General features: G+C 60.5%; 49 protein-coding genes and 1 tRNA gene (2 of these 50 cut by a window edge). 29 read left to right on the top strand and 21 right to left on the bottom strand.

Features of this window, described 5'->3' with window-relative positions; translation table 11 throughout:
• A protein-coding gene (locus tag B7O88_RS08475) for a ComEA family DNA-binding protein (RefSeq protein WP_088275167.1) crosses the window boundary here: on the top strand, positions 1-253 show its 3' portion. Its footprint begins 26 nt before the window's first position; 253 of the gene's 279 nt are visible here — the last part of the coding sequence; its start codon lies beyond the left edge, outside the window; it ends in the stop codon at positions 251-253.
• Positions 254-315: 62 nt separating this feature from the next.
• On the opposite strand, the gene B7O88_RS08470 is transcribed toward B7O88_RS08475, so the two are convergent.
• Positions 316-1,734 carry a methyl-accepting chemotaxis protein gene (locus B7O88_RS08470; protein ID WP_088275165.1) on the bottom strand — a complete coding sequence of 473 codons (1,419 nt, stop codon included), beginning with the start codon at positions 1,732-1,734 and terminating at the stop codon, positions 316-318.
• Positions 1,735-2,214: 480 nt separating this feature from the next.
• Between B7O88_RS08470 and rnd the strand changes: the two genes are divergently transcribed.
• From rnd to B7O88_RS08445, 5 genes are all read left to right on the top strand, one after another.
• A complete protein-coding gene (gene rnd / locus B7O88_RS08465) occupies positions 2,215-3,336 on the top strand; it encodes a ribonuclease D (protein ID WP_328587509.1) in 1,122 nt (373 codons plus the stop codon).
• Positions 3,333-3,626, top strand: coding sequence for a YcgL domain-containing protein (locus B7O88_RS08460; RefSeq protein ID WP_088275161.1), 294 nt, complete (start codon positions 3,333-3,335; stop codon positions 3,624-3,626). Before rnd ends, B7O88_RS08460 begins: the two co-directional genes overlap by 4 nt.
• Before the next feature lie 147 nt (positions 3,627-3,773).
• On the top strand, positions 3,774-4,196 hold the full coding sequence (locus B7O88_RS08455; protein ID WP_088275159.1) for a MarR family winged helix-turn-helix transcriptional regulator: 423 nt from the start codon (positions 3,774-3,776) through the stop codon (positions 4,194-4,196).
• Positions 4,197-4,230: 34 nt separating this feature from the next.
• On the top strand, positions 4,231-5,298 hold the full coding sequence (locus B7O88_RS08450) for an HlyD family secretion protein (protein ID WP_088275157.1): 1,068 nt from the start codon (positions 4,231-4,233) through the stop codon (positions 5,296-5,298).
• Between the two features lie 10 nt (positions 5,299-5,308).
• Positions 5,309-6,856 carry a DHA2 family efflux MFS transporter permease subunit gene (locus B7O88_RS08445; protein WP_088275155.1) on the top strand — a complete coding sequence of 516 codons (1,548 nt, stop codon included), beginning with the start codon at positions 5,309-5,311 and terminating at the stop codon, positions 6,854-6,856.
• A gap of 15 nt (positions 6,857-6,871) precedes the next feature.
• Here B7O88_RS08445 and B7O88_RS08440 read toward each other — a convergent pair whose 3' ends face one another.
• Complete coding sequence (locus tag B7O88_RS08440) at positions 6,872-7,273, bottom strand: NINE protein (RefSeq protein ID WP_088275153.1); 402 nt, start codon at positions 7,271-7,273, stop codon at positions 6,872-6,874.
• Positions 7,274-7,349: 76 nt separating this feature from the next.
• On the opposite strand from B7O88_RS08440, the gene B7O88_RS08435 reads away from it, so the two are divergent.
• The 4 genes from B7O88_RS08435 to B7O88_RS08420 are packed head-to-tail and all read left to right on the top strand — an operon-like array spanning position 7,350 to position 11,274.
• Entirely contained in the window at positions 7,350-8,711 is a 1,362-nt protein-coding gene (locus tag B7O88_RS08435) for a YcjX family protein (protein WP_160003154.1), read from the top strand.
• Positions 8,708-9,736, top strand: a complete 1,029-nt coding sequence (locus B7O88_RS08430; protein WP_088275149.1) for a TIGR01620 family protein — start codon at positions 8,708-8,710, stop codon at positions 9,734-9,736. Before B7O88_RS08435 ends, B7O88_RS08430 begins: the two co-directional genes overlap by 4 nt.
• Entirely contained in the window at positions 9,723-10,427 is a 705-nt protein-coding gene (locus B7O88_RS08425; protein WP_088275148.1) for a hypothetical protein, read from the top strand. The genes B7O88_RS08430 and B7O88_RS08425 overlap by 14 nt, the downstream gene beginning before the upstream one ends.
• Positions 10,428-10,479: 52 nt before the next feature.
• The gene (locus B7O88_RS08420) at positions 10,480-11,274 is read left to right on the top strand and encodes an acyl-CoA thioesterase (RefSeq protein WP_088275146.1); all 795 of its coding nucleotides are present in this window, start codon (positions 10,480-10,482) and stop codon (positions 11,272-11,274) included.
• A gap of 4 nt (positions 11,275-11,278) precedes the next feature.
• Here B7O88_RS08420 and cmoB read toward each other — a convergent pair whose 3' ends face one another.
• Complete coding sequence (cmoB, locus tag B7O88_RS08415) at positions 11,279-12,250, bottom strand: tRNA 5-methoxyuridine(34)/uridine 5-oxyacetic acid(34) synthase CmoB (RefSeq protein ID WP_088275144.1); 972 nt, start codon at positions 12,248-12,250, stop codon at positions 11,279-11,281.
• Positions 12,247-12,987, bottom strand: a complete 741-nt coding sequence (gene cmoA, locus B7O88_RS08410) for a carboxy-S-adenosyl-L-methionine synthase CmoA (protein ID WP_088275142.1) — start codon at positions 12,985-12,987, stop codon at positions 12,247-12,249. The genes cmoB and cmoA overlap by 4 nt, the downstream gene beginning before the upstream one ends.
• 339 nt (positions 12,988-13,326) lie before the next feature.
• Between cmoA and B7O88_RS08405 the strand changes: the two genes are divergently transcribed.
• Positions 13,327-15,303 (top strand): type IV pilus assembly protein FimV, encoded by a 1,977-nt coding sequence (locus tag B7O88_RS08405; protein WP_088275140.1) that lies wholly within the window; start codon positions 13,327-13,329, stop codon positions 15,301-15,303.
• 230 nt (positions 15,304-15,533) lie between these two features.
• Here the strand turns inward: B7O88_RS08405 and lon are convergent, their stop codons facing one another.
• Positions 15,534-17,936: an endopeptidase La gene (gene lon, locus B7O88_RS08400; RefSeq protein WP_088275138.1), complete on the bottom strand. Its 2,403-nt coding sequence runs from the start codon at positions 17,934-17,936 to the stop codon at positions 15,534-15,536.
• A 126-nt stretch (positions 17,937-18,062) separates the two neighbouring features.
• On the opposite strand from lon, the gene B7O88_RS08395 reads away from it, so the two are divergent.
• The 3 genes from B7O88_RS08395 (at position 18,063) to putP (ending at position 23,980) form a co-directional block, all read left to right on the top strand.
• Positions 18,063-18,830 carry an AraC family transcriptional regulator gene (locus B7O88_RS08395; protein ID WP_412779067.1) on the top strand — a complete coding sequence of 256 codons (768 nt, stop codon included), beginning with the start codon at positions 18,063-18,065 and terminating at the stop codon, positions 18,828-18,830.
• 347 nt (positions 18,831-19,177) lie between these two features.
• Positions 19,178-22,333, top strand: a complete 3,156-nt coding sequence (putA, locus tag B7O88_RS08390; protein WP_088275136.1) for a bifunctional proline dehydrogenase/L-glutamate gamma-semialdehyde dehydrogenase PutA — start codon at positions 19,178-19,180, stop codon at positions 22,331-22,333.
• Between the two features lie 171 nt (positions 22,334-22,504).
• Entirely contained in the window at positions 22,505-23,980 is a 1,476-nt protein-coding gene (gene putP / locus B7O88_RS08385; RefSeq protein WP_088275134.1) for a sodium/proline symporter PutP, read from the top strand.
• A gap of 68 nt (positions 23,981-24,048) precedes the next feature.
• Here the strand turns inward: putP and B7O88_RS08380 are convergent, their stop codons facing one another.
• Positions 24,049-26,070 carry a S9 family peptidase gene (locus B7O88_RS08380; protein ID WP_088275132.1) on the bottom strand — a complete coding sequence of 674 codons (2,022 nt, stop codon included), beginning with the start codon at positions 26,068-26,070 and terminating at the stop codon, positions 24,049-24,051.
• A 54-nt stretch (positions 26,071-26,124) separates the two neighbouring features.
• Between B7O88_RS08380 and B7O88_RS08375 the strand changes: the two genes are divergently transcribed.
• A complete protein-coding gene (locus B7O88_RS08375; RefSeq protein WP_088275130.1) occupies positions 26,125-26,511 on the top strand; it encodes an MFS transporter in 387 nt (128 codons plus the stop codon).
• A gap of 4 nt (positions 26,512-26,515) precedes the next feature.
• Here B7O88_RS08375 and B7O88_RS08370 read toward each other — a convergent pair whose 3' ends face one another.
• The 4 genes from B7O88_RS08370 to cysK all read right to left on the bottom strand — a co-directional run bounded on the left by B7O88_RS08370 (position 26,516) and on the right by cysK (position 30,627).
• The gene (locus B7O88_RS08370; RefSeq protein WP_088275128.1) at positions 26,516-27,097 is read right to left on the bottom strand and encodes a TetR/AcrR family transcriptional regulator; all 582 of its coding nucleotides are present in this window, start codon (positions 27,095-27,097) and stop codon (positions 26,516-26,518) included.
• A 235-nt stretch (positions 27,098-27,332) separates the two neighbouring features.
• The gene (locus B7O88_RS08365) at positions 27,333-27,539 is read right to left on the bottom strand and encodes a cold-shock protein (RefSeq protein ID WP_083727464.1); all 207 of its coding nucleotides are present in this window, start codon (positions 27,537-27,539) and stop codon (positions 27,333-27,335) included.
• 283 nt (positions 27,540-27,822) lie between these two features.
• On the bottom strand, positions 27,823-29,538 hold the full coding sequence (gene aceK, locus B7O88_RS08360) for a bifunctional isocitrate dehydrogenase kinase/phosphatase (protein WP_088275126.1): 1,716 nt from the start codon (positions 29,536-29,538) through the stop codon (positions 27,823-27,825).
• 114 nt (positions 29,539-29,652) lie between these two features.
• Positions 29,653-30,627 (bottom strand): cysteine synthase A, encoded by a 975-nt coding sequence (gene cysK / locus B7O88_RS08355; protein ID WP_088275124.1) that lies wholly within the window; start codon positions 30,625-30,627, stop codon positions 29,653-29,655.
• Between the two features lie 272 nt (positions 30,628-30,899).
• Here cysK and B7O88_RS08350 point away from each other — a divergent pair, with 272 nt between their 5' ends.
• Both B7O88_RS08350 and B7O88_RS08345 read left to right on the top strand, forming a co-directional pair.
• A complete protein-coding gene (locus B7O88_RS08350; RefSeq protein ID WP_088275122.1) occupies positions 30,900-31,745 on the top strand; it encodes an AAA family ATPase in 846 nt (281 codons plus the stop codon).
• Positions 31,746-31,759: 14 nt separating this feature from the next.
• Positions 31,760-32,938, top strand: a complete 1,179-nt coding sequence (locus B7O88_RS08345) for a vWA domain-containing protein (protein WP_088275120.1) — start codon at positions 31,760-31,762, stop codon at positions 32,936-32,938.
• Between the two features lie 511 nt (positions 32,939-33,449).
• Here the strand turns inward: B7O88_RS08345 and B7O88_RS08340 are convergent.
• Positions 33,450-33,920 carry a MaoC/PaaZ C-terminal domain-containing protein gene (locus B7O88_RS08340; protein ID WP_088275118.1) on the bottom strand — a complete coding sequence of 157 codons (471 nt, stop codon included), beginning with the start codon at positions 33,918-33,920 and terminating at the stop codon, positions 33,450-33,452.
• Entirely contained in the window at positions 33,907-34,863 is a 957-nt protein-coding gene (locus tag B7O88_RS08335) for an alpha/beta fold hydrolase (RefSeq protein WP_088275116.1), read from the bottom strand. Before B7O88_RS08335 ends, B7O88_RS08340 begins: the two co-directional genes overlap by 14 nt.
• A gap of 245 nt (positions 34,864-35,108) precedes the next feature.
• Here B7O88_RS08335 and B7O88_RS08330 point away from each other — a divergent pair, with 245 nt between their 5' ends.
• The 9 genes from B7O88_RS08330 (at position 35,109) to B7O88_RS08290 (ending at position 47,911) form a co-directional block, all read left to right on the top strand.
• Complete coding sequence (locus B7O88_RS08330) at positions 35,109-36,794, top strand: long-chain-fatty-acid--CoA ligase (RefSeq protein WP_088275114.1); 1,686 nt, start codon at positions 35,109-35,111, stop codon at positions 36,792-36,794.
• A gap of 259 nt (positions 36,795-37,053) precedes the next feature.
• Positions 37,054-38,742, top strand: a complete 1,689-nt coding sequence (gene fadD1 / locus B7O88_RS08325; RefSeq protein ID WP_088275112.1) for a long-chain-fatty-acid--CoA ligase FadD1 — start codon at positions 37,054-37,056, stop codon at positions 38,740-38,742.
• An 83-nt stretch (positions 38,743-38,825) separates the two neighbouring features.
• Positions 38,826-42,725 (top strand): ATP-dependent RNA helicase HrpA, encoded by a 3,900-nt coding sequence (gene hrpA, locus B7O88_RS08320; protein ID WP_088275110.1) that lies wholly within the window; start codon positions 38,826-38,828, stop codon positions 42,723-42,725.
• Between the two features lie 40 nt (positions 42,726-42,765).
• Positions 42,766-43,725, top strand: coding sequence for an alpha/beta fold hydrolase (locus B7O88_RS08315; RefSeq protein WP_103904629.1), 960 nt, complete (start codon positions 42,766-42,768; stop codon positions 43,723-43,725).
• Between the two features lie 14 nt (positions 43,726-43,739).
• Positions 43,740-44,861 carry a beta-ketoacyl-ACP synthase III gene (locus tag B7O88_RS08310; protein WP_088275107.1) on the top strand — a complete coding sequence of 374 codons (1,122 nt, stop codon included), beginning with the start codon at positions 43,740-43,742 and terminating at the stop codon, positions 44,859-44,861.
• Positions 44,861-45,472 carry an RNA polymerase sigma factor gene (locus B7O88_RS08305; protein WP_088275105.1) on the top strand — a complete coding sequence of 204 codons (612 nt, stop codon included), beginning with the start codon at positions 44,861-44,863 and terminating at the stop codon, positions 45,470-45,472. The genes B7O88_RS08310 and B7O88_RS08305 overlap by 1 nt, the downstream gene beginning before the upstream one ends.
• A complete protein-coding gene (locus B7O88_RS08300) occupies positions 45,466-45,699 on the top strand; it encodes an anti-sigma factor family protein (RefSeq protein WP_088275103.1) in 234 nt (77 codons plus the stop codon). Before B7O88_RS08305 ends, B7O88_RS08300 begins: the two co-directional genes overlap by 7 nt.
• A 284-nt stretch (positions 45,700-45,983) precedes the next feature.
• Positions 45,984-47,033, top strand: a complete 1,050-nt coding sequence (locus tag B7O88_RS08295; protein ID WP_088275101.1) for a porin — start codon at positions 45,984-45,986, stop codon at positions 47,031-47,033.
• A 167-nt stretch (positions 47,034-47,200) separates the two neighbouring features.
• Entirely contained in the window at positions 47,201-47,911 is a 711-nt protein-coding gene (locus B7O88_RS08290; RefSeq protein WP_088275099.1) for a DUF2057 family protein, read from the top strand.
• Positions 47,912-48,099: 188 nt separating this feature from the next.
• On the opposite strand, the gene B7O88_RS08285 is transcribed toward B7O88_RS08290, so the two are convergent.
• From B7O88_RS08285 to ada, 4 genes are all read right to left on the bottom strand, one after another.
• A complete protein-coding gene (locus tag B7O88_RS08285) occupies positions 48,100-49,296 on the bottom strand; it encodes a serine hydrolase domain-containing protein (RefSeq protein ID WP_088275097.1) in 1,197 nt (398 codons plus the stop codon).
• A gap of 149 nt (positions 49,297-49,445) precedes the next feature.
• Positions 49,446-50,351, bottom strand: a complete 906-nt coding sequence (locus B7O88_RS08280) for a YihY/virulence factor BrkB family protein (protein WP_088275095.1) — start codon at positions 50,349-50,351, stop codon at positions 49,446-49,448.
• Between the two features lie 154 nt (positions 50,352-50,505).
• Entirely contained in the window at positions 50,506-51,417 is a 912-nt protein-coding gene (locus tag B7O88_RS08275; protein ID WP_088275093.1) for a DNA-3-methyladenine glycosylase 2, read from the bottom strand.
• The gene (gene ada / locus B7O88_RS08270) at positions 51,410-52,477 is read right to left on the bottom strand and encodes a bifunctional DNA-binding transcriptional regulator/O6-methylguanine-DNA methyltransferase Ada (RefSeq protein WP_088275091.1); all 1,068 of its coding nucleotides are present in this window, start codon (positions 52,475-52,477) and stop codon (positions 51,410-51,412) included. Before ada ends, B7O88_RS08275 begins: the two co-directional genes overlap by 8 nt.
• Positions 52,478-52,609: 132 nt before the next feature.
• On the opposite strand from ada, the gene B7O88_RS08265 reads away from it, so the two are divergent.
• Positions 52,610-53,734 carry a GNAT family N-acetyltransferase gene (locus B7O88_RS08265; protein ID WP_088275089.1) on the top strand — a complete coding sequence of 375 codons (1,125 nt, stop codon included), beginning with the start codon at positions 52,610-52,612 and terminating at the stop codon, positions 53,732-53,734.
• Between the two features lie 5 nt (positions 53,735-53,739).
• Here the strand turns inward: B7O88_RS08265 and B7O88_RS08260 are convergent, their stop codons facing one another.
• The 3 genes from B7O88_RS08260 to B7O88_RS08250 all read right to left on the bottom strand — a co-directional run bounded on the left by B7O88_RS08260 (position 53,740) and on the right by B7O88_RS08250 (position 56,119).
• Complete coding sequence (locus tag B7O88_RS08260) at positions 53,740-54,306, bottom strand: peptidylprolyl isomerase (protein ID WP_088275087.1); 567 nt, start codon at positions 54,304-54,306, stop codon at positions 53,740-53,742.
• Between the two features lie 15 nt (positions 54,307-54,321).
• Positions 54,322-55,161 carry an alpha/beta fold hydrolase gene (locus B7O88_RS08255; RefSeq protein ID WP_088275085.1) on the bottom strand — a complete coding sequence of 280 codons (840 nt, stop codon included), beginning with the start codon at positions 55,159-55,161 and terminating at the stop codon, positions 54,322-54,324.
• A 67-nt stretch (positions 55,162-55,228) separates the two neighbouring features.
• Positions 55,229-56,119 (bottom strand): LysR family transcriptional regulator, encoded by an 891-nt coding sequence (locus B7O88_RS08250; RefSeq protein ID WP_088275083.1) that lies wholly within the window; start codon positions 56,117-56,119, stop codon positions 55,229-55,231.
• Between the two features lie 99 nt (positions 56,120-56,218).
• On the opposite strand from B7O88_RS08250, the gene B7O88_RS08245 reads away from it, so the two are divergent.
• Entirely contained in the window at positions 56,219-56,539 is a 321-nt protein-coding gene (locus B7O88_RS08245) for a 3-phosphoglycerate kinase (protein WP_088275081.1), read from the top strand.
• 103 nt (positions 56,540-56,642) lie between these two features.
• A complete protein-coding gene (locus tag B7O88_RS08240) occupies positions 56,643-57,242 on the top strand; it encodes an FMN-dependent NADH-azoreductase (RefSeq protein ID WP_088275079.1) in 600 nt (199 codons plus the stop codon).
• Positions 57,243-57,290: 48 nt separating this feature from the next.
• On the opposite strand, the gene B7O88_RS08235 is transcribed toward B7O88_RS08240, so the two are convergent.
• A tRNA-Asn gene (locus B7O88_RS08235) sits at positions 57,291-57,366 on the bottom strand.
• 76 nt (positions 57,367-57,442) lie between these two features.
• Positions 57,443-57,671: the 3' portion of an amino acid aminotransferase gene (locus tag B7O88_RS08230; RefSeq protein WP_088275077.1), read on the bottom strand. 974 nt of this gene lie beyond the right edge of the window; only the last 229 of its 1,203 coding nucleotides appear in the window; the start codon falls outside the window, past its right edge; its stop codon occupies positions 57,443-57,445.

Here is a 57,671-nt window from a genome sequence, read left to right as displayed (position 1 = left end):
TGTTGTTCTCAGTCTCTGGCTGGTATCTCCCGCCTGGGCCCAGGAAGTGTCTGTACCAACGGTCAATATCAATACCGCCGGCGCGGCAGAGATCGCCGAGGTGCTGCAGGGGGTAGGGCAGGCCAAGGCTGACGCTATCGTTGCCTACCGCGAGGAGCATGGTGCTTTCGGGTCGGTAGCTTCGCTGGCCGAAGTGAAGGGGATTGGCGCCAGCACGCTGGCGAATAACGAGGGGCGGATTGTGCTTGAGTAAATAGGCCCGGGTTGGTGTTTCCGGGCAATGGCAGAGCGGCGCCGCAAGGCGCCGCCTCTGTTTCAGGTGCGGAGCTTGCTGACCGCTTCGGTCAGCTGATGGGCCAGTCGAGCCAGCTGGTCGCTGGTGTCGGCACTGTGTGCGGTCTGTTCTACGGTACGTTCGGTCACGTCCCTGATTTCGACCACGCTCTGGGTAATGGCATCCGCCGCCAGGCTCTGCTGCTCGACCGCCGATGCGATTTCGCTGTTGCCCTCGCTGATCTGACTGACGGCCGCAGCGATATCCTGCAGAGACTCACCGGCATCTTCAACCTGCTGGACCGAGTCATGGGTCAGCCCGGCGCTGGCCTGCATATCCTCGACAGCTACCTCGGTGCCGGTCTGCAGGGCTTCGATCATGCGCTGAATGTCATCGGTAGAGTGCTGAACGCGCTGGGCCAGGGCGCGCACCTCGTCTGCGACGACGGCAAATCCGCGACCAGACTCACCCGCACGTGCTGCCTCGATTGCCGCGTTCAGGGCCAGCAGGTTGGTCTGTTCGGCAATCTCTCGAATTACCCGCACTACGCCGCTGATTTCCTGACTGTGAGTTGACAGCTGGTGCATGTGCTCGGTGCAGCGGTCGATGCTGGTGACCAGGCCTGCGATGGTCTTGCGAACCTGCTGTACCTTGTCCCGGCCCTGAATGGCGAGAGCATTGGCCTGACTGGACTGATCACGGGAAATCGAGGTGCTGCCGGCAATATCCTGTACCGTCGCACTCATTTCGTTGACGGCTGCGGCGACCTGATCGGTCTCTCCCTGCTGCACTATCATGCCGTCGCGCATACGGGTCATGGTCTCGGCCAGTCCGCGGGCACGCTGATCCAGTTCCAGTGCCGCCTGGCGTACCGAGCCGACGACGGCCTGCTGGGACTCCTGCATGGCATTGAAGGCTCGGGCCATCGAGCCGACTTCATCGCGCGCACTGCCAGGCGCACGCAGTGTCAGGTCACCGGTGCTTTCCACTGCCAGCATGACGTCGCGCAGGGTGATGATATGGCGGGTGATGAACAGAATCAGCAGTTGCGAGAAGAACAGCACCATCAGCATCAGCGCTGCCACCACGATCGCATAGAGTGGCGCGCGTTCAAGTAACAGCTCGGTGAAGCCCTGCCGTTCCACGGCCAGAGCGCGGCCCTCTACGGCTGACCAGGCGCCAATGTAGCGATCTTCGGTAATGCCGAGTCTGGAGGCCTCCAGCCAGCGCCCTGGTTGTGTCTGTGCGGCAGTCGGTGCTGTGATCCAGCTCAGGCCGTGCACCTTGCCGTCGGAGGGCTGTTCGCTGGCAAGCACGCTGGCCAGTTCCTGTCGGGTCTGTTCGATGCTGCGTTGCTCGACCCAGATGGCAACCAGTACGAGCATCAGCGTTGCTGCGAAAGCAACACCGTTGACTGCCCAGAACTTGTATTTCAGTGGCAGGTTCTTGAAGGCTTGCATGCATACTCCAGAGCATGTTGAAACAGGTGATCCTGACTGGCAGGCGGCACAGGGCCGTCAGTATGTGCCGTCACTCTGATATATCGGTTGATCCCGGTCAAACTTGAAGGGTTGTATGTAACACAGGCTTCGGCAGGGCGCTGGCGCTTCGGTTATACTGCGCGCAACTTCAGGGTCTGTTCCCGTGCGCCATGACCATGATGAAGCCGCTTTTGCGTCAAGCTCTGTTCGGCAGTGACGGCTGGTCCGCCAGTATAACCGCCGGAGGGTGACGCAAGCGCCGGTTCATCCTTCGGGCTGGCATCATAGTCAGCTGCGCGGCGCTGCGGGACCTGCCAAGGGAATAATCCATTGCCTGCGTCCTGGACTGCAGATCGCTACCCGACCGGGAGCATGTTCCGATGCTGCAAGGCGAGCGAACCAGACGGGAAAAGGCCCCAGAAAAGACAGCTTATGACCCCTGCGCTAACGCAACCCGTAATGATTGATGATGACGCCGAGTTGGCACGCTGCTGCGACCAGTGGCGTCGCCTGCCCTTCGTTGCCGTTGATACCGAATTTGTTCGCACCGAGACATTTTACCCGATTGCCGGTCTGATCCAGATTGGCGATGGCGAGCGCGCCACGCTCATTGATCCGCTGGGTATTGGCGACTGGACGCCCTTTGTCGCGCTGCTTGAGGATGCTTCTGTAGTCAAGGTCCTGCATGCATGCAGTGAGGATCTTGAAGTCTTTTCCAGGCTGTGTGGCGCGCTGCCCGCGCCGCTGTTCGATACCCAGCTTGCGGCAGCCTTTCTCGGCATGGACTTTTCCATGGGGTACTCCCGGCTGGTCAGTGCGCTGCTGGATATCGATCTGCCCAAGGATGAGACCCGCTCCGACTGGCTGCAGCGGCCCCTGAGCCCGGCCCAGATTGAGTATGCCGCCCGTGACGCCCAGCACCTGGCAGAGCTCTATCAGATTCTGGCTCCACGTATCGCCCAGGCCGGCGTGGCCGAGTGGCTGTTTGCCGACACCGCTGAGCAGGTCGCAGCCTCTGGCCAGATGATCGAACCAGAGCAGGCTTATCTGCAAGTCAAGCAGGCATGGCGGCTGAAGCCGGCCGAGCTGGCGATCTTGCGCCCGCTGGCGGCCTGGCGCGAACGCGAGTCCAGGGCTCGCGACATCGCCCGTAACCGCTTACTGCGTGAACGCACGCTGGTACCGCTGGCGCAGCGCCAGCCCGATACCCTGCAGGCGCTGTCGCGCATTGAGGACATGCATCCTCGGACCGTGCGCCACGAGGGTGAAACCATCTTGCAGCTGATTCGCGAGGGCCGCGCAGTGGCTCCCTCAGACTATCCCGAGGTTCTGCCGGAGCCATTGCCATCGGCTGCCAATCGGCTACTCAAGGCGTTGCGCAAGGTTGGGCAGGATGAAGCCGAGAAACGGGGTATCGCAGTCGAGATCATGCTGCGCAAGAAAGTACTTGAAGCCATGGTGCGCACTGGTTATCCCTCTGGCCCTTATCGACTGCCGGATGAGTTGACCGGCTGGCGTCGGGAACTGATGGGTGAAGCATTGTTGAAAGCCGCCAACGGTGCGGTGGAGGTAGCTGAATGAAAGTGTTGTGTTCGATCTTTCGGAGCACGAAAAAGCAGGGCATGTATCTGTATGTGCCCCGGGAAAAGGGCTTGAGCGAACTGCCCGAGGCGTTGCTGCAGTTGTTCGGGCGGGGTGAGCATGCGATGGATCTGGTGTTGCATGAGGAGCGTAAGCTGGCTCAGGAAGACATCCTTACTGTGTTGCAAAACCTGAAGGAGCAGGGCTTTCACCTGCAAATGCCGCCGCAGGAAGATGACTATATTCAGCATCTGCCGCCGGAGTTGCTGAATCGGAATGACCCGATCTGATTGAGCTCTGATTTAACCCGGCTCTGCAGGTTGCTCCCCAAGCCGTCGCTAACGCGACGGCTTTTTTATTTGCCCGGGTAACACCGTTGACACATTTTGTTACCTGCCTATATTGTACGTATTGCTTACTATAAGTGGTGCATGACTATGCTTCCCAAGCTTCGACTCGGGTTTCTGGTGGCCGATGTTTATCGCTTGTTGCGGCGGCAGTTTCAGGCCGAGCGCGGTGATCATGCTCTGACTCAGGCGCAGTCCCGGGTGCTGGTGTATATCGCGCGGTCGGAAGGAGTACGTCAGGTCGAGCTGGCCGACGTGCTGGAAATCAAGCCGATCACGCTGACCCGCCTGCTGGATCAGCTGGAGTCGCTGGGGTTGATCGAGCGGCGTAAATCACCTGCTGATCGGCGAGCGTTTCAGCTGTATTTACGGCCGGCCGCGCAACCTTATATGGAGATGTTTGAGCAACTCAGCGATGTGATAACCGCTCGATTACTCGATGGCCTGACTGAAGAAGAGGTGGCGGTGCTGATGAAGGCACTGGCCCATATTCGCGAACGCCTGCTTGCCTGAGCAGCCAGTTGACTGTGACTTACGGACGTACCGCATGACCGACCATACCGATAATTTCAACACCTCCGGCCCGGCGCCGGGAAATGGGCGCCGCCGTTTCTTTTTCATGCTCGTGCTGCCTGGCTTGCTGCTGGCGGCAGGGGCGATGATGTACCTCAATGGGGGGCGCTATATCGAAACCGACAACGCCTATGTGCGTGCCGACAAGGTGCCCGTCAGCGCTCAGGTATCGGGTACGGTGGTAGAGGTGCTGGTGCGGGAAAACCAGATGGTCGACGCCGGACAACCCCTGTTTCGCATTGACCCGGCGCCCTTCGAGATCGCAGTGAGCAAGGCGAAGGCTCAGTTGGCCCAGGTCCGTGCCGACCTTGCTGCACTCAAGGCGAATTATCACGAAACCGAGGCGCAGCTTGCGCTTCAGCGCACCCGCGTCAGCTTTGCCGGACGCGAGGAGCAGCGTCAATCCAGTCTGCGAGACAAGCAGTACATCTCGGCTGCGGCGTTCGACAGTGCGCAGCAGGCCAATGCGCTTGCCCGTCAGGAGGTAAGCGTTCTGCAGCAGGAGTTGGAGCGACTGGCACAGATGCTGGGGGGAAGCATTGATACTCCGCTGGAGGAGCATCCCCGCTATCGGGCTGCCCAGGCCGAGCTGGACGAGGCGCAGCTGGATTTGAGGCGCACCACGGTAGGGGCTTCTCTGACGGGTAGCGTCAGCAACTTGCCCAAGCCGGGTCAGTATCTGCGGGCCGGTAGCATGGCCGCCGCGCTGGTCGGTTCGGAGAGGCCTTGGATCGAAGCCAATTTTCCTGAAACCGACCTTACCTACGTCCGTCCGGGGCAACCGGTCGAGGTGCGGATTGATGTCTATCCGGATGTGGTCTGGCACGGCGTGGTCGAGAGCTTGAGTCCAGCTACCGGGTCGGAATTTTCGGTGATCCCGGCGCAGAACGCGACCGGCAACTGGGTCAAGATTGTTCAGCGGGTGCCGGTCCGCATTCGCCTGGAGCGCACGGCGGACAGCCCGGTATTGCTGGCAGGGCTGAGTAGCCTGGTCGAGGTTGATACCGGCCATCGGCGCAGTCTGCTTGGGCTGACGCTCTGAGGCATAACGGATGAGTGCAGCGGCAATGCAAGGTGCTGGAGCGGGAGTCAGGCGAGGCCTGATTACGCTCTCTGTGATGCTGGCGACCATTATGCAGGCGCTCGATACCACTATCGCCAACGTGGCGCTGCCGCACATGCAGGGCGCCATGGGGGCGACCCAGGACCAGATATCCTGGGTGCTTACGTCCTACATCGTTGCCGCAGCCATCTGCATGCCGCTGACCGGCATACTCAGCAGCCGTTTCGGTCGCAAGCGTGTGCTGCTCACCTCTGTGGTCGGTTTTACATTGGCCTCGATGCTTTGCGGGGCGGCCCAGAGCCTTGAGCAGATAGTCCTGTTTCGCCTGTTGCAAGGGGTGTTTGGTGCAGCATTGGTGCCGTTGTCGCAGTCGGTCATGCTGGACACCTACCCACCGGAGAAACACGGCTCGGCGATGGCGATCTGGGGTGTCGGCGTCATGGTGGGACCGATCCTGGGGCCGTCGCTCGGTGGCTGGTTGACCGAGTATTACAACTGGCGCTGGGTGTTTTACATCAACGTGCCGTTTGGCATTCTGGCCTGGCTGGGGTTGGTTGCCTTTCTGCCGGAAACCGAGACAAACCGTGGTCGGCGTTTTGATTTGACGGGCTTCCTGCTCCTGGCCCTGGGGATCGGTGCGCTGCAAATGATGCTGGACCGTGGAGAGACTCTGGACTGGTTTGCCAGCCCTGAAGTCTGGATTGAGGCGGTTCTGGCCGTACTCGGTATGTATTTGTTTGTAGTGCATATCCTGACCCGCCGCGAGCATCCCTTTCTTGAGCCGCAGATGTTCAGGGACCGAAATCTCTCGGTCGGACTGATGATGATTTTTGTCATTGGCATCATCCTGCTTGCGACCATGGCGCTGTTGCCGCCTTTTCTGCAGAACCTGAAGCACTATCCGGTGATCGATGTGGGTCTGGTACTGGCTCCCCGTGGCGTCGGCACCATGGTTGCGATGATGATCGTCGGCCGGTTGTCGGGACGGGTGGATGCGCGCTGGCTGATTGGGTTGGGCTTGGGGTTGACCTGTTTTTCGCTGTGGGAAATGACGCTGTTCAATCTGAATGTCAGTCGCTTCGATATTATTCGAACCGGCATTACCCAGGGATTCGGTCTGGGGTTTGTATTCGTGCCACTGTCGACGCTGGCGTTCAGTACCTTGATACCACGTTATCGAAACGATGCCACGGCCCTGTTCAGCCTTGTGCGCAATATTGGCAGCAGCATCGGTATTTCGGTTGTGGTGACATTTCTCGCCCAGCGTACGCAGATCAACCATGCGGCGTTCAGTGATTACATCAACCCGTTCAGCCCGGCGTTGCAGCAGGCCGTGGAGCAGGGGGCTTACAGTCTGGATTCGGCAGCAGGGTTGGCAAGGGTAAATGGTGAAGTAACCAGACAGGCCGCGACACTCGCATACCTGCAGGATTTTCGCCTGATGATGTGGATCACACTCAGTGCGTTTCCGTTGCTGCTGCTTTTGAAGCCGACTCGGCACCAAAGTACGGCGAGCGCCGAGCCCGTCGATCTATGAGTGATCGTGCGCCGCTTACCACTCGCGGCGCATGTTTTCGACGGAAATCTGCTCGTTCAGCGTCCAGTAGTCATAGAGCACACCAATCAGAAACAGGCCGCCGGTGAAAAAGTAGATGATCGCCGTAACCCACTTGCCCATATACAGCCTGTGCGCGCCGAAGATGCCGAGGAACGTCAGCAGAATCCAGGTCAGGTTGAAGTTGATGGGGCCGGTGCGGAACCGTCGATCAGCCTCACGGTCCATGCCAGGGATCAGGAACAGGTCAATGATCCAGCCGATGAAGAACAGCCCCAGGGTGAAAAACCACAGGGTGCCGGTCCAGGGTTTTCCGTAGTAGAAGCGGTGAGCCCCCATGAATCCGAATATCCATAGCAGGTAGCCGATTGCCTTGCTGTGAGTATCCGAATACGCCATGCGGGGGTGCCTCTCTGCAAAAGTGGGTGTGTAATACTGGTCATAGACCATAAACGATTTGTGGAGTGCCTGCAGCGTGCAAAATAAAAGTGCGAACTGGTTCAAGCAAGTGGCCCAGCGCGCAGAGACACTTGGCCAGCAGCGGCTGCGTGTTGGTGTGACCGGCCTCAGTGGTGCGGGTAAAACCACCTTTATTACCAGTTTGATCAATCAGCTGGAGAATCATGGCAAGGGCCTGCTGGCCAGGCGGGCACCCTTTGACCGGCTGGAGTCGGTGCGCTGGCAGCGCGAGAACGTCGAGCAGCCTTTCCCTTATCTCGATGCGCTGGCCGCCCTGTCTTCCGTGCCTGCGCGCTGGCCGGACTCGACCAGTGACCTGTCACGGGTGGTGATTGACCTTCGCTTTCGCCCCCAGGGGCTGTTGCGCAAGGTGCAGCCTGTACGCCAGGTCCGCATCGACATTCTCGACTATCCGGGCGAGTGGCTGCTGGACCTGCCGTTGCTGCAACTCGATTACGGGCAATGGTGCGAGCAGATGGCGCAGTGGCTGGAGCAGGAGCCGCGACGTTCGCTGGCCGGCGAATTGCGCCAGACCCTGCTGAACATCGATCCGGCGGCGCCGGCGGACGCCGCTCAGCTGGCCGCGCTGAAGGACGCCTGGACCGAGTTTCTGCTGCGTTGCCGTCGCGACGCCGGGCTGTCGCGCAACCAGCCTGCCCGTTTCCTGCAGCCGGGAAGCGGGGTAGCCGAACAGATGCTGCAGTTTATTCCGCTGCTGAGGGCCAATCGGCACAGCAGCGAGAGCGATAGCAGCTGGTTTAGCGTCTGTGCGGCGCGTTTCAACTACTACCGCGATTATCTGGTACGTGGTTTCTATGACGAGCATTTCCGCCACCTGGATCAGCAGGTGTTGCTGGTCGATATGCTCGGTCCGATGGATGCCGGCGAAGCGGCGCTGGCTGATCTTCGCGATGCAATGGAAGCGGTGCTGTCGAGCTTCGATTATGGCCGCAGTGGCCTGCTGGCACGGTTGCTGCGGTTCCGTCCGCGTATTCGCCGGCTGGCCTTCTGCGCAACCAAGGTCGACAAGGTCAGCCCCGAGCAGCAGCGCTCGGTGCAGCAGTGCCTGGAGGACCTGATGCTGGATCGCCTGGCTGATGTGCGTCATGGCGGTGTGGAGGTTCTCGGTCTGCCGTTATCGGCTATCCGGGCAACCCGTCAGGAAGGTGAGAATCTGGTTGCCGGGCTGGAAGGGCAGGAAGGCTGGGTTCGCTACCGGCCGGGCAGCATTCCTGCACACCTGCCGCAGTCGCTGCAGCTGAACAGTCCCGAGCTGTTGCCGCTCAGACCGCCGCCGGGCCTGCATCGCAGTGAGCCGTTTCCCCATTACCGTATGGACGACCTGGTGGCCTGGCTGATTGAGGGGGCGCAACTGTGAGTACCGAACAGAAAACCCGCATCATTGATACCTGGCAGGGCGAGCAGCAGGGCGATACCGAGCGTGCTACCGAGGTAGTAGGCAGCGCCGATACCATGCCAGATGCCTTTTCCGAGTCCGCGCAAGCGGCGCTGCCGTCAACCCTGAATGCGCCGCCTGCCAGTCGCTGGCCTGGCAGGCTTGTTCGCCTTGCCCTGGCTGCCGGGCTTGGCGGCGCCGTTCTGCAGTGGGGGCAGTGGAGCTGGGCGGCGTGGCAATGGCAGCCGCTGTGGGGGGCGTTGGTAGGTGGCATTGGGCTGGCGCTGGCCGGCTCCGGGGTGCTGGCCTGGCGCGATTTGCGCCGACAGCGGCACCGTCTGAGCTCACTGGAGCAACTGCGCGCCGAAATGCAGCAGGCCATGGCTGAACACGATCAGCGGCTGGCAGTCGACTGGCTGGACCGCCTGCAGCGTGTCTACGCCGATACACCGCTGGCCGGTAACTTGCGCCAGGCGTGTGCGGGGCTGGACGGCTCCCACAGCGCGGAGGAAGTGGTCAGGCGGTTGAACCTGCAGTTCTACCAGCCGATCGACCAGCAGGCGCGGCAGATTATCCGTCAGGAGTCGGTTGCTACCGGCGTGCTGGTGGCGTCCAGTCCGTGGGTCGCCATCGATCTGTTGCTGGTAGTCTGGCGAAATATTCGGCTGATGCAACGGGTGGCCGTCTGCTACGGACTGCCTATCGGTCGCTTCAGTCGCTGGCGCCTGGCGCGCCATGTGCTGCGTAATATAGCCCTGGCAGGTGGCACCGAGGTAGCCATGGGGGCGTTGAGTGATTCGTTACTGTCGGGCCTGCTGGAAAAGGTCGCGGCGCGGATCGGGCAGGGTGTCGGGGTCGGGCTTTACAGTGCCCGGCTGGGGCATTTCACGCTGGATCTCAGTCGTGCGGCACCGTTGGCAGAAAAGCAGCAACTGGTCGAAGACAATCGGGGCATTATCAGGATGATGAAGGAGCGCCTGGGGCGCGGTATCGATGGCGGGTTATAAATCACGCCGCCGCTGGCTGGCAGAGCGCTGGCTGGCGCGGCAGCAGGACAGATTGGGGGAGCACCTCGGCAGGCTGCGTGATCAGTTGTTGCCGCTCGGCTGGCCCGAACGCATGGCCAGAGTGGCTTCTATCGGCGACGGTGAAACCGTGCACTGGCGACCCCGTGACGGTTCCAGCAGTGCCGAGCTGCTGGTCTGGCTGGAGCGTCTGGAGCCCCGCCAGCGGCGCTGGCTGGCGAGCCTGCTGGATGCGCCAAGCGCCGGCCCAGTGACCCTGCTGGAGGCGCTGGAGCGTTTGCAGCTTGACTGGCGCAGCCAGCTCAATCCCCTGACACCCCATCGTGAATACGCCACTCAATTGCGGATTCTGGCCAGTTTGCTTGAGGTCGCTGCAGCGGCGGAATCAGCCTATCTGGATAACGAGCAGCGTATTTACCGGGCAGTCGACGAGCGTCTGTTTGGCTCGCTGCCCCTGCGGCTGCGGGCCGAGCTGGCAAATCGATATCCGGTCGGGGAGGGACACTATGTTCGCTGGTGGTATGAGCGATTGATGGCGCGCGCCGGGGAGCCAGACTATGACCTGGCCGGTGCCGGCCCGCAGGACTGGCCGGATATTCCGGCAGCCTGGATGGCGCTTGGCTGGTTGTGCGGTTTGCGGGTGAGTGAATCGGACGGCAATGCTGGTCAGTAACGGGCGGCTGGCCTAACATAGCCGGCTTTGTCACGGCTAGGGATCTTGTTTGATGAACTTCACCGCTCTGCTTCAGGCCTTTGATCAGTCCGCCAATGCATCCGTCACCATCCCGCCAGAGTGGGCTCAGGGCCGCGCCGGGTATGGTGGCCTTGTGGCTGCGCTGGTGCTGCGCGGTATGCGGGCCACTCTGTCCGACGCCCGGCCGGTACGATCTCTGGCAATCACCTTTGTGGGGCCGGTGCAGCCGGGCGAGCCGGTGCAGGTGCAGACCGAAACCCTGCGCGAGGGCCGAGCCGTCACTCAGGTGCTGGGCCGGGCGGTGCAGAATGGGCAGACCATGTGCATTGTGCAGGGCAGCTTTGGCGCGGGCCGTGAGTCCAGCGTCAACGTTGCGGCAGAGCCGGCACCCAGCGCGCCGCCGGCGAGCGAATGTCAGCGTACCCCGTATGTCGAAGGCGTCATGCCCAACTTCCTGCGCTATTTTGATACGCGCTGGACCTTTGGTGATTACCCCTGCACCAATAGCCGCAAGCGGGAGATGGGCGGCTGGATGCGCTTTGATGAAACCTTTGAGCAGTTTGACGAAGTGCACCTGGTTGGACTGGTCGACGTTTGGCCGCCTGCGGTGCTGCCGCACCTCAAGGAGCGTGCTCCCGCCAGTTCACTGACCTGGACCATCGAATTCGTCCAGCCGCAGCCAGTGATTGGCGGTGATGAGTGGCTGTTGTACAAGGCGACCATCGAGCATGCCCGTGATGGCTACGGTCACTGCGCGGCGATGGTCTGGAATGCGGCGGGCGAGCTGGTTGCCATCAGTCGCCAGACCGTCACGGTTTTCGGTTGACGGCTCAGGCGGGGCGCTCTGCGATCAGCGTGGCCCGCAATGGTGCCGGGTAGCCTTCGATGGTCTTGCTGCTGTCGTTCGGGTCGAGGAACGATGGCAGCGAGTTGAAGCGCATCCACTCGGTACTGCGTTGCTCTTCCATGCTGGTCTGATTCAGATCAACGCAGCGCACGTTTCTGAAACCGGCGCGTCGCAACATGCGTTCGAGCATCGGGACTGACGGCAGGAACCAGACGTTGCGCATCTGCGCGTAGCGGTCTTCCGGCAGCAGGCAGTGGTTCTCATCGCCCTCTACCACCAGCGTTTCAAGCACCAGTTCGCCTCCCGGTCGCAGACAGGCCTTGAGTTGCAGCAGGTGGTCGATGGGAGAGCGGCGATGGTAGAACACGCCCATCGAGAACACGGTGTCGAAGGCGCTGGTCGGCTCCGGGAGCTCTTCCAGGGTGAAGGGTAGCTGCCAGACCGGCGCTGTCGGCAAATAGTGCTTTACCGCCTCGAACTGATTGAGGAACAGCAGGTTGGGATCGACTCCGACCACCATGGCGGCGCCGGCGTGCCACATGCGCCACATGTAGTAGCCATTGCCACAGCCGATATCCAGTACCCGACGTCCACGCAGGTCGACGTGCGGCGCAACGCGCTCCCACTTCCAGTCCGAGCGCCACTCGGTGTCGATATGCACCCCGAACAGGTCGAACGGCCCCTTGCGCCAGGGGTGCAACCCCTGCAGGGCATCGTACAGTTGCTGTCGGGTGGCTTCCGGCAGCGCAGCGGCGCCGGTCAGCTTCACGCCCCGGCTGAAATCATGCTGCACGCCGTCCAGGGGCGGCAGGTTGCGCAGACTTTGCTGCCAGCGCTCCAGATCGCCGTGCTGCAGTTCGGCCAGGCGGGCTTGCAGACCCTCTGCCAGCGTCGTGTGCCAGCTGGCGAGCGGCGTGGATTTCAGGGTGTCGAGTAGCGGGGTGTAATCAATCACGTGTGGGCAATCATCGAGCAGAAGTTGAGGCACTGGAACCAAAGGTGGCTGTGGCTGAAGCCCGCGTCGCGCAGCCTCTGTTGGTGAACTTCCAGGGGGTCGGGGCGCATCACGTTCTCGATTGCGGTGCGCTTCTGGGCAATCTCCAGCTCGCTGTAGCCATTGGCGCGCTTGAACGCGTAATGCAGCGATTCCAGCGCGTTCTGGGTCTGGCTGTCGGTGAAGTTGAGCTTTTCTGACAGTACCAGAACGCCGCCTGGCAGCAGGGCCTTGCGGATGCGCTGCAGTAGCGCCAGACGCTGGTGGGGGGGGATGAACTGAAGGGTGAAGTTCAGCACCACCATGGAACAGGGTTGCAGCGTCAGCGTGTTGATATCGGCGGTAACCACCTCGGCAGGAATCGCCTCTTCGAGCATGGCGTCCTGGGCACTGAGGTACTCCCTGCAGCGTTCGCTCATCGCCTCGGCGTTGTCGACCGCAATGATCCGGCAGCCGTTCTGAGGGAGGTGGCGGCGCATTGATTGGGTCGCTGCACCGAGCGAGCAGCCGAGATCGTAGATCAGGGTACCGGGCTGGGCGTACTGTCCGGCGATCACGCCAATGCTTTCAATGATAGTGGGGTACCCGGGTACCGAGCGCTTGATCATGTCTGGAAAAACGCGCGCGACAGCATCGTCGAAGCGAAAATCGTCGACCTTGCTGACAGGGCTGGCGAACAGCTTGTCTACCTCTGACATGGCGGGACCCCGGGTGGCATCGTGAGGCTACGCATTCTAACCCAACTCGTCTGCCTTGACAGGATGGAGTGCGGATTGCTTGACTGCACAGTAGAGTGTGCGCTGTGTCACATGGCCAATTTATTGGCTTTTTGTGCTCATTCGGCAGTATTCATAGTGTTTTTTGACTGTTCGGCTGGCTTGCCATTCGTTTCCGTGCGGCTAGGTGGCATAATAGCGCGCTGGTGGCGTCGCGTTGGTGGGCGAGTTGCCGGCAACAGCAAGCTGATGTTCACAAGAGCAATGGACGCATTGAGTTCCCTGTGCCGATCGGGGCTCACAGTTAAATGAGGAAAGGGTATGGCTGTTAAACGCCAGATTGTCCGTGGTGCTGCCTCGCTGGCAGCATTGTATGCAGGTGTTGCTGGAGCGCTGGGGCTGGGGGAAATTCAGCTGGAGTCTGCGCTGAACCAACCGCTCAATGCAATTATCGAGTTGCAGGGCTCGGAGGGGCTCGGACCTGACGATGTGATCGTCAGGCTGGCCCAGACCTCAGACTTCGATAACGCCGGCATCGACAAACCGTATTTCCTCAACGATCTGCGCTTCACGCCCGTGGTGCAGAATCGCCGCCTGACTGTGCAGGTGCGCTCAACCCAGCCGGTGCGCGAACCTTATCTGAATTTTCTTGTAGAGCTGCGTCGTCCCAGCGGACGCATGCTGCGCGAGTACACAGTGCTGCTGGATCCGCCGCTCTACAGCGCGGGTCAGTCCGCACCGGTTGAGCGTGCGCCGGTCGCCGCTGCGCCGTCGGCACCAGCTGCTGCGTCTCCGAGCCCGGTGCCGCGTCGGCAGGTCGTGTTGCCAAATCTGACGCCGCAGCCTGATGCCGATCAGTACACGACGGTTGCCGGTGATTCACTGTGGGCCATCGCAGAACGCAGTCGTCCCGCTGCGAGTGTTTCGGTTCAGGCCACAATGACTGCCATCCATGCACTTAATCAGCAGGCCTTCGTTGGCGGCGATATCAATCGACTCAAGGTTGGTCAGGCGCTGGTCTTGCCGACGGCGGGGCAACTGGGCGTATCGGTTAGTCCGGCTCCGGCTTCGGAGGCTGCCCCGCAGGCAGCCCCGGAGTCGACGCCAGTGCCATCCGCAGCTCCAGCAGGCGATAGCACGCCGCCGCAGATTGCTGATGAGCCTATCGATGATGATATCGAGCAGGTAGCTGCGCAAAGCCAGGCGGATGCTGGGCAAGGACAGGGTCGGCTGAGTATTGACGAGGATGCGGTCAGTGACGCCGAAGCCGAGGCCGCCATGCTCGCATCCCGGTTGAATGAACTTGAGGGGCGGTTCAACACGCTGTTGAGTGAGCTTGACAGCCGTGATCGTCAGATCGCCGCGTTGCAGGCCGAGCTGGATGTGCTGCATGCGGCCCGTCAGGCGGAGGAAGCCGCTGCCAGTCAGGGCCAGGCAGGCGGGACGCTGGGCAGTGGTAACGGTGGCGATACCGTCTCTCCGACCGGCAGTGATGATCCGCAAGCCGGCAGTGTGGCCGCCGAGCAACCGGTTGCGAGCGAGAAGGCCGATTCGTCGTTTGCCTGGTGGTCTGTACTGCTGGCACTGCTGGCGTTTCTGATCGGTTGGGTGGTGGCCCGTGTGCGCGGCAAGCCAGCCGGCAAGCCGGTGGTTGCGTCGCCGCGCCAGATGACCTCCGATGTCAGCCGAGCCGAGCCCCGCAGCAGCGTTGCACCGGCTGCCGCCGGCGTGACAGCGGCGGCCGTGGCAGATGAGGCGCAGGACAACGTGTCCGGCATTGAGCTGTATATTACCTACGGACGTTTTGCCGAAGCGCGTGACGCGTTGGCAAAGACGATCAGCGAGGAGCCGGAGAATCTGGAGTTGCGCTACAAGCAAGCCAGGGTTTTGGGGGAGCTGGGTGATGCCGAAGGGTTTACTGAGCAGGCCGCCGCCATTTCTCAGCTGGGTGGCGACATGCAGCGCGTTGATCAGTTGCGCGCCCGCTTCCCGCAGCTGGACGCGGCGGTATCGCCGATCGATACGGTAGACGATGTACTGGATACCGGGCAGGCCGATAACGATCTGGCTGAATCCCAGCTCAATCTTAACGACTTCACGCTGGACCCTGACTGGGACCTGATTGAAGGCCTGACCCCCACGCCAGCGCGCAAGAACAGCCGACTTGATCCGATTGCGCTTGACGACGAGGCGTTCGAGAGCAGTCTCCACGAGTTCCCGGAAATCGAGGAGCTGGATGATCTGGACGGGCCTCATGATCTGGTGCGCAGCCCCAGTGATGAGCAGGACAAGCGTTGAAAGGCGGCATGAACAGAAGGCGACCATTGCGGTCGCCTTTTTTATGTCCGGAGCAAACCAGGCACGGCACATCGCTGCCTGCAGACGCGCTGGAGCGGGAGCGTCGGTGGATACGCTGCGCTTAATCCACTCTGCGGAACAGGACTGTGCGGCAGGGTGGAGTAAGCCAACGGTGTCTCCGCCATCGATGTGCCAGAACAGAATGAGCCAGCTACTGCGCACCGAACCCTTCAGTCAAACAAGCGCTTGGCAACGTCCCTGAAGTGGCTGGCAAAGTGCACAGTCATGCCGTCGCGCAGATACGCCGGCAGCTCTTCATAGTCGCCACGATTGGCCTCCGGCAGGATCAGTTCATGGATGCTCTGGCGCCTTGCGGCAATCACCTTCTCCCGAATGCCGCCAACCGGCAGCACGTGCCCGGTCAGGGTAATTTCCCCGGTCATCGCCAGTCCACTGCGTGGCGGTTGCTGGCGAGCAAGTGACAATAGTGCGCTGGCAATAGTGATGCCGGCCGACGGGCCATCCTTGGGTGTGGCTCCCTCGGGTACGTGCAGGTGAACGAAGGCTTCATCGAAGAACGCGCGGTCGGCCTTATAGCTGGCCAGGTTGGCGCACAGATAGCTGTAGGCGATTTCCGCCGATTCCTTCATCACGTCACCCAACTGACCGGTCAGCTTGAAGCCACGGTTCAGCGTGTGAATACGTGTCGCCTCGACTGGCAATGTAGCACCACCCATCGAGGTCCATGCCAGGCCGGTGATGATGCCGGTGCCCTTGAGCTGCTTCTCGGTGCGGAAGGCAGGCGTGCCGAGCAGCCTTTTCAGGTCAGCGGGCTTGATGCTGATACGCGTATCCGGCTCCTCAAGCAGCTTCACCACTGACTTGCGTACCAGCTTGCCAAGCTGCTTGTCCAGATTGCGCACGCCGGCTTCGCGGGCATAGCCCTCGATCACCTCACGCAGAGCCTTGTCGCTGATGCGCAGCTGGCTCTTGCGCAGCCCGGCGCGCTCCAGCTGACGTGGCCACAGGTGGTGCTTGGCGATGGCCAGCTTCTCTTCACTGATATAGCCGGACAGACGGATGACATCCATGCGGTCGAGCAGTGGCGCAGGGATGCTGTCCAGCGTGTTGGCGGTGCAGACAAACAGGACGTTCGACAGATCCAGACGCAGATCCAGGTAATGGTCGAGGAACTGGCTGTTCTGCTCCGGGTCAAGCGTCTCCAGCAGCGCTGATGCGGGATCGCCCTGATGGCTGGCGCCGAGTTTGTCGATCTCGTCAAGCATGATCACCGGGTTCATCACGCCCACGTCCTTCAGTGCCTGGACGAACTTACCGGGCATGGCACCGATATAGGTACGCCGATGGCCTTTGATTTCCGCCTCATCGCGCATGCCACCGACGCTGAAGCGATAGAACGGGCGGTCCAGGCTTTCCGCAATGGAGCGTCCTATGCTGGTTTTACCAACGCCCGGCGGGCCAACCAGCAAAATGATCGAGCCCGAGATCGTGCCACGGAAGGCGCCCACTGCAAGGAACTCCAGAATGCGGCTTTTTACATCCTCAAGACCGTCGTGGTCACGGTCGAGGATGCGTCTTGCCCGTTTCAGATCAATCCGATCCGGATGCACTATCCCCCAGGGCAGGGCGGTTGCCCAGTCCAGATAGTTGCGGGTAACGGCATATTCAGGCGAGCCGGTTTCCAGTACCGACAGTTTGTTCAGCTCTTCCTCAATCCGTTGGGCGGCCGCATCAGGCAGGGTCTTGCCTTCAAGGCGCTGACGGAACTGCTCTATGTCGGCTGTTCGGTCATCCTTGGACATGCCCAGTTCTTTCTGGATGATCTTCAACTGTTCCTTGAGGAAGAAGGTGCGCTGATGCTCGCCGATGTTGCGATTGACCTCGGCGGTGATTTCTCCCTGCAGACGGGCCACATCGATTTCCTTGCGCAGCAGCACCAGCACCTTTTCCATCCGGCGCAGGATGCCGGTGGTGTCCAGGATGTCCTGCAATTCAGGCCCCTTTGCGGAGGTCAGTGCGGCGGCAAAGTCCGACAGCGGCGACGGATCGTTAGGGCTGAAACGGTTGAGGTAGTTCTTCAGCTCCTCGCTGTACAGCGGGTTGAGCGGCAGCAGTTCCTTGATCGCGTTGATCAGCGCCATGGCATAGGCGCGCACCTCATCTCGCTCGTCGGCGGGCGAGTGCGGGTATTCGACTTCTACCAGATAGGGCGGCTTGTGGCTGAGCCACTGGGTAATGCGAACCCGGCGCAGACCTTGGGCAATAAACTGGATCTTACCGTCTTCGCGAACGGCATGGTGGATGCGAACGGCGCAGCCGGTAGCCGGCAAGTGATCCGGGTCGAGTTCACCATCGGCAGGCATGGGGCCGTCGACGTAGAACAGGGAAAGCGCCTTGTGCTGGGTATTGGCGACCCGTTCTATGGTCTCGTGCCAGGGGGATTCATTAACCACCACCGGCATGACCTGGGCAGGGAAGAACGGCCGATTGTTTATCGGCAGCAAATACAGCTTGTCAGGCAGGTTCTGATCGGGCAAAACAAGCCCTGTACCGCGGGACTCTGCAGCATCCTCGGCGACGTGTTCAATGTAGTCGGTATCCTGATCGCTCATCGATTCACCTTTTACGGACAACTCTTGGGGATGAGATGGCGACGCCGGGCGACTATTTCAATAGCGGAAATTTGTTGCGGATTGTGGCAGCATGTCATCGTTTTTCCCGGATCGATGAAGCCGTTGATGCGAACCCGCTTACTGGATCTTCCTGTTCAAACCGCGATTCACGCCCATCCCGAGCACCAGCTGGTTATCGGGTTGAGCGGCTGCGCAGATTTTGAGGTGCAGGGCCAGGGCGGCGCCGTGAATCGTTTGCATGCCTGCATTGTGCCGGGCGGGGAGGCGCACGCGTTCTCCGGCCGTGGCCAGAATCATATGTTGATCATGGACTTGCCCGGCGCCGGAGAAGAGCTTGGGCTGGGCGATGATCTGGCACGCCTGTTCGAGCGGCCACGCTTTATGCAGCTTGATCACCGCATGCAGGGCTTGCTGGACTTTGCCCAGCATGCGTTGACTGAACGCGGACCGGATCAGGATGGCCTTAACTGGCATCTTGGGGGTGTCCTGCTTGCGGCGCTGCAACGGCGCCTGTCAGACGGGCTGCCTCAGTCTCCGCGCAGAACCGCTTTAACGCCCGCAGAGCTGCAGCGGCTAGACGCCTACATTCTGGCCAACTTGGACCATCCCATCAGTGTTGCCGCACTGGCGGCGCAGGTATGCGTGAGCAGCAGTCATTTTCATGCGCTGTTCCGTGAGTCGACGGGCATAACTCCGCATCAGCACGTGCTGTCGCTGCGTCTTCGCGAAGCGTCCCGACTGCTGCAGGAGACGGCAATGCCAGTAGCCGAGGTTGCCAGTCGCTGCGGATTTTCCAGCCAGAGTGCGCTCAGCCACGCTGTGCGCCGTTACTGGGGGCAGACGCCTCGGGGGTTGCGTCTCGGCCGCGCCTGAGTGCCTTGAATGGCGCAAAGCTGCGTGATTCCCTCTGATATTGCTGGTCAGTCTTGCCTTCCTGACGCCCCTGTATTTCAACTATTTGCGAGCTGAATGGCTCGCACTGCTTCCGAGATTTTGACAAAAATCCCAGAGGTTTCCGCAAGATTCCCTCCGCCTGCGCTTCTACAGTCGAGCATCGGGCAGTGTCGCTACCCGAAAGCGGGTCGGCAAGAGCCCGGCTAAATCACAACAAACGGGATGATTCGTCCGATACGCCTGAATGGTCTAGGGTTGTTACAGGCGAACTCATATGTTCGTGTGTCACATGCCGTGACGCCGGACACGTCCAGGAGCATGCCAGAATGTTTAAAGCCAGCGAGGTGCTGCAGGGCGATTTCCTGCGCAGCCAGCCAACGGAATTCCTGCACAAGGTCAGTGCCAATTACGCTGTTGATGAGGACAGCTATCTGCGTGAGTTGATCGAACTCGCGCAGGACCAGGATCTGAGTGCGATTACGCGCAAGGCCAGCCAGCTGATTGTGGATGTACGCAAGCGTGACAACGCGGTCGACAGTATCGACGCGCTGCTGCAGCAGTACAGCCTGGATACCCAGGAAGGCATCATGCTCATGTGTCTGGCCGAAGCGCTGCTGCGCGTGCCGGATGCAGATACCGCCGATGCGCTGATCCGTGACAAGCTCAACGCTGCGCAGTGGGACCGGCACCTCGGGCAGAGCGAGCATACGCTGGTGAACGCCGCGGCCTGGGGCCTGGTGATGACCGGCAAGGTGGTCAACATGGATCAGCGTCAGGATGGCACGCCGGGTACCGTGCTGGGGCGTCTGATCAAGCGCAGCGGTGAGCCGGTCATTCGCGCCGCCATGATGCAGGCGATGAAGATCATGGGGCGCCAGTTCGTGCTCGGGCGCACCATCACCGAAGCGTTGAAGAACGGCAAGCCGCAACGCGACCAGGGCTACACCTACTCCTTTGATATGCTCGGCGAGGCGGCGCTGACCCGTGCCGACGCCGAAAAGTATTTCCAGGACTACAGCAAGGCGATCGCCGCGCTGGTAGACGATAAGTACAAGGGCCGCAGCCCGAAACCGACGATTTCGATCAAACTCTCCGCTTTGCATCCGCACTATGAAACCGCGCGCGAAGAGCAGGTGCTCAAAGAGTTGGGTGACAGTGTGCTGGCGCTGGTGCGGCAGGCACGCGTAGGCGACGTGGGTATTACCATCGACGCGGAAGAGGCTGACCGCCTTGAACTGTCGCTGAAACTGTTCGAACGCGTATATCGCCACCCGGATGTGCAGGGCTGGGGCAACTTCGGCCTCGTCGTACAAGCCTACTCCAAGCGCGCGTTGCCGGTGCTCTGCTGGCTGACGCTGGTTGCCCGCTCCCAGGGTGATCGTATTCCGGTGCGTCTGGTCAAGGGCGCTTACTGGGACTCCGAGATCAAGTGGTCGCAACAGGCTGGCCTCAGCAGCTACCCGGTATTTACCCGCAAGGAGGCGACCGATGTTTCCTATCTGGCATGTGCCCGCTACCTGCTCAGCCCTCTGACCGAAGGCCATATCTACCCGCAGTTTGCTACCCACAATGCGCACACTGTTACCTGCATTCTGGAGCTGGCGGGTCGCCGCGAGTTCGAGTTTCAGCGCCTGCACGGCATGGGTGATGCGCTGTATGACACGGTGATTGAACAGGCCAAGTGCCCGGTGCGCATTTATGCGCCGGTAGGAGCCCACAAGGACCTGCTGCCGTATCTTGTTCGCCGCCTGCTTGAGAACGGCGCCAATTCGTCCTTTGTGCACAAGCTGGTTGACCCGCGTGTACCGGTCGACAGTCTGACGACTCATCCGGTTAACGCGCTCACGCGTCATGCCTCGCTGGCCAATCCGCGTATTCCGCTGCCGCCTGCATTGTTTGGTGACGCGCGCCGAAACTCCCGCGGAGTGAACATGAACATCCTCAGCGAATGGCTGCCGTTGAAGGACGAGCTGGACAAGTGGTGGGATGCCCGCTGGAGCGGCGCTCCGCTGGTTAACGGCAAGCGTCTGCAAGGGGAAGGGCGCCCGGTCATGTGCCCCTACGAGCTGAGCCATCAGGTCGGTGAGGTGGTCTGGGCCTCGGCCGATCAGACCCGCTCGGCGATTGATAGCCTGAGCAGCGCCTTTGTGCGCTGGAATGCGACCCCGGTTGATGAGCGTGCAGCGATTCTTGAGCGTACCGCCGACAAGCTCGAAGAACACATGCCCGAGCTGATGGCCCTGTGTACCCGCGAGGCGGGCAAGCTGCTGCAGGACGGCATCGATGAAGTGCGTGAAGCAGTTGATTTCTGCCGCTTCTACGCCATGCAGGCGCGCCAGCGCTTCGCTACCATCACCCTGCCGGGGCCGACCGGTGAAAGCAACGAGCTGTATCTGCAAGGACGCGGCGTGTTTGCCTGTATCAGTCCTTGGAACTTTCCGCTGGCGATCTTCCTCGGTCAGGTCAGCGCGGCGCTGGTCTGCGGCAACACCGTGGTTGCCAAGCCGGCCGAGCAGACCAGTCTGGTTGCCGTACGCTGCGTTGAGCTGATGCATGAAGCCGGCCTGCCGGGTGACGTGCTGGCACTGTTGCCGGGTGATGGGGCACAGGTTGGTAGCGTGATCACGTCCGACCCGCGTATCGCCGGTGTGGCCTTCACTGGCTCCACCCAGACAGCCCATGTGATCAACCGCGCGCTGGCCGCCCGCAACGGCGCGATTGCGCCGTTGATCGCCGAGACGGGTGGTCAGAACGCCATGATTGTCGACTCCACTGCCCTGCCCGAGCAGGTGGTCAACGATGTGGTGCACTCGGCGTTCCAGAGCGCCGGTCAGCGCTGCTCTGCGTTGCGCGTGCTGTTCGTACAGGAAGATATTGCCGAGCGCGTGATCGAGTTGCTCAAGGGCGCGATGGCCGAGCTGCATGTGGGTGACCCGGCACGCCGTGATACCGATGTTGGCCCGGTGATTGATGCCGATGCCCGTGACGGTCTGCTCAAGCACGTCCGCGAGATGAAACAGGCTGGTCGTCTGATCGCCGAGACGCCAGTGCCGGAGGCGCTGAACGGACACTTTGTCGCCCCGGTTGCCTTCCGTCTGGACAGCATCAACGAGTTGAGTGACGAGCACTTTGGGCCGATTCTGCACGTGGTGACTTGGCGCGCCCGTGACCTCGACAAGATCATCGATGACATCAACGCGACCGGCTTTGGTCTGACCCTCGGCGTACATACACGTAACGAGGATACCGCTGAGCATATCGACGCACGGGTGCGCATCGGAAACGTCTACATCAATCGTAACCAGATCGGTGCGGTTGTCGGGGTGCAACCTTTCGGTGGTCAGGGCCTCTCCGGCACTGGTCCCAAGGCGGGTGGTCCGCATTATCTGCTACGGTTTGTCACGGAGCGTACGCGAACCATCAACACTACGGCGGTAGGTGGTAATGCCAGTCTGCTTTCACTTGGTGACGGGGAGCCCTGAGGCAGCGGCGACTGGCGAAAAGAAGCAACAGGGATGAATCAGCAGCACGGACAGTTCAGCAACCATAGATGCGTGAACCGGTTAGTTGGGTGACAATAGCCACCTGCTCGCGGATCGGGTTACCCCCGGCCCGCGAGAACCATTCACGAATCTCCAAGAGAGAGAATAAAAATGGAAGGTAATACTGCAGTCGTTACGGCGACGTTTATCGTGTACATCGGGGTGATGCTCGCACTGGGCTATATCGCCTACAAGCGCACCACCAACCTGTCGGATTACATTTTGGGGGGGCGCTCGTTGGGCCCGGGCACGGCGGCATTGTCTGCCGGCGCATCGGATATGAGTGGCTGGCTGCTGCTGGGCTTGCCCGGTTATGCGCTGTCAGCCGGTTACGAGGCATCGTGGATTGCCATCGGTCTGCTGCTGGGCACCTGGGCCAACTGGCTGATTGTCGCGCGCCGTCTGCGGGTTTACTCGCACCTGGCCAGTGACTCACTGACGCTGCCGGCCTACTTCGAGAACCGTTTCGAAGACAACAGTCGGATGCTGCGGGTTATCTCGGCCGTGTTCATCCTGCTGTTCTTCCTGTTCTACACCAGTTCCGGCCTGGTCGCAGCCGGCAAGCTGTTCGAGACCACCTTCGGCTTTGGTTATGAGCTCGCCGTTGTCATCGGCACGCTGGCGATCATCTCCTACACCTTCTTCGGCGGGTTTCTCGCGGTATCCTGGACCGACGTTATTCAGGGTCTGCTGATGGCGGCAGCGCTGATTGTCGTGCCGGTTATGGCACTCAACGTCGTGGGTGGATGGGATGCAGTGCACGGAGCCATGGAAGCACGCAACCCTGAACTGCTGAACCTCTGGACCAACGTAGAAGGCGAGCCGCTGGGCTTTATCGCCATTATTTCCCTGCTGGGCTGGGGTCTTGGCTATTTCGGTCAGCCGCACATTCTCGCGCGCTTCAAGGCGATCGAGAGTGATGCCGCACTGCCGACCGCCCGCCGCATCGCGGTCCTGTGGTCCGGTGTGTGCTTGCTGGCAGCGCTGGTGATCGGCTGGATCGGCATCGGTTACTTCGGTGAAGAAGGGCTGGCGGACGCCGAGACCGTGTTCCTCGCCCTCGTTCAGGCGCTGATGCATCCGCTGGTTGCGGGTATCCTGCTGGCTGCGGTTCTGGCTGCCATCATGTCCACTGCCGACTCCCAGCTGCTGGTGTCGTCCTCTGCTCTGGCCGAAGATTTCTACAAGGCATTGTTCCGTCGTGATGCGTCACAGCAGGAGCTGGTCTGGGTTGGTCGCGCGGCGGTTGTGGGTATCGCAGCGCTGGCTCTGGTCTTCGCTTTCAACCCTGAAAGTACCGTACTGGGTCTGGTGTCCTACGCGTGGGCCGGGTTTGGTGCCGCCTTCGGGCCGGCGATCATTCTGTCGCTGTTCTGGCGCCGGATGAATCGCTTTGGTGCGCTGGCCGGTATCATCGTTGGCGGTGTTACCGTAGTGGTCTGGAAGCAGATCGATACCATCGGTCTGTACGAAATCATCCCCGGTTTCATCCTTGCCACCATCGCGATTGTGGTGGTGACCCTGATCACCCCGGCTCCGGAAGGCAAGGTAGCCGATCAGTTCGACGACATGGCTTCACGGTTCTGATCGTCTGAACGTAAAAAACCGCCGTACCCGCAAGGGCCGGCGGTTTTTTTATGCTTGCGCTGCAGTGCCTAAACGCTGCACACGGTCAGCAGGAAGGTGTATTCCTCGGCAATGTCGCGCATGGCCTGGTAGCGGCCGCTGGCGCCGCCGTGCCCCGCGCTCATCTGCGTGCGCAGCAGCAGCGGTGCCTGATTGCTGCGTGTGGCACGCAACCGCGCAACCCACTTGGCCGCTTCCCAGTACTGCACGCGCACGTCATGGTAACCCGCGGTCACAAACAGGGCAGGGTAGGCCTTGGCGCTAACATTCTCGTAGGGTGCATAACCCTTGATGCGTGCTGCAACCTCCGGCTCGTTGGGATCGCCCCACTCTTCGTATTCACCGATGGTCAGCGGCAACTCCGGGTTGTTCATGGTGTTCCAGACATCCACGAAGGGCACGTCTGCTACGGCTGCACGAAACAGCTCCGGGCGCTGGTTGATGACATTGCCGATCAGCAGGCCACCGGCACTGCCTCCAGCAATGACCAGGTGGCCGGGATCCGTTTTGCCTTGCTCGATCAGTTGCTCTGCGCAGCGGATAAAATCACTGAACGTATTGCCCTTGTGCTCCAGCTTACCCTGCTGATACCAGTACTCGCCCATTTCTGCGCCGCCGCGAACGTGCGCTATCGCAAAGCGCCAGCCGCGATCCAGCAGTGACAATCGGGCGTGGGAGAACCACGGGTCCATAGACGCGCCGTAAGCACCGTAGCCATATAGATAAAGCGGACCGCTGCCGCTTGCATCGCTGCGCTCGATCAGGCTGACGGGAATGCGGGCACCGTCGTCAGCAATAGCCCAGAGTCGTTCGACCCGGTAGGCCTCTGGATCGAAGGGGCCCTCAACCGGTGTTTGCTTCAGCACCGTTTGCTCGCCGCTCTTGAGATTCAGAGCGCGAATCTCGGCCGGTCGATTCAGCGACTCATAGCGCAGTCTAACCTGCGGGCTCTGGTACTCCTCGCCGGACTGCACATGGAGGCTGTAGGCAGCATCTGGCATCTGTACCTGATACGCGTCTGCGCCAACCGGCAGGACATCCAGCCGGCAAAGGCCATCGCATCGATACTGCAGAATCAGCGCGTCGCGCTGTACCTCGACATCCTCCAGGGTATGCGCCGGATCTGCAGGGCACAGCAGCTGCCAGTTCGACTGACCCGGTGTGGCCGGATCACAGCGGTAGAGACCAAAGTTCTCTCCCGCACTGTTGCTGCGAATAATGAAACCCTGCTCACCATGGTCTGCGTCGTATTCGTGGCCTGTCTGTCGAGCGGCCAGACACTCCAGAGGCGCTTCCGGCTGGTCCGCCGGCAGAAAGTGCACCTCGCCGGTGTTCTTGCTGCTGCTGGAGACGCAGATAAAGTGTTCGGAACTGCTGCGGTAGACCGAGAGATAGAACAGCGCATCCGGCTCGTCAAAGACTCTGACCGGCTCTTCGTCGCGACGCAGACGCCAGAGGTGAGCAGGGCGTGCGCTGTCATCCAGACTGATGGCGAACAACGTGCGGTTATCGTTGGCCCAGCACAGGTTGCCACCGGCATTCTCCAGTGGCAGGGAGTAGATCTCATCGTTCAGCAATGAGCGAACGTAAAGCTGATATACCTCGTTACCCTGGGTGTCCAGGCTGTAGGCCAGCCAGTGCTGGTCCGGACTGACGCTGAAGTCGCCAAGCTCGAGAAAATCTTCATTTTCGGCCAGCTGATTCAGGTCCAGCAGCAACTGTTCGGTGCTGGTGTCGATGTGCAGGCTCTGGTCGGCCGGCCGGCGGCAGCGGTAGTAGCGCGGATACTCGGCGCCGGCTTCGGTGCGCTGATAATACAGCCAGGTGCCCTTGGGGCTGGGCAGGCCCAGATCGGTCTCCCGGATGCGCCCACGAATCTCCTGAAACAGCTGTTCGCGAAGCTCGGCATGGGGCGCCATCCAGGCGTCGGTGTGCTCATTTTCCACCTGCAGATGTTGGATGACTTCTGGTGTGTCGCGCTGCTCGAGCCAGCGGTAGGGATCTTCACCGGATTCGCGGCGGGCGATGGGTTGGTGCAGTTCAGGACTCATGGGCTAAAAACCGTTATCATGGCGCGGTTGATTTGATCGGACGGATGGCAGGCAATGTTCAACGAAGCAGAATATCAGACGGTCTGGTGGATCTATCTGGCGACGGCGGCAGGGTGCTGGCTTGTCTGGTGGAAGCTGACTGCTCTGACCCGCTGGTGGCTTATTCGTGAGCCGCTTTGTCTGGCCATGGCGGTCTTGCTGTTTACACCGGTTTCCGTCGAGGCTGACGGGACCTGGATGGCTCCGGCTACCCTGATCTATCTGCTCGATACGTTTCTGTCTACCGGTGAGAACCAGTCGCGCGTGCTTGGCGAGCTCAGTCTGGTGATGACGCTGGCGTTTGCGTGCTATGTGCCGGTTGCGGCAGTTCGCCTTGCAGTCCAGCGTTGGTGGCGCCGGCGTCATCCACAGGAAGACGAGCCGGCCGCCGCCGACGCCTGATCCCTTATTCTCCGTTGCGAGCCTCATACATCATGCGTGCCAGACGCATGATCTGCTCCTGGAATTCGGTACGCTGAGCGTCGGTCATAGGGCACATATTCAGTTGCTCGAACAGACGATAACCCCGTACCGAGAAAAACAGGATGGCCGCCTGGGCTAGCCCCAGGGGAGACTTCTCCAGAATATCGAACAGCCCCTGGACGTTATCCGAGCTGGTCTGCAGCAAGGCCGGATTGCTGGCGGCGGCAGCGAAAATGGCCGAGTCCAGGTTCTTTTCCTCGCTGGATTCGCTCATGTTGCTGAGCAGCAATGCCTTGAGTTCGCGCATGGGCTCGTCGGGCAATACGCTTTCATAGGCGCCCCAGCGCACGCGAAAACGCTCAAGACGGTATTCGATCATGGCGCTCAGCAGCGCTTCGCGGTCGGGGAACATTTGTTGCAGCGTGGCTTCATCAATTTTGCTGCGTTCGCTCAGGCTGGCGAAGGTCAGTTGCGACGCGCCCAATTCACTGACGATCGCTTCTGCGGCACGAAAAATGATGACCTTGAGTGCATCCGGGTTCTGACTGCTGGGCGTGGTATCCACTGGTAACCCCCTGTGACTGACGTTCCTGCTCGCGGCCGACTTTGGTCGGGCGAGGGTAAAACGAGGTTGTTAGACGTGTTGCATCCGCGGGATACCCCGGGCGGCAGCAGGGGTGTCGGATGGCTTTTATGCCGCATAGGGTACGCGGTCGGGACGGCGGAGGCGAGTAGTTTTTAGCATTCTGCAGGCAACAAAAAACCCGGCCTGAGCCGGGTTTTTTTATTCAGTTCTCGGATTAACCGATGATCTGAATGTTTGCAGCCTGCTTGCCTTTCGGACCAGTGGTCACGTCAAAGGACACCTTCTGGTTCTCAGCCAGGGACTTGAAGCCCTGAACCTTGATCTCGGAGAAGTGGGCGAACAGGTCGTCTCCACCGCCATCCGGAGTGATGAAACCAAAACCTTTAGTGTCGTTGAACCACTTAACTGTACCAGTTGCCATTTCAGATAATTCCTATCAAATTGAAATACTTGAGTTTGCACTCAATTAAAGCGTGGGAATCAAAGATCACGAGAATGACAAACTTACGTACTGAAAAGTGCGCTTGCAGCCTACAACTCTATCTCTTGAAAACCTACGCGCTCACTCTGCGCCTTTCAGGGGGACAAGTCAAGACCTCAACAAGACCCCATCACGGCGCGAATAAACGAAATTGAGTATACGACAGATTCAGGAAATGGCACGTCTTTCAAGATTTTTTTTCAGTAAGCCGGAAATGCCCGTTTTACGCGCCTTGCGTGGCGCGTCGATAGGGGTAGACATCCAGTACCTGGCCCGCGCGAATCTGCTCCTGCAGGCCTTGCCAGTAACTGGCATCGAACAGGTCACCGTGCAATCTGGAGAAAAGTCTGCGCTGGTGCAGATCGGCAAACAGGAAAACTGGAAACTCTTCGGGGAACACGTCATTTGGTGATACCGAATACCAGGGTTCCGACGCCATTTCCTGTTCCGGGTAAAGCGCTTCCGGAATGACTCGAAAGTTAACCTCGGTCAGATAACTGATTTCGTCGTAGTCGTAAAACACCACGCGGCCATGGCGGGTAACACCAAAATTCTTCAACAGCATGTCGCCGGGGAAAATATTGGCAGCGGCCAGTTCCTTGATCGCCTTGCCATAATCGAGCAAAGCGTCGTGAGTCTGCTGTTCGCTGGCATTTTCCAGATAGATGTTCAGTGGCGTCATGCGGCGCTCGGTCCAGCAGTGCCGGATCAGAATGGTATCGCCTTCCTCAATGACGGTTGACGCGGCGACCTCCAGCAGCTCCTGCAGGCATTCGGGGTCGAAGCGATCACGCGGAAAGCGAAAATCGGCAAATTCCTGGGTGTCTGCCATGCGACCGACGCGATCGTGACGTTTAACCAGTCGGTATTTCTCGATGACGGTAGCGCGGTCGATGTTCTTCGAGGGGGCAAATCGGTCCTTGATAATCTTGAAGACCGTATTGAAGCCCGGCAGGGTAAATACGCTCATTACCATGCCGCGTACCCCGGGCGCCATGATAAACCGGTCATCCGAATTGGCCAGGTGGGCGATCAGCGAACGGTAAAACTCGGACTTGCCCTGCTTGTAGAAACCGATGGCGGTATAAAGCTCGGCCAGATGCTTGCCGGGCAGCAGGCGTTTCACGAAGGCGATCAGCTCACTGGGTACCGCACATTCGACCATGAAATAGGAGCGGGTGAAGGAGAAGATGATCGAAACGTCCGACTCATCGGTGATCACGGTATCGACGCTGATGCCCTGGTGCTCGCGGTTGACCAGCGGCAGCACAAAGGGCCATTGCTCCTGCTGGCTGATCAGGCGCCCGACCAGGTAGGCTCCCTTGTTGCGGTAGAACACACTCTGCACCATTTCGGCGGTGAGCCCGCGATCCATCTGCGCCCAGTCAGGCAGCCCCTGCTGCAGCTCACTGACAATCATCTCGACATCCCGCGTCATGTCTTCCCAGGGCACATCGAAGCTGTATTCACTGAGAATCTGGTGGGCCAGCCCCTGCAGCGACCCCTCGGAGATGAAGCCACGGGTCAGGGAGATGCGTGAGGGCGGGCGGCTAACCGGCCGGGTGCTGTGGACGAACATGGTTTCGTCGCTGATCTGGTCGTGCTGATGCAGGCTGCAGAATACCGAGTTGAACCAGGTCTCTGCGAGTTCGTCGTCAAAGCGCTGATCAATCAGGGTAATGTAGGAGAGGCGAATATCGGGCCAGGCCGCGACATTGCGCACCTGCTCGCCAAGTTCGGATGCGGCAAGACGTTCAGCGGTGTCCTGTACCTGTTCTTCGTAGGCGTTGATCCTCAGGGTAGAGGCTTCCTGAATGTCGTTCCAGCGGGCTTGCTCGAAGCGCGCTCGGGCGCCGGCGGTCAGGTCGCGAAAGATGCGACGGTAGCGGTCAAAGCCGGAGAGAATCTGCTGAGCTATCTGATCGGAAGCCTGGGACATGAAGAGCGCCTGCGGGTAGGGGAGCGAATGCCCGCAGCATAGCCAGTCAGGGGCAGACTGGGAAGGGTGTGCTGCGATCCGCCGCACCGGGTCAGGGTGCGGCGGACGCGGCTGTTACTGCACTGTTTCCTGATCGGTGAACAGGTCGCTGAATAGCATGGTGGACAGGTAGCGCTCGCCGGAATCCGGCAGGACGACGACGATGGTCTTGCCTTGCATCGCTGGCTCCTCTGCGACCCGCACTGCTGCCGCCATGGCCGCACCGCAGGAAATGCCGACCAGAATGCCTTCCTCGCGCATCAGGCGCAGCGCCATGTCCTTGGCTTCGTCATCACTGACCTGTTCAACGCGATCAACCATGCCCAGGTCAAGGTTGGCAGGCACGAAGCCGGCACCAATGCCCTGGATCTTGTGCGGGCTGGGTTTGACCTCATCACCCTGCAGCGTCTGGGTGATTACCGGGGAGGTCGCCGGTTCAACCGCTATAGAAGTTATCTTCTTGCCGCAGGTCAGCTTGATGTAGCGAGAAATGCCGGTAATGGTACCGCCGGTGCCGACGCCGGCGACCAGCACGTCAACGCTGCCGTCGGTGTCGTTCCAGATTTCCGGACCGGTGGTCTTTTCGTGAATGGCCGGGTTGGCCGGGTTCTCAAACTGCTGCAGCAGGATGTATTGCTCCGGGTGCTGGGTGGCCAGCTCCTGTGCCTTTTCGATAGCACCCTTCATGCCCTTGGCCGGATCGGTCAGTACCAGCTCGGCACCCAGCGCCTTGAGTACCTTGCGGCGCTCCAGACTCATTGATGCGGGCATGGTCAGCACCAGCTTGTAGCCGCGGGCGGCTGCAACGAATGCCAGGCCGATGCCGGTGTTGCCAGAGGTTGGCTCGACAATGGTCATGCCCGGCTTCAGGCGGCCGCTGGATTCGGCATCCCAGATCATGCTTGCGCCGATACGGCACTTGACCGAATAGGCAGGGTTGCGGCCTTCGATCTTGGCCAGAATGGTCACGCCCTTCGGGCCGAGGCGATTGATACGAACCAGCGGCGTGTTGCCGATGGCCTGGGAGTTGTCTGCGAAGATGCGGCTCATGGCACGACTCCTTGTTGTAAATGCTGCAGGGCAGGGGGGGATCAGGCCAATCAGCCTATGCCGGGCGCCGGCACCCGTCAATGCGATGCGCGGAGCTTTCGGGTGCGTTGGTGGCGCAAATCTCGTTGCCAATAATGAGGGGGTATCAGCCAGCCTTTGGTTGTGCCGTGTCGCGTTTACAGTGAAAATCGTCGCAAGCTATAGTGCTTGATCCATTTTTCGTGCAATGCCTGGTCTCTATTACACCGGGCTCCGGCCCAAGGAATACTCAGATGAAGTTCGAAGGTACTCAGTCCTACGTCGCAACCGACGACCTCAAACTGGCGGTTAACGCCGCCATTACCCTGGAACGCCCGCTGCTGATCAAGGGCGAGCCGGGCACGGGTAAAACCATGCTGGCCGAGCAACTGGCCGAGTCCATGGGCGCCAAGCTGATTACCTGGCACATCAAATCCACCACCAAGGCGCATCAGGGGCTGTACGAGTATGACGCGGTAAGTCGTCTGCGTGATTCCCAGCTGGGCGTCGACAAGGTGCACGACGTTGCCAACTACATCAAGAAAGGCAAGCTCTGGGAAGCGTTCGAGTCCGAAGAGCGCGCCATCCTGCTGATCGATGAAATCGACAAGGCCGACATCGAGTTCCCGAACGACCTGCTGCAGGAACTCGACAAGATGGAGTTCTACGTTTACGAGACCAACCAGACCATCAAGGCCAAGCAGCGCCCGATTATCATCATTACCTCCAATAACGAGAAAGAGCTACCGGATGCCTTCCTGCGTCGCTGCTTCTTCCATTACATCGCCTTCCCTGATCGCGAGACCATGAAGAAGATCGTGGACGTGCATTTCCCGAAGATCGAGCAGACACTGCTGTCCGAAGCCATGGATATCTTCTTCGATGTGCGCAAGGTACCCGGTATCAAGAAGAAGCCGTCTACCTCCGAGCTGGTTGACTGGCTGAAGCTGCTGATGGCTGATCAGATTCCCGAGGCCGTTCTGCGTGACCGCGATCCGACCAAGGCGATTCCGCCGCTGTACGGTGCGCTGGTCAAGAACGAACAGGATGTCCAGCTGCTGGAACGCCTCGCCTTTATGACGCGTCGTCAGAACCGTTAAGAGGGAGGTGCCCGATGTTACTGGGCCTGTTCAATGAGATGCGGGCAGCCAAGGTACCGGTCTCGGTACGTGAGCTGCTCGACCTGATCAACGCGTTGAAGCACCACGTCGTGTTCGCCGATATGGACGAGTTCTATTATCTGGCGCGTACCGTCATGGTCAAGGACGAGCGGCACTTCGACAAGTTCGACCGTGCCTTCGGTGCCTACTTCAAGGGTTTGGAAAACCTCGATCAACTGATTGAGGCGATGATTCCCGACGACTGGCTGCGCAAGGAATTCGAGCGCATGCTGACCGAGGAGGAAAAGGCCAAGATCCAGACGCTCGGCGGTCTCGACAAGCTGATCGAGGAGTTCAAAAAGCGCCTCGAAGAGCAGAAAGAGCGCCACGAGGGCGGCAACAAGTGGGTCGGTACCGGCGGCACCAGTCCCTTTGGTTCCGGTGGCTTCAACCCTGAGGGTATTCGCGTCGGCGACGCCGGAAAGCGCCAGGGCAAGGCGGTCAAGGTCTGGGATCAGCGTGAGTACAAGAACCTGGATGATCAGGTCGAGCTGGGTACACGCAATATCAAGGTGGCGCTGCGTCGCCTGCGCAAATTCGCGCGTCAGGGCGCTGCAGACGAACTGGACATTGACGGCACCATCGACCACACCGCCAAGGATGCGGGTCTGCTGAATATCCAGATGCGTCCGGAGCGGCGTAACGCGGTCAAGCTGCTGCTGTTGTTCGATATCGGCGGCTCGATGGATGCGCACATCAAGGTGTGCGAAGAGCTGTTCTCTGCCTGCCGTACCGAGTTCAAGCACCTGGAGTATTACTACTTCCATAACTGCGTCTATGAGTCGGTGTGGAAGAACAACATGCGTCGCACCAGCGAGCGCACCTCGACGCTGGATCTGCTGCACAAGTACGGTCCGGACTACAAGGTGGTGTTTGTCGGTGACGCTGCGATGGCGCCCTACGAAATCACTCAGCCGGGCGGCAGCGTAGAGCACTGGAACGAAGAGGCGGGCTACGTCTGGATTCAGCGCTTCATGGAGAAGTACAAGAAGCTTATCTGGATTAACCCGTATCCGAAGGATGCCTGGGAATACACCTCTTCAACCAAGCTGATTCGCGAACTGGTTGAAGACAAGATGTACCCCTTGACCCTGCAGGGCCTGGAAGACGGTATGAAGTATCTCAGCAAGTAGGCGGCGGCTTCGCCGCCGCAGCCAGAAGCTGCAAGCTATAAGCCACAAACAGTCCCTGCAGGGACTGTCTGTGGCGGCTGATTCGGCACATTAGCTTCCTGCTCCAGAACCAAACCCGGCACAGTGCCGTAAAGCTGTTCACTTAAGCTGCGAATAAGCTGCGAAATCCAAGGCCCTCGGATTACCCGCTACCGCGCGCTCGCGCTGTAGCAGGGGCCTTACGGACACGGCATGCCGTGTCCCTACTACGGAGTTGTGGTTATGATATTCGTAGGGACGCGACACGTCGCGTCCGCAAGGCTCCGGGAGATGCAACATGCCAAAGCCTTTCCCTGCAGAGGTAGTGTTCGCACGAGCACGACATGCCGTATCCGTCCGGCAAAACGCCTCCCTCAAGCCCGGTACAGCTAATGAAAAAGCCTAACTGAGCAGCATTAGGCCCTGTGCCGGGTTTGATTTAGCTTGAGGCTTGCCGCTTGTAGCTTCCAACTGCGGCAGCGAAAGCTGCCGCTTAGCCCAACTGCACCGCCGGTGCCTGCGGACGGTCGATGCTGACCTTCTCGGTGGGCGCCATTACGGTGGCGACACCATCCACAACCTGCTTGCCGTCCTGATTGATAACGCGGGTGGCGATTTTTACCCGGTTCTTTGGCAGTTTTTCCAGCACTTCCAGCTCAATGGTGATGTTGTCGCCCAGGCGTACCGGGCGCAGAAAGCTCAGCTCCTGGCCGATGTAGATGCTGCCCGGCCCCGGCAGTTCGCAGGCGATTGCGGCGGAGATCAGTGCGCCGGAGAACATACCGTGGGCAATGCGGCCCTTGAACGGGGTGGCTGCGGCAAATTCTTCGTCCAGGTGGACCGGGTTGACGTCGCCGGACACCGCAGCGAACAGCAGCAGGTCGCTCTCCTGTACCTGGTGGGCAAGGCTGGCCTTGTCACCAATGTTGAGTTCGTCGTAAATGCGGTTTTCAAGCTTCTGCATGGCTGCGGCTCCGTTGCACGGTGGTGGACAGGTGCCGGTCCAGCCAGCTGAGCACATCGGAGATGACCTCATCCCGATTGATCTCATTGAAGGCTTCGTGCCGGGCACCCGGATAAAGCCGCAATTCTACCTGTGAAAGTCCGGCGGCGTGCAACCGTTGCTGCAGCTTTGCCAGGCCGTTTCCGGCACTGACGGGGTCGCGCTCGCCACCCAGTATCAGAACGGGCAGGTCGCGCCGTATCGAAACCAGCTGATCGGCTGTCGCAATACGTCCAAGCGCGTCGAACAGGCACTGCCAGTAGTGACCACTGAGCACGAACCCGCAAAGCGGGTCGGCTACATAGCGGTCGACCTGAACAGGGTCCCGGCTGAGCCAGTCAAACGCAGTGCGGGGTGCACCGAAGGCGCGGTTGAAGCGACCGAACGAGAGTGTGTTCATGGTCTGTGCGGGCGCATCGGTACCCCGCATGCGGCTTTCCAGTGCTGCCATTATCCGCCCTATGCGGCAGAGCACCCGTGGGTTGGCGTTACTGCCGCTGAGCACTGCCAGATCGACGCAGTCGGAATGGGTCAGCAGCAGGCTTTGGGCGACGTAGCTGCCCATGCTGTGCCCGAGCAGGATCAGCGGGTGCTCCGGCGCGGCGTCTCTGGCATGCCTGATCACTTGCAGCAGATCGTTGGTCAACGCCTCCCAGCTTGCGCCAGGTGTAAGTTGGCCACGGGCCAGTTCGGGCGTGCTAAGGCCGTGGCCGCGCAGATCCAGTGCCCATACACCGAGTCCGGCGGCGTTGAGTTGTTCCGCCAGTGTCTGATAGCGTGCGCCGTGTTCGGCCATGCCGTGACAGATGACGACGCTGGCGCGTATTGGCAACGCGGTGGGCCAGTGGTGAATGTTCAGGTGGGCGCCGTCAGGTGCGGTTAATGCCAGGGTGGAGTAGGGCATTGGTCAGTCGTCCTGTGCTTGTTGTTCTTGTTGTTTACGGGCGATCGCTACAGGCATGCTAGTGCGCGCGGGAGAAGCGGTATTCACAAATCAAATGAAACACTCCAGCATTTTGTATTTGCGCCAAGCCCTGTTAGCTTTGAGCCACTTTATCAGTAGTGCCAAGAGCTTCAATGCTCAATCGACGTCAACGACTGGCGTTGCCAATATAAGAAACTGCACCACCGGGGAATAGGAGAATAACAATGGATGCGTCCTTCTGGGCTGATAAACGGCCGGCGGGGATTCCCAACGACATCGATCTGACACAGTACAGCTCGATTATCGACGTCTTTGACCAGGCCTGTGTGAAGCACGCCAAGTTGGCAGCCTTCAGCAACATGGGGGTCACCCTGACCTACGCTGACCTGGATCGTCTGTCGGCCGCCTTCGCGAGTTATCTCCAGCAGCACACCGACCTCAAGCCCGGCGACCGTATTGCCGTGCAAATGCCTAACGTGCTGCAGTTCCCGATTGCTGTTTTCGGTGCGATTCGAGCCGGACTGGTGGTAGTCAACACCAACCCGCTCTATACCGCCCGGGAGATGCGTCACCAGTTCCAGGACTCTGGTGCCAAGGCGCTGATCTACATGAACATGTTTGGGCATCTGGTACAGGACGTGCTGCCTGATACCGAGATCAAGTACCTGTTTGAGGCGCGTATGGGTGACATGCTGCCTGGCCTCAAGGGCATGCTGGTCAATGCTGCGGTCAAGCACGTTAAAAAGCTGGTCCCGGATTACTCGTTGCCGCAGGCGGTGCCGTTCAAGGCAGCACTCAAGCGCAGCAACGGCCAGCGCCCGAGTGGTGTGACCCGCACGCTGGACGACGTGGCCGTGCTGCAATACACCGGCGGCACTACCGGTGTTGCCAAGGGGGCCATGCTGACCCACGGTAACCTGGTGGCCAACATGCTGCAGGTGTACGCCAACATGCAGCAGCTAGACAGCAACGGTCAGAAGATCAACGGTGAACCCGGCGAGGTGATCATTGCACCGCTGCCGCTGTATCACATCTTTGCTTTCACCGTGAACTGCATGTGCATGATGATCGCCGGGCACCATAACGTGCTGATCACCAATCCGCGCGATATTCCCGGCTTTGTCGCCGAACTGAAAAAGTGGCAGTTCTCCTCGATTGTCGGCCTCAATACGTTGTTTGTCGCGTTGATGGATCATCCCGAGTTTGAAAAGCTCGATTTCTCGCGGCTCAAAAGCACCGGTTCCGGCGGCACTGCGCTGGTCAAGGCCACTGCCGAGCGCTGGCAGAAAAAGACCGGCTGCGTCATTGGTGAAGGCTATGGCCTGACCGAGTGCTCGCCCGTTGTGACCTCCAGCCCGGGCGATGGTTTGGCGCGTCTGGGCTCGGTTGGCCTGCCGGCACCGGGTACAGCCCTCAAGGTCATTGATGAAAACGGCAACGAGCTGCCTATCGGCGAGCGTGGCGAGCTGTGCGTCAAAGGCCCGCAGGTAATGAAGGGCTACTGGAATCGCCCGGAAGCGACTGCAGAGGTACTGGATGCCGACGGCTGGTTTCGTACCGGTGACGTGGCGATCATCGACGAAGACGGCTTTGTGTCGATTGTTGACCGCATCAAGGACCTGATCATTGTGTCCGGCTTCAACGTCTATCCCAACGAGATTGAAGACGTGGTGGCTGCCCATCCCAAGGTCGCCAATGCGGCGGCCATCGGCGTGGAAGACGAGAAATCCGGCGAAGCGGTCAAGCTGTTTGTTGTGCCCAGCGACAAGAGCCTGACCGTTGACGAGCTCAAGGCATACTGCCGCGCGAATTTCACCGGGTACAAGGTGCCCAAGCATTACGAGATTCGCGAGTCGCTGCCCATGTCGGCGGTTGGCAAGATTCTGCGTCGCGAGCTGCGCGACCAGTAATCTTCTGCCTGCGAGGGTGACTCGCCGGTCACCCTCGCAGGCGCTCAAAGCCAAGCTTCATGCACTCTGGATGCCTGTCCGGGGTGCTGGTCTGCCTCTGGAAAAGCTGCTAGTCTTCGGGCTCTTTGGACCCTCGGGTGCGTCAAATAGACGCTTGCCGAGGGCCAGACTGAGTGTCGTGACAAGAGTGCTGAAAGCACCAAAAGACAACCGAACATACGATAAGACAGCAGCAATACCTGTTCAGGAGCCGGCCTACATGCTTGAAAATTTCTGGAAAGACAAATATCCAGCGGGTGTTTCCCCTGAAATCGATCCCGACCAGTACCCCAACGTTCTCGCCGTTCTCAAAGACTCCTGCCAGCGCTTCGCCAACAAGCCTGCCTTTACCAACCTCGGAAAGACACTCACCTACGGTGACCTTTACACTCTCTCGGGTCACTTTGCTGCCTACCTTCAGAAGCATAGCGGCCTGCAGCCAGGCGATCGTATCGCTATCCAGATGCCGAACGTTTTGCAGTATCCGATTGCCGTGTTCGGTGCGATGCGTGCCGGCTATGTGGTAGTCAATACCAACCCGCTTTACACCCCGCGGGAAATGGAACACCAGTTCAACGACTCCGGCGCCAAGGCGCTGGTCTGCCTGGCCAACATGGCGTATATGGCAGAAGAAGTAGTGCCCAAGACCGGCGTCAAGCATGTCATTGTCACCGAGCTCGGCGATATGCTGCCTCCGCTCAAGCGCCTGCTGATCAATGCGGCGGTCAAGTACCTCAAGAAGATGGTACCGTCCTACAATATTCCGGGCATGGTCCGCTTCAACGATGCCATGGCCAAGGGACGCAGCCTGAGTCTGGCAGAAGCCAGTCCGGCGTCTGGCGACATAGCCGTGTTGCAGTACACCGGTGGCACTACCGGCGTTGCCAAGGGTGCGATGCTGACGCACCGCAACCTGGTTGCCAACATGCTGCAGGCCAAGGCGCTGATGGGTTCGAACATGATTGATGGCGAAGAAGTCGTGATCTGCCCGCTGCCGCTTTATCACATCTATGCCTTCACCTTCCACTGCATGGCAATGATGGTCAGCGGTAACCATAACGTGCTGATCACCAACCCGCGTGATATCCCGTCCTTTGTGAAGGAGCTGTCCAAGTTCCAGTTCACCGGCTTCGTTGGCCTCAATACCTTGTTCGTTGCTCTGTGCAACGATGCCGCTTTCCGTGCGCTGGATTTCAGCAAGTTCAAGGTCACCCTGTCCGGCGGCATGGCGCTGCAACTGGCTACCGCCGAGCGCTGGAAGCAGGTTACCGGGTGCGATATCTGTGAAGGCTTTGGCATGACCGAAACCAGCCCGGTTGCTACGGTTAACCCGATAAGCAACATTCAGCTGGGCACCATCGGTATTCCGGTGCCGTCCACCCTGTGCAAGATCATCGATGAGGATGGTAACGAGCTGCCGCTGGGTGAGCGTGGCGAGCTGTGCGTCAAGGGCCCACAGGTAATGAAGGGCTACTGGCAGCGTCAGGAAGCAACCGATGAGATCCTGGACGCCGAAGGCTGGCTGAAAACCGGTGACATTGCGATCATTCAGGAAGACGGCTACCTGCGCATTGTTGACCGCAAGAAGGACATGATTCTGGTATCCGGTTTCAACGTGTACCCGAACGAGCTGGAAGATGTCATGGCGACCCTGCCGGGCGTGGTGCAGTGTGCTGCCATTGGCGTGCCGGACGAGAAATCGGGCGAAGCGATCAAGGTGTTCCTGGTCAAATCTGCCGACTCGACCCTGACCGAGAAAGACGTGATCGCCCATATGCGCAGCAGCCTGACTGCTTACAAGGTGCCCAAGCACGTTGAGTTCCGCGACGCTCTGCCGACCACCAACGTCGGCAAGATCCTGCGCCGCGAACTGCGCGACGAAGAGCTGAAGAAACTCGCCAGCCAGTAAGCTGCACCGGTCGCTCCGTTTTTGCGACAATACAGCCCCGCCCGGCACTGCCGGGCGGGGTTTTTTAATGCCAAGGATCAACCATGTCAGCCAAGCACTCCAATGCGCCCGATTTTTCCCAGGTCATGGCCAGCGATCGTCATCGCCTGCAGCAGCAGTTTCAGCGCCTGCCCAAGGACGATCAGGGCAAGGCCGCCGCAGCCTGGCTGGAGCGCTTTAACGCTTCAAGCGAGAAGGTGACCGAGCGCGCCCGGCTGATCCCGAAAATCATCTATCCCGATGCACTGCCGATAGCCGACAAGCGCGAGCAGATCAAGGCCGCTATTGCCGACAATCAGGTGGTGGTGATCGCCGGCGAGACCGGCTCAGGCAAGACCACCCAGTTGCCGAAGATCTGTCTGGAACTAGGGCGCGGCATCCACGGTCTGATCGGCCATACCCAGCCGCGGCGACTGGCTGCGCGCAGCGTGGCATCGCGTATTGCCGAAGAGTTGAATACGCCGCTGGGTGAGCTGGTCGGCTATCAGGTGCGCTTTACCGATCAGACCTCAGAGCGCTCGCTGATCAAGCTGATGACCGACGGCATTTTGCTGGCCGAAACCCAGAATGACCGTTACCTCACCCGCTATGACACCCTGATCATCGACGAGGCGCACGAGCGCAGCCTCAATATCGATTTCCTGCTGGGTTACCTCAAGACCATCCTGGCCAAGCGGCCTGATCTGAAGGTGATCATCACCTCGGCAACCATTGATCTTGAGCGGTTCTCGGCCCATTTCGACAATGCGCCGGTGATTGAAGTGTCCGGTCGTACCTACCCGGTGGATGTCTGGTATCGGCCGCTCAGCGCCGAACGGGACGAAGAGGGCAACACGGTCGAGGAAGACCTCAGCATCGACCAGGGCATCGTTGCCGCGCTCACCGAGATTCAGCAGTTTGAGCGCAGCCACGGCAAATCGCCGGGTGATGTGCTTGTGTTTCTGCCGGGCGAGCGGGAGATTCGCGATACCGCCGAGTACCTGCGCAAGGCCAACCTGAAGCACACCGAGATTCTGCCGCTGTATGCGCGGCTGTCGGCTGCCGAGCAGCAGAAGATTTTTTCCTCCCATGCCGGGCGGCGTGTGGTGCTGGCAACCAACGTGGCGGAAACGTCGCTGACGGTGCCGGGCATCGTCTATGTGATTGACCCGGGCGAGGCGCGCATCAGCCGCTACAGTCCGCGCTCCAAGGTGCAGCGGCTGCCGGTGGAAGCTGTCTCGCAGGCCAGTGCCAACCAGCGCAAGGGCCGGTGCGGCCGGGTTGCCCCCGGTATCTGTGTGCGGCTGTTCAGCGAGGAAGACTTCCTCGCTCGCCCGGAGTTTACCGACCCGGAGATTCGCCGCACCAACCTGGCCTCGGTTATTCTGCAGATGCTGCATCTGCGCCTTGGCCGCATCGAGGATTTCCCGTTTATCGAGCCGCCGGATGGCCGGGCCATCAGCGACGGTTTTACCTTGCTGCAGGAGCTGGGTGCGGTCGATCGCAGCGGTGCGATGACCGACATCGGTCGCCAGCTGGCGCGCCTGCCGGTTGATCCGCGGATTGGTCGGATGTTGCTGGAAGGGGCTCGTCAGGGCTGCCTGGCCGAACTGGCGGTGATTGCCAGCGCGCTGGCTGTGCAGGACCCGCGCGAACGTCCGCTGGAAAAGCAGCAGGCAGCCGATCAGGCCCATGTCCAGTGGAACGAGGAGGGCTCGGACTTTGCCGCCTTCCTGAATCTGTGGAACGGTTTTGAGAGCCAGCGTCAGGCACTGACCCAGAGCCAGCTGCGCAGCTGGTGCCGTCGCAATTTCCTGAATTATCTGCGTCTGCGTGAGTGGCGCGAAACCCATCGGCAGATTCGTCTCACCTGCCGCGACATGGGACTGGAAGAAAACAAACAGCCTGCGTCCGGCGAGCCGATACACAAGGCGCTGCTTGCGGGGCTGCTCAGCCACCTCGGCAACAAGACCGAGGAGGGCGATTATCTCGGCGCACGGCAACGCCGCTTCCTGCTGCATCCGTCCTCGGGTCTGGCGAAGAAAAAGCCGGCCTGGGTGATGGTCGCCGAGCTGACGGAAACCCGCCGTCTGTATGGTCGGCTGGCGGCAAAGATTGATCCGGTGTGGGTCGAGCCGCTGGCGGCGCATCTGGTCAAGACCAGTCACAGCGAACCGCACTGGGAGAAAAAGCGCGGTCAGGTCGTGGCCTTTGAGCAGGTCTCGCTGTACGGCCTGATCATCGTGCCAAAGCGCAAGGTGCACTTCGGCCCGATTGATCCGGTTGTCTCGCGCGAACTGTTTATTCGCCAGGCGCTGGTGGCAGGCGAGTGGCACGGCAGGGCGGCCTTCAACAAGGCCAACCAGCAGTTGCTCAGCCAGCTGGATGAACTGGAAGCCAAGGCACGTAAGCGCGATATCGTGGTGGACGAGGAAACGCTGTACCGCTTCTTTGATCAGCGCATCCCCGAGAACATCTACCAGCTGGCGAGTTTCGAGCGCTGGCTCAAGCGCAGCAGCGAGACCAATCCCAAGCTGCTGCACATGACCCGCGATGACCTGCTGCAGCGCGAGGCCAATGATGTCAGCGCCGATCTGTACCCGGATCTGCTGCGCTGGGAGAGTGTGGCACTGCCGCTCAGCTATCACTTCGAGCCGGGCCATCCGGCAGACGGCGTGACCGTGCGCATTCCTGCCTCGCTGCTGCGGCGTATCGACCCGCAGCGGCTCGACTGGCTGGTGCCCGGGCTGTTGTTCGACAAGTGTGTGGCGCTGGTGCGTGGTTTGCCAAAGGCCATTCGCAAGAACTTTGTCCCGGTGCCGGACTTTGTGCGCGCCGCGCTGGAGCGCATGCCGTTTGCCGACGGCAGCCTGACTCAGGCGCTCGGCCGCGAGCTGACGCGCATGACCGGTGTGCGGCTGGATGGCGATGCCTGGGCTGATGTGGAGCTGGAAGACCATCTGCGCATGCGTATCGAGGTGGTCGATGCGGTCGGCAAGCCGATCTGCGCCGGCCGCGATTACAGCGCGCTGTGCGCCCAGATTGACGGCCTGCCGCTGCAGGCCGTGACACCCGTAGCTGAAGACAAGCCCAAGGCACCCGCACAGGTGCCCGGCAGCTATGCGTTGCCGGAAACCCTGGTGCGCAAGCAGGCGGGTATTGCCGTGAACTTCCACCCGGCCTGGGTGGAGCAGGGCGAGGACGTGGTCGAGCAGTTGTTTGATGTGCCGCAGGTCGCGTTGCGTGAGCATCGATTTGGCATTCAGCGCCTGCTGCTGCAAAGTCCTCAGTTGAACGAGCAGGCGCGTTACCTGCGTCAGAAGCTGACCACCCTCAAGGACGCAGCAATCTACTACCGTGACCTCGGCACCCAGAAGCAGTTGACCGATGATGTGCTGCTGGGCGCGATTGATCGGGTGTTTTTGCCTGCCGGGGCGCCATTGCCCCGCGATGCCGAGACGTTGGCCGCGCTGATCGAGGCCGGCCGCGGCGACTGGGTGCCGGCGTGCGAGCAGCTGACGAGTCAGGTGCTGGCGATCCTCAAGCAGTGGCACGGGCTGCGCAAGCGCTTCAAGGGTAAGGTCGAACTGGCCCACGCGCTGGCCATGAACGATGTTCGCGAGCAACTGTCTGAACTGGTCTTCCCGGGCTTTGCGCGGCAGGTGCCGGGCGAATGGCTGAGCCAGTACCCGCGGTATCTGAGTGCGATTGAGCAGCGGCTCGACAAACTGCCGGGTCAGGTGCCGCGAGATCGCGCCTGGACCGATGAGCTGCAAGGTTACTGGCAGCAATACAAGGCCCTGAGTGAGCGCTTCCAGCGCGAAGGTCGCTGGGACCCGCGGCTGGAAGAATGGCGCTGGATGCTGGAGGAGTATCGGGTGTCGCTGTTTGCCCAGCAGCTTGGCACGCGGATGCCGGTCTCGGGCAAGCGGCTGGCAAAACTGTGGCGGGAAATAACCGCCTGACAGCGCGGCTGATAATGCACGGCGTGACGGGGTGACTGGAGTGATCGAGCCTATTCAGGTGGCAAGTGACAACGGCGGCCAATTGCAGCTGCAGCGCCTGGCTGCAGCGCCCGCGTCGGGGCCTGTGGTCCTGTTGCTGCATGGTGCCATGTCCGACAGTCGGGTATTTTTGCCTGCCGAACACGGGCTGGCCCGTTATCTTGCGGAGCAGGGCTGCTGCGTTTACGTAGCCGATCTGCGCGGCCACGGTGACAGTCTGCCCGCGCTCGGTGGGCCGCAGACGATCCGCATGACGGACCTGTTGCAGGCCGATATCCCTTCACTGCTTGAATGGCTGCGTTCCGAACATCCCGATCAGCGGCTGTTTGTCGTCAGCCACGGCTGGGGTGGCGTGTGGCTGGCGGCAGCGTTGATCCGCAAGCCGCAGTTGCTGGCCTCGATCAGCGGGCTGGTGCAGTTCGGCGTACGCCGTCGAGCGCTGGCCGGTGGCCGTTTTACCCGCCTCGCCCGGCGCTGTATCTGGGGGACGTTGGCGTCTATTGGCGGTCGGTTCAAGGGGCGCATCCCGGCCTGCTCAATGGGACTGGGCAGTCACGATGAGAGCGTCGATGTTCACACCGTTTGCCTGGCCTGGGAGCGCGGCGAATGGCGTGATCTTGAGGATGGTTTCGACTATGCTAGCGCCTTGAAGAGTCTGGCGTGGCCCCCCAGCCTGTATCTGGCTGGCGATCGTGATCGCGTGTTGGGGCACATGCAGGATGTCAGACGGTTTGCCCACGAGTTGGGCAGACATGATGCACAGGTAATCTTGCTGGAAAAGGGCCGGGGTTGCTCGCGCCATTACGGGCACACCGATCTGCTCACCCATCCGCAGGCAGAGCAGGATCATTTCCCGCTGATTGCCGACTGGCTGGCTCAGCGCCAGCAACCTACGCACACACAAGAGCTGTTCCCTCGCTGTAGCGCAGCGGACGTTGAGGGGGCGGCGTACATTACATGAGAAGAGGACCGACCGTGCACAGAGTCGTGATCAGCGGAACAGGTTTGTTTACCCCGTCCGAGAGCATCAGCAATGAAGAGCTGGTTGCCAGTTACAATGCCTACGTAGAGCGTTTCAACGCTGAGAATGCCGCAGCTATCGAGGCCGGTAGCGTTGAACCCCTGGCGTGCTCCAGTACCGAGTTTATCGAGAAGGCATCGGGCATCAAGGCTCGCTATGTCATTAACAAGAGCGGCATCCTGGACGTGGATCGTATGGTCCCTTCCATTCCCGAGCGCAGCGACGACGAACAATCGCTGCTGTGCGAGATGGCCGTGAAGGCTGCCCATCAGGCGCTTGAAGCTGCGGGTCGCACACCGGCTGATATCGATGGCGTCATCGTTGCCTGCTCCAACCTGCCGCGCGCCTATCCGGCACTGTCGGTTGAAGTGCAGGAAGCACTGGGCATCGAGGGTTTCGGGTTCGACATGAATGTGGCCTGCTCCTCGGCCACCTTCGGTATTCAGAATGCAGCCAATACCGTTGCCCTCGGTCAGGCCCGCGCCGTGCTGATGGTCAACCCTGAAGTCTGTACCGGCCACATGAGTTTCCGCGATCGCGACAGCCATTTCATTTTTGGTGATGCCTGCACCGCGGTGGTTATCGAGCGCGCCGAAGATGCGGTCTGCGAACACCCTTACGAGATCCTTGGCACCAAGCTGCTGACCAAGTTCTCCAACAACATCCGCAACAACTTCGGCTTCCTCAACCGCTGTGACGAGTCCGGCATCGGCGCGCGCGACAAGCTGTTCATGCAGAACGGTCGCAAGGTGTTCCGCGACGTATGCCCGATGGTCGCCGAACTGATCGGTGAGCACCTGACCGAAACCGGTCTCGCTGTTGCCGACGTCAAGCGCTTCTGGCTGCACCAGGCCAACCTCAACATGAACATGCTGATCGCCCGCAAGCTGCTCGGTCGTGACCCCAGCGTAGAAGAAGCGCCAGTGGTGCTCGATCAGTACGCGAACACCAGTTCTGCCGGTTCGATCATCGCGTTCCACCAGCACCAGGCTGACCTGCCGGTCGGCAGCCACGGCGTGATCTGCTCCTTCGGCGCGGGTTACTCCATCGGTAGCGTCATCGTCCGCAAGGGCTGATCCGTGTGACCGACGAGCAGGATCTGATTCAGCGCCTGCTCGCCGGAGAACAGGGCGCGTACCGTCAGCTGGTATCCACTTACCAGGGGGCCATGCGGGCAGTTGCGACGGCGATTGTCGGAATCGCCAATGCCGAAGAAGTGGTGCAGGAAAGCTGGCTTGCGGTCGTGCGCAACCTCAACGGGTTTGCCGCGCGCTCAAGTCTCAAGACCTGGCTGCTTACCATCACCGCCAACACCGCAAAGTCGCGCCTGCGCAAACAGCGTCGCGAGGTCCTGCTCGACGATCTGACCGGGCCGCATGGCTCCATCGACGACCGACGCTTTGCATCTGACGGGCACTGGGCCGGAGAGCTGCCGCTCTGGCACAGCGACTCTCCCGAAGCATTGCTTGACGAGCAGGCATTGCGTGACTGCCTCGAACATACCCTGAACTCGCTCTCCGAGCTGCAGCGCAGTGTGTTGCTGCTGCGTGAACGGCAGGGGCTCGAATTAACCGACATTTGTAACCTGCTGGACATCTCGCACTCCAATGTCAGGGTGCTGCTGCATCGCGCCCGTCTGAGTGTATTTGCGACGCTGGAGCATTTTGAGGTAACGGGCGAATGTTGACGTGCAAGGAGCTGGTTGGGCGGTCAAGCGATCTGCTGGATGGCGAGCTGAAGTTCAAGCAGCGCCTGGCGGTTGCGGCGCATCTTGCTGTCTGTCTGCGTTGCCGACGGTTCATTCGCCAGCTGCGGCTCAGTCAGCGGGTCATCCGCCAGCTGCCAGAGGCCGATGTGGCGGAGCTGGACGCGTTGCTCAAGGCAATGCAGGCGTTTCGCCGCGACCATCACTGACTCGTCAATCAGCGCTCGTATGTTTCCGGCGGGTGCCGGCCGTGTCACCCTCGACTGCTCTGAACCCCTCTATCTCGATGCTTTCAAGGTAAAGCTGTTTCCGTCTTCCTGGCGGAAGTGCTGCGTACGGAAAAAGTTCCCCTGTCATCGAATGTTCATGTCCGCGCAACTGATCTGAAATATGGCGCTGCCAGTATTCCCTCCAACACCGGGCGCCGCCCCATCCGGCGAGCCCCAATGTGTTGTTTCACTGTCAACGCAAAACATAACTGAGGGAAGACTCAATGACTCTGCGCAAGCACTTCGCTGGATTCGCCGTAACCGCACTGGCTGCCGCCATTCCGGCAGTCGCCATGGCCGATGTAAGCATCTACGGCCGCGCCCACGTATCCGTCGATTTCCTGGATGACGGTGCGGACTACTCCGAAACCAACCTGTCCAGCAACTCTTCCCGTCTGGGCTTCAAGGGTGACCACGAGATCAACCCGAACCTGACTGCCTTCTTCCAGATTGAGCAGCAGATCGACTTCGGTACCGACAACGGCAGCTCCTTCAACACCCGCGACACCTTCGTCGGTCTGAAAGGCAACTTTGGTTCCGCTCGTATGGGTCGTTTCGACAGCCCCTTCAAAGCAGCTCGCGGCCCGGCCAACCTGTTCGGCGATCAGGTCGGCGACATGCGCAACCTGACCCGCGTTGGCAACGCCCGCTTCGACGAGCGTTATGACAACACTCTGGAATACACCACGCCGGACATGAACGGCTTCTTCGCCAAACTGGGCTACTCCGTTCAGGAAAGCACCGTTAACGGAGAGGACACTGACGACAGCGTGATCAGCGGCTCCCTGAACTATGCTGGCGACGCTCTGGAAGCGGCTCTGGCCTACGAAGCTGCTGATGAAGACACTGGCCGCGGCGAGCGCGACGGTATCCGTGCCGCAGCTGCCTACAAGATCACTGATGGCTTCAAGCTGGTTGGTTTCTACCAGACTGTCGACTACACCAACCCGGCAGCGACTCAAGCTGTTCAGGACGCACTGACCTCCGACACTTACGGTCTGGGTGGCGAGCTGAAAGTCGGTTCCGCTACTGCGCTGAAAGCCATGTGGCTGACCCGCGACTCCGATGCCGACAACTTTGACAGCGACATGCTGGCTGTAGGTATCGAGCACAAGCTGGACAAGGCTGTTCGTGTCTACGCCAACTACGCCATGGTTGAAAACGACGAGAACGTTGCTCTGACTCCCTGGAGCCAGGCACGTACCGCCAACCCGGCTGGTGCACTGGGCGAAGATGCAACCGGCTTCTCGGTAGGCCTGCGTTACGACTTCTGATCCCGTCACCTGACAGGACCGAAGTAACCCGAAGCCGGACTGTTTGAGAAAACAGTCCGGCTTTGTCATTAAAGTGAAACCCTGCAGTCTTAATCTCGTCGCCAAGTGGTCATAAAGTGTGATCACGACCGGATCTCAATGTTCACTTGTGCCAGGAGTTCTATCCCATGCGTCAACTGCTCTGTCTCGCCGCCGCCGCGCTGCTGTCCGCTTGCGCCCAGCAGGCTCCCGTCAAACTGTACTCAGGCGCCGAACAGCCTGCTTCGCAGGTCCTGGTTGTTGAAATGCCCAACACCCTTGAGGTCCTCAATATCAACGGTCAGCCTGCGCCGGAAGCCAATCGCATGGTCGGCAACAACCTGCGTCAGCTGGAGCTGCAGCCGGGCAAGTACCGCATCAATGCGTACTTTGAAAACGGCTACGACGTGGGTGGCGGTCTGAGCCACGAAATCGTCCGTACCCGCAGCGCGACCTTCACCATCGACGGTCAGGCCGGCGAGGTTTGGCGCATTGAGTTCGATGAGCCGAGCAACCTGAAGCAGGCTCAGGAAATGGAAAATAACTTCGAAGGCGTCGCCGTCAATACCCGCACCGGCGAGCGTGTTGCCAGCGAACCGGGTCCGCGTTATGTGTCGCTGCTGGGCGAAATGTTCGGTTCTGGCACCATGGTCGCCACCCAGGATCACGGTATCGCCCCGATTGGCGCGGCTCCCCAGGCTACCGCGCAAGTCCCGATGGCCGTGCCGACTCCGTCGCAGGCTGCTGCGCCAGCCCAGACCCTGCCGCATGACGCATCGACCCTTGCTACCCTGAAGCAAATCTACCTGATGCTCAGCCCGGAAAGCCGTGACGCCTTCCTCGAATGGGCCGTTCAGTAATCGAGTAACACCCCGTAGGCTTGTGTGCTGCACCTTATTCCCCGCTCACGCGGGGATTTTTTTGTCTGTGTATCTGGCGGAAACGTCTGTGGGCTGGCGCTGCGTAGTAGGGTGGAGTAAGCCAAAGGCGTCTCCACCGATTCGCTGGCAAAGCAGCGACCAGCGCGGGAACATCGGCTGGACACGCCCTACGGTGTCTCTGCGTCGATGGCTTGCTGTACCTGGCGGTAAAAGGCCAAACGGTCCTTGCCCTGAGTGCCACCCTGATTATCTGTCGCCTGCGGCCAGTTGCCGTTCGCGGCAATAACCAGTTGGCGGTCAGGGTCGATAAAGATGCTTTGACCGAAAATGCCCTGGGCCATGTAGGCGCCGTCGTCGAGGGTCCACCACTGATAGCCGTAGCCGCGGCCCGGCACGCCGATATCCACCTGTTTGTGGGTAGCCTCGGTGATCCAGCCCTCGGGCAGTACCTGCTTTCCGCCGGCGATACCGCCGCCGAGCATGAACAGGCCGAAGCGGGCGTAGTCCCGGGTGGCGGCCTGCACGCAACAGCCGCTGATTTCATGGCCGGTGGAGCCGAGCAGCCAGGTGGCGTCCTGTTGCATGCCAAAGGGTTTCCAGATCTTTTCCGACAGATACTCCGCCAGCGGCTTATTGGTGGCTGAGCTGGCGAGCACGCCAATCAGGTTGGTCTCGCCGGTTTTGTACACCCATTTGGTACCGGGCTCGGCCTCGGCTTGCAGCTGGCGCATATAGCTGACGGTCACGTCCATACCAGGCTCGGCAGTGTGCGAGTTGAAGCGGGCTACGTCCGAGTTCGGGTCGGCGTAATCCTCGTTCCATGCCACGCCCGAGGTCATGGTAAGCAGCTGGGCTATGGTCACGTTGTCGTACGCCGAGCCCTTGAGGTCCGGTATGTAGTCCGACACCATGTCGTCGATACTTTTGATGTAACCGTCCTGAATCGCGGCGCCGACCAGCGTCGAGGTAAATGACTTGGCGACCGAGAAACTGGTCCAGCGCCCATCGGGGCCAAAGTCCATGGCGTACTTTTCGAGCCGTACCTTGCCGTTGTGCACGATGATCAGTGCCGCGGCACGCTGGGCGTCCATGTAGGCATCTATATCCAAACCTGCATCCAGCGGCGCGCCGTCGGGCAGGGCATATACGTTGTCACCGGCCTCGATTACCCGAGACTTGCTCAGAACCGGCAGGCGATCCAGTGCCCTGAAACCGGCATCGCGCTGATCTTCGGACCAGAACAGCACATTGGTACTGGTTGGCAGGTTAAGCGCCAGTCGGCGCATATCCTGGTCGGCCGTGACCCAGAAAACGCCGCAGGCGATTGCCAGCAGCACAATGATCGAAAGGATCCCTTTCTTCATGCGTGTACTCCATCTTTTATTGTTGTGGGCATAACTTACGGGAGTTGCGTGCAGGATGGGGGATTGCGCCGGCTGCATAAGCCGGCGTGATTCGGCAGCCGTCGCTTGCTAAATACCTGTGTGCGGCAGCCTAGCTGGCCGCGACGGGGTCAGTCCTGCGGCGCCTTGGCTATCAACTCGCGCTGCACGCGCACCGCCGTGCGCTTGGGCCGCACTTCCAGACCACGGCCTTCCAGGTGCGCCCGGGTAAAGGCGGCACCAAACAGCAGGATCATCGAGGAATAGTTCACCCAGAGCAGCAGCAGGGCCAGCGAGCCGGCAGCGCCATAGGCCGACGCGGTAGCCGAGTAGGCCAGATAGAGTGCAATCAGGGAGCGGCCGGCGGCGAACAGTACTGCTGTAATAAAGGCGCCTACCAGCACATCACGCCACGACAGCAGCACATCCGGCAGAATCTTGAACATCGCCGCAAACAGCAGCGTGGTCAACGCCAGAGACAGGCAAAACTCCATCGCCACCATGGCCGGTGCCGGAACGGGCAGCCAGCTGTCGGCAAAGGCCATTACTGCACTGAAGGCGACAGACAGCGTCAGCGACACCAGCAGAATAAAACCGATAGCCAGAATCAGGGTCAGCGACAGCAGGCGACTTTTGATCAACAGCCAAAGGTTGTTACGCGACGGGCGCGGTGCCACGCCCCAGATCTGGTTCAGCGACTGCTGCATCTTGCCGAACACCGTGGTTGCACCAACGATGGTCGCCAGAATGCCAATCAACGCCGGCCAGATGCCGCTCTGATCTATCTGCGAATTGGCTACCGCCGTCTGAATAACCCCCGCCGCCTCGGGCCCGATGGTGCCCTCAAGCTGCGCAAACAGCTGACCCTCTACCGCGCGCTCACCCAACACAAACCCCACCAGCGCCACGACCACCACCAGCACCGGCGCGATGGAAAACACCGTGAAAAACGCCAGAGCAGCGGCATAAATAAAGGCCTGGCTATCAAGCCAGTTCTGCACCGCTGCGCGGAAAATACCGAACCAGTGCCTGATCATAGGGCGCCACTGCCGTGGGAACTGAAAGCCATTGTCGAGAAAGCCTTATGTCGCTGTTGTTGTGTGGGTCAGGGGCATTGTAGACATGCGCAGCGGAGTGGGGCCAGTGGCAAGGGAGCAGGATGCCGACTTTGCACAGCCAGCACTATCGCTGTTAGTAGTCCTTGGCTTGGGCATCGGTCTGCATGGCCCAGAGGTGGGCGGCGACCAGGGCTTTCCAGGAGCCGAACTGGGCGAGCCATTGTTGGGTAAATGCTTGGTCCGGTGCTTCGGCCAGATCGAGCAGGGCACCGAGGCGTTTGCGCACCACGACGTCGCCGTGCATGGAGCCGTCGAGTATGCCGTAGCCGCGCAGCAGGATATAGCTCTGGGTCCAGGGGCCGATGCCTTTGATGCTGGCGAGGCCTTCGACAATGGCTGCGGTGGGGGACGGGGTGGTGGCAGCCCAGGTGTCCAATGGCAACTGGTTGCTTTCTACTGCCTCGGCCAGGCGTATCAGGGTGGCGGCTTTGCTGGCGGACAGGCCGCAGCTGCGCAGCTCGTCTGGTGACGCGCCCAGCAGTGCGCTGGGTTGGGGGTGGCAATGCATGCCGTTGGTCAGTGGCGTACCCAGTGCGCGAATAACGCGGCGGCGTACGGAGATGGCAGCTTCGACGCTGATCATCTGGCCGATGATGGCCCAACACGCGGCTTCAAACGGGCTGGCGCTTTGCGGCATGCGCAGGCCGGGTGTTTGCCTGAGCAGCCGGGCGATCTCGGGGTGTGCGCCGTGGGCAATGCGCAGGCCGTCGATGTCCTGATTGAGGCCGAGCAGGTTGCGCAGGTAATGCAGGAACGCAGTGGTGTCGGGTTCTGCAATCGACAGCTGGGCCAGCACGCTGCCGGGTTCGCTGAAATCCAGTTGCAGCAGGGTGGGGTGGCCTTGCCTGTGCAGGGCCTTTTCGATGCGCTGGCCTGTTGTGCGTTCCGAGACCTGCTCGCGGTCACGGGCGTAGAAGCGCAGCACATCGGCATGACGAAAGTCGGCGGGCAGGGTGAGGCGCAGTGCGGTACCGGGTTCAGTCATCCTTTGGGCCCTGCGCTTCGCGTTGCAGGAGCGCGCGTTTGCGTTCTATGCCCCAGCGGTAGCCAGACAGGCTGCCGTCGCTGCGGACAATACGGTGGCAGGGCACGACGATAGCCAGCGGGTTGGCAGCGCAGGCGCCGGCGACCGCCCTTGCGGCGCTGGGCGAGCCCATGGCCTCGGCCAGCTCGGAGTAGCTTCGGGTCTGGCCTGGCGGGATGGCTTGCAGCGCCTGCCAGACGCGCCGTTGAAAGGCGGTGCCGCGAATGTCCAGCGGCAGCTGCTGCGCCTGGTGTGGTGACTCGATCAGCGCGACCACGGCGCTCAGCTGGTCGCCAAGGCCCGTATCGGGCGTGCACTGGGCTTTCGGAAAGCGTGCTCGCAAATCAGCTTCCAGCAGGGTGTCATCATCACCCAGCAGGATCGAGCAGATGCCCTGTGCGCTGCGGGCGACCAGCACGCGGCCGAGCGGGCAGGGACCGATGGCAAAACCGATCTGTTGCTTGCAGCCGCCCCGACGATAATCCGCCGCAGGCATACCGAGTTCACCGGGGGCTTCAGCGTAAAAGTGGCTGGTCGAGCCAAACCCGGCAGCGAAAGCGGCATCTGTCGCTGTTGGGGCGTCGGCAAGCTGTTGCAGCAGACGTTTTTGCCGCACGGCGCGGGCATACTCTTTGGGTGTCACGCCGGTTTCTCTGCGGAATTCACGTTGCAGGTGCCAGCGACTCAGCCCGGCTGCTTCGGCCAGGTGCTGCAAGGTTGGCGCCTGCTCGGCCTGCTCAATCAGGCGGCAGAGGCGGGTAATGCGCGCCTGCCGAGCGGCATCTGGATCGGTGTCCGGTTTGCAGCGCAGGCAGGGGCGAAAGCCTGCCGCACGAGCCTCGGTTGTGTTGTCGAAGAAACGCAGGTTTTCGGTGCGTGCGTGACGGGATGGACAGCTAGGGCGGCAATACACGCCAGTGGTGATCACAGCGTAGATAAAGCGGCCATCTGCGGCGGCATCTCGGGCCTGGATCTGCTGCAGGCGCTGCCGGGTCAGACTGTCTGGAGGTGTATGGATCATTGCCGTGTCTCGCCGAGGTGTCTGCTATCGATGTTGCCTGCGGCAGATCGGGGCTGCATCCGGTATCTTGCTACTGAATCGGCAGCCGGTCATCATCGGCTGCTGTGTCATTTGCCGGATGGGTTTTGCTCCATGGTGCCGAAACGCTTACGTTCGATCAATGATGTTGATGCCGCCAGCTGGGACGCTCTGCTCGCGGCGGACTATCCGTTTCTGTGCCACGGCTTTCTGCGCGCACTGGAAGAAAGCGGAGCGGTATGCGCGGCCTCTGGCTGGGAGCCTGCACACCGGGTGGTCGAGCAGGACGGTGAGCTGCTGGCACTGATGCCGCTGTATCGCAAAAGCCACTCCTGGGGTGAGTACGTGTTCGACTGGCAATGGGCCGAAGCCTGGGAGCGGGCGGGGCAGCGCTATTATCCGAAATACCTCAGTGCGGCGCCGTTTTCACCGGTGCAGGGGCCGCGTTTGATCGCACGGGACCCGGCGGCGGCCGGTGCGCTGCTTGGCGGGCTGGATGCCGAGTTGCAGGCCGGTGAGGTGTCCAGCCTCCATCTGCTGTTCAATCTTGGCAGCGAGAACGATCTGTTGCAGGAGCATGGCTGGCTGCAGCGACTGGGTTGCCAGTTTCACTGGTACAACCGGGGCTATCAGTGCTTCGATGACTTTCTGGCCGCCTGCAACTCGCGCAAGCGCAAGAACTTTCGCAAGGAGCGGCAGGCGATTCGCGATCAGGGGATCGAGTTCCGCTGGCTGACCGGCGAGCAATCGGATGAGGCGGTCTGGCGGCAGTTCTACCCGTTTTACGCGGCGACCTATTACAAGCGCGGACAGGAGCCCTATCTGCCGCCTGAGTTTTTTATCTTGTTGAACCGTTACTGCCAGGCCAGCGTTCGCCTGCTGTTTGCCATGCAGGGTGAGCGGCCGGTGGCAGGTGCGCTGTTCCTCGCGGGTGGCGACACCCTGTATGGGCGTTACTGGGGTTGCCTTGAGGAGTTTGACCGCCTGCACTTTGAGACCTGTTTCTATCAGGGTATGGAGCGCTGCATTGCTGAAGGGCTAAAGCGGTTTGATGCCGGGGCGCAGGGTGAGCACAAGCTGGTGCGCGGCTTTGAGCCGGTGTTGACACAGTCATGGCACAAGCTGCAGCCGGGCTTGCACGGGGCGGTAGCGGATTTTTTGCTGCGCGAGCGCGCGGGGGTGAAAGCCTATCGGCAGGAGGCAATCAGCTACCTGCCATTCCGGCAGGCAACTGAGTAGCGGGCTTACTCGGTGCCGTCTTCCAGGCGGGTGGCGCTGATGATGGTGACCGGGTTGACCGGTACGTTCTGGTGCCCGCTGCGGCTGGTGGTGGGTACCTTGCCGATGGTTTCAACAACCTGTTCACCGCTGACGACCTTGCCGAACACGGCATAGCCGAAGTCGCGTGAGCCGTGGTCGAGGAAGTCGTTGTTATCCAGATTGATGAAGAACTGGCTGGTGGCACTGTCGACTACGCCGGTGCGGGCCATGGCGAGGGTGTAGCGCAGATTGCGCAGGCCGTTGTCGGCTTCGTTCTTGATCGGGTTGCCGGTTTCACGCTGACGCATGTTGCTGTCGAAGCCGCCGGTCTGAATCATGAAGCCCGGGATCACACGGTGGAAAATCACGCCGTCGTAGTGGCCTGCTTCGACATAACGCAGGAAGTTGGCGGCGCTGATGGGTGCCTGCTCCTCGTTCAGCTCGACAACGATGTCGCCGAGGTTGGTGGTCAGTTGCACACGCGGGTTTTCGGCCAGCGCGGTGCTGCTGAGCAGCAGCAGGGTAGTGGCACCAATCAGGTGTTTGAGCATGGTTTGACTCCGTGGTCAGAGGGTGGAAAGGCCTGCCTGGGCAGGCTCTGTCGTTGTTGTTACGCGGCTGCTGTCGACCTGGCTCAGGAAATTCAGCAACAGCGTGTTGAAAGCGTCGGGTTGGTCAACCGGGGTAGCGTGCCGTGAATCGGCAATCACCTCAAGCCTGGCGTCGCCCATGCGACTGACGTATTCGCGCTTGAGGTCAACCGGGGTGTAATCCTGATCGGCGCTGACGACCAGCACCGGGCAACTGATACGGTCCAGTTGGTTACTGACGCCCCAGCCGACGATCGCCCGCAGCGACGCCAGATAGCTGCGTCGATGGTTGGCGGTCCAGCGCTGGATGAATGTTTGCCGATGGTTCACCTGCTCAGGCTTGGGGAACAGCAGGCGAGAGAGCCCCTTGGCGATGGTCGACATTGGTAATACGTGGGCGAAAAACAGGCGCTTGCCGGCCATCCAGAGTTCAGCCGGGCGACGAGGGATGACCTCGGGTGCGCTATTGACGATGGTCAGACTGGCCGGCACCTCAGGGGCGTCCGTGGCGAGCTGGAAGGCGATCATGCCGCCCATCGACAGGCCGACGATATGCGGCTTTTCCAGCCCCATTGCCTCGATGAAGGCCAGGCAGTCCCGGGCGAACTGGGCTATCGAGTATCCCTTGCCGGTTTTGTCGGTGCCGCCGTGGCCACGCATATCCAGGCACAGCACGCGGTAATGGACGCTGAGCGCGGGTATCTGGTATTCCCAGTCCTGCTCGCTGGAACCAAGACCGTGCAGCAAGAGTACTGGCTGGCCCGAGCCCTGGTCGGTGTAATGGAATTCACAGTCGTTCAGTCGGATCTGTGGCATGGACGGCGTCCCTGACGAATAGAGATGGCATTCTATGCATGGACGTCCTGTCAATTGAAGTGCTGCATCAGTCTGTCATCGAATGTTCAATGATCAGGTCGGCAAGAATTCGCGTGGCCGGGCCGACCGGACGGTCCTTGTTGGCGTACAGGAACAGTGGTACCGAGCGGTTGGCGCCTTTCTCCAGCGGCAAGGCTTTCAGTTTGCCGTCGTTGATCAGGTGGCGTATCTCGTGGCAGGGTAGCCAGGCAAAGCCCAGGCCGCTGGCGACCATGCGGGCGGCGGTGCCCAGACTGGCTACCGTCCAGCGTTGCTCGGCGCCAAGCCAGCCGGAATCCCTGGGCTTGTGCTGCCCCGAGTCGCGGATAACGATCTGCAGGTGGCCTTGCAGATCGTCATGGGTCAGGCTGCGCTGCAATTGGTGCAGCGGATGCTCGGGGTGGGCAACCGCGACGAAGTCGACCGAGTTGAGCTGTTGCGGCAGGAAGCCGGCGATGCTGAGCCCGGAAATGGCCAGGTCGGCGGAGCCATCAAGCAGGCAATCTTCCACACCGGAGAGCACCTCCTCGCGCAGTTGTACCCGGCAGCCACGGCTTTGTGGCATGAACGCGCGCAGGGCACTGGCCAGCCGTTCGGTCGGGTAAGCGGCGTCGACTACCAGACGCACTTCCGGCTCCCAGCCCAGCTCCATCTCGGTGGCCAGCATTTCCAGCTGACTCGCCTGCGACAGCAACTGGCGGGAGCGCCTGAGCAGCACCGTACCGGCCTCGGTCAGCACCGCCTTGCGGCCCTCAATGGTCAGCAGCGGCACGCCCAGTTGTTCCTGCATGCGCGCTACCGTGTAGCTGACCGAGGACTGTGAGCGGTGCAGCGCCTCAGCTGCCTGGGCAAAGCCGCCGTGGTCGATGACCGCCTGCAGGGTGCGCCATTGTTCGAGGGTTACACGTGGTGCTTTCATCTTGCCATCCTCTGCCGTATCGTATTTGAGCGTGCCCGTCTCGGGGCACGCCCGACGCTTGCGCGCGTCGTGCATCTGTATTGCCGCAAGGAGTTTTCGATGCGTACTCTCGCCTCCGCCAGCGCACTGACCTGTTTGTTACTGCCCGCGGTTGCACAGGCCTTTCCAATCGATCTGGAAGCGCATCTCGATGGGGTAACCATCGAAACCCGGACCACGGACATCAGCAATATCGCAACGGTGACGCTGCGTAATGCCGGGGCTAACACGGCTCTGTGCGAGGCGACGTTCGTCAACGGCCCGGAACGGCCTGCGCCGCGCCGGGTGCGACTGGCCGCGGGGGAGAGCACGGTGGTCAGTCAGTCTTTCCAGCGGGCTATCACTCGCGTCAGGGTCGATGTGCGCTGCAGCGCAAACTGAATATATCAATTTAGCCGATTGGTATTAGCGTATTTTTGCGCTTTTTTATCTTTTTATTGGTTCTATCATGGCGCCATCCTTTACCGAAAGATGGAGTCGAGCCATGAAAAAAATCCTTGTAGTGCAGTCCAGTGCCCGTCAGGAAGGGTCGCTGACCCGCGAATACACCGCGCAGCTGGTGCGCCAGATTGAAGCGGCCAACCCCGGTTCCTGGGTAGTGACCCGCGACTTGGGCGCTGAGCCGATCCCCCACCTTGACGGTACCCTGCTTGGCGGCTGGATGAAGCCAGCCGAGGAACAGACTGAGGAGGAGCGGGCAGCCGCTGCCCGGTCGGAGCAGTTGATCGATGAGTTGCTTGCCAGCGATATCGTCGTGATTGGCTCTTCCATGTATAACTTCGGCATTACTTCTACCTTGAAAAGCTGGTTCGACCACGTTTTGCTGGCCGGGCGCACCTTCAAGTACACCGAAAATGGACCTGTAGGTCTGGCAGGTGATCGCAAGGTCTATGTGGTGACCGCCCGTGGTGGCCGCTATGCCGGTACGCCGATCGACTTCCAGGAGCCCTACATTCGTCAGTTGCTGGGCTTTATCGGCATTCAGGATGTGGAGTTCGTCAACGTTGAAGGTCAGGCGTTGGGCGAAGAAGAGGCTGCCAAGGGCCGCGCTGAAGCGGATCAGGCTTTGGCTGCCATCGCCTGATAAAACGCAGGCAATAAAAAACCCGGCAATCAGCCGGGTTTTTTAATTTGGCTCCGCGACCTGGACTCGAACCAGGGACCCAATGATTAACAGTCATTTGCTCTACCGACTGAGCTATCGCGGAATGGACGCTGCGCACTTTACCAAAAAAATGATGGAAGTCAACGCCTTGAAGCCAATTGATCAATCAGGCGTGAAACTCACGCCTTCATGACCGCAGCCATTGCCTGGGCAACGGCGTCGATGTTGCTGTTATTCAGCGCCGCGACACAGATGCGGCCGCTGCCAACAGCGTAGATGCCGAACTCGTCAGCCAGGCGCGCCACCTGCTCCTTGCTAAGGCCCGAGAAGGAGAACATGCCGCGCTGACGCTGAATGAAGCTGACGTCCTGTTCGACGCCGGCTGCCTGCAGCTTCTGAACCAGGGCT

It is taken from the genome of Halopseudomonas aestusnigri, assembly GCF_002197985.1.
Classification (GTDB): Bacteria; Pseudomonadota; Gammaproteobacteria; order Pseudomonadales; family Pseudomonadaceae; genus Halopseudomonas; species Halopseudomonas aestusnigri.
Note: the sequence above shows the minus strand (reverse complement) of the source record. Positions and strands in the feature narration are given on the sequence as shown.

Coding starts and splice junctions, on each gene's coding strand:
- B7O88_RS08450 (WP_088275157.1), top strand. CDS start 4,231: ATGACCGACCATACCGATAATTTCAACACCTCCGGCCCGGCGCCGGGA.
- lon (WP_088275138.1), bottom strand. CDS start 17,936: ATGAGCGATCAGGATACCGACTACATTGAACACGTCGCCGAGGATGCT.
- aceK (WP_088275126.1), bottom strand. CDS start 29,538: ATGTCCCAGGCTTCCGATCAGATAGCTCAGCAGATTCTCTCCGGCTTT.
- B7O88_RS08460 (WP_088275161.1), top strand. CDS start 3,333: ATGAAAGTGTTGTGTTCGATCTTTCGGAGCACGAAAAAGCAGGGCATG.
- B7O88_RS08345 (WP_088275120.1), top strand. CDS start 31,760: ATGTTACTGGGCCTGTTCAATGAGATGCGGGCAGCCAAGGTACCGGTC.
- B7O88_RS08260 (WP_088275087.1), bottom strand. CDS start 54,306: ATGCTCAAACACCTGATTGGTGCCACTACCCTGCTGCTGCTCAGCAGC.
- hrpA (WP_088275110.1), top strand. CDS start 38,826: ATGTCAGCCAAGCACTCCAATGCGCCCGATTTTTCCCAGGTCATGGCC.
- B7O88_RS08405 (WP_088275140.1), top strand. CDS start 13,327: ATGGCTGTTAAACGCCAGATTGTCCGTGGTGCTGCCTCGCTGGCAGCA.
- B7O88_RS08280 (WP_088275095.1), bottom strand. CDS start 50,351: ATGATCAGGCACTGGTTCGGTATTTTCCGCGCAGCGGTGCAGAACTGG.
- B7O88_RS08395 (WP_412779067.1), top strand. CDS start 18,063: ATGCGAACCCGCTTACTGGATCTTCCTGTTCAAACCGCGATTCACGCC.
- B7O88_RS08330 (WP_088275114.1), top strand. CDS start 35,109: ATGGATGCGTCCTTCTGGGCTGATAAACGGCCGGCGGGGATTCCCAAC.
- B7O88_RS08275 (WP_088275093.1), bottom strand. CDS start 51,417: ATGACTGAACCCGGTACCGCACTGCGCCTCACCCTGCCCGCCGACTTT.
- cysK (WP_088275124.1), bottom strand. CDS start 30,627: ATGAGCCGCATCTTCGCAGACAACTCCCAGGCCATCGGCAACACGCCG.
- B7O88_RS08240 (WP_088275079.1), top strand. CDS start 56,643: ATGAAAAAAATCCTTGTAGTGCAGTCCAGTGCCCGTCAGGAAGGGTCG.
- B7O88_RS08290 (WP_088275099.1), top strand. CDS start 47,201: ATGCGTCAACTGCTCTGTCTCGCCGCCGCCGCGCTGCTGTCCGCTTGC.
- B7O88_RS08375 (WP_088275130.1), top strand. CDS start 26,125: ATGTTCAACGAAGCAGAATATCAGACGGTCTGGTGGATCTATCTGGCG.
- B7O88_RS08420 (WP_088275146.1), top strand. CDS start 10,480: ATGAACTTCACCGCTCTGCTTCAGGCCTTTGATCAGTCCGCCAATGCA.
- B7O88_RS08440 (WP_088275153.1), bottom strand. CDS start 7,273: ATGGCGTATTCGGATACTCACAGCAAGGCAATCGGCTACCTGCTATGG.
- B7O88_RS08445 (WP_088275155.1), top strand. CDS start 5,309: ATGAGTGCAGCGGCAATGCAAGGTGCTGGAGCGGGAGTCAGGCGAGGC.
- B7O88_RS08365 (WP_083727464.1), bottom strand. CDS start 27,539: ATGGCAACTGGTACAGTTAAGTGGTTCAACGACACTAAAGGTTTTGGT.
- B7O88_RS08455 (WP_088275159.1), top strand. CDS start 3,774: ATGCTTCCCAAGCTTCGACTCGGGTTTCTGGTGGCCGATGTTTATCGC.
- B7O88_RS08295 (WP_088275101.1), top strand. CDS start 45,984: ATGACTCTGCGCAAGCACTTCGCTGGATTCGCCGTAACCGCACTGGCT.
- B7O88_RS08285 (WP_088275097.1), bottom strand. CDS start 49,296: ATGAAGAAAGGGATCCTTTCGATCATTGTGCTGCTGGCAATCGCCTGC.
- ada (WP_088275091.1), bottom strand. CDS start 52,477: ATGATCCATACACCTCCAGACAGTCTGACCCGGCAGCGCCTGCAGCAG.
- B7O88_RS08250 (WP_088275083.1), bottom strand. CDS start 56,119: ATGAAAGCACCACGTGTAACCCTCGAACAATGGCGCACCCTGCAGGCG.
- B7O88_RS08335 (WP_088275116.1), bottom strand. CDS start 34,863: ATGCCCTACTCCACCCTGGCATTAACCGCACCTGACGGCGCCCACCTG.
- B7O88_RS08255 (WP_088275085.1), bottom strand. CDS start 55,161: ATGCCACAGATCCGACTGAACGACTGTGAATTCCATTACACCGACCAG.
- cmoA (WP_088275142.1), bottom strand. CDS start 12,987: ATGTCAGAGGTAGACAAGCTGTTCGCCAGCCCTGTCAGCAAGGTCGAC.
- rnd (WP_328587509.1), top strand. CDS start 2,215: ATGATTGATGATGACGCCGAGTTGGCACGCTGCTGCGACCAGTGGCGT.
- putA (WP_088275136.1), top strand. CDS start 19,178: ATGTTTAAAGCCAGCGAGGTGCTGCAGGGCGATTTCCTGCGCAGCCAG.
- putP (WP_088275134.1), top strand. CDS start 22,505: ATGGAAGGTAATACTGCAGTCGTTACGGCGACGTTTATCGTGTACATC.
- fadD1 (WP_088275112.1), top strand. CDS start 37,054: ATGCTTGAAAATTTCTGGAAAGACAAATATCCAGCGGGTGTTTCCCCT.
- B7O88_RS08300 (WP_088275103.1), top strand. CDS start 45,466: ATGTTGACGTGCAAGGAGCTGGTTGGGCGGTCAAGCGATCTGCTGGAT.
- B7O88_RS08245 (WP_088275081.1), top strand. CDS start 56,219: ATGCGTACTCTCGCCTCCGCCAGCGCACTGACCTGTTTGTTACTGCCC.
- B7O88_RS08265 (WP_088275089.1), top strand. CDS start 52,610: ATGGTGCCGAAACGCTTACGTTCGATCAATGATGTTGATGCCGCCAGC.
- B7O88_RS08425 (WP_088275148.1), top strand. CDS start 9,723: ATGGCGGGTTATAAATCACGCCGCCGCTGGCTGGCAGAGCGCTGGCTG.
- B7O88_RS08380 (WP_088275132.1), bottom strand. CDS start 26,070: ATGAGTCCTGAACTGCACCAACCCATCGCCCGCCGCGAATCCGGTGAA.
- B7O88_RS08340 (WP_088275118.1), bottom strand. CDS start 33,920: ATGCAGAAGCTTGAAAACCGCATTTACGACGAACTCAACATTGGTGAC.
- B7O88_RS08350 (WP_088275122.1), top strand. CDS start 30,900: ATGAAGTTCGAAGGTACTCAGTCCTACGTCGCAACCGACGACCTCAAA.
- B7O88_RS08470 (WP_088275165.1), bottom strand. CDS start 1,734: ATGCAAGCCTTCAAGAACCTGCCACTGAAATACAAGTTCTGGGCAGTC.